Annotated in this window: 59 protein-coding genes (2 of these 59 running past the window's edge); 37 read left to right on the top strand and 22 right to left on the bottom strand. The window is 36.1% G+C overall.

What is annotated here, in order from left to right:
• The 3 genes in view from GTH25_RS16165 to dnaB are tightly spaced (at most 53 nt apart) and all read right to left on the bottom strand, a layout consistent with a single transcriptional unit that may run on beyond the window.
• Positions 1-734, bottom strand: the 5' portion of a protein-coding gene (locus GTH25_RS16165) for an amino acid aminotransferase (protein WP_075673062.1). The gene continues 463 nt to the left of window position 1, outside the view; only the first 734 of its 1,197 coding nucleotides appear in the window; its start codon is at positions 732-734; its stop codon lies off the left edge, out of view.
• 53 nt (positions 735-787) lie between these two features.
• Positions 788-1,879, bottom strand: coding sequence for an alanine racemase (gene alr / locus GTH25_RS16160; protein ID WP_156734257.1), 1,092 nt, complete (start codon positions 1,877-1,879; stop codon positions 788-790).
• A 40-nt stretch (positions 1,880-1,919) separates the two neighbouring features.
• Positions 1,920-3,329, bottom strand: a complete 1,410-nt coding sequence (gene dnaB / locus GTH25_RS16155) for a replicative DNA helicase (protein WP_036934568.1) — start codon at positions 3,327-3,329, stop codon at positions 1,920-1,922.
• A 153-nt stretch (positions 3,330-3,482) separates the two neighbouring features.
• Here dnaB and GTH25_RS16150 point away from each other — a divergent pair, with 153 nt between their 5' ends.
• Positions 3,483-4,466, top strand: a complete 984-nt coding sequence (locus GTH25_RS16150; protein WP_075673060.1) for a quinone oxidoreductase — start codon at positions 3,483-3,485, stop codon at positions 4,464-4,466.
• A gap of 67 nt (positions 4,467-4,533) precedes the next feature.
• On the opposite strand, the gene dusA is transcribed toward GTH25_RS16150, so the two are convergent.
• Positions 4,534-5,472: a tRNA dihydrouridine(20/20a) synthase DusA gene (gene dusA / locus GTH25_RS16145; RefSeq protein WP_228766791.1), complete on the bottom strand. Its 939-nt coding sequence runs from the start codon at positions 5,470-5,472 to the stop codon at positions 4,534-4,536.
• Between the two features lie 265 nt (positions 5,473-5,737).
• Between dusA and cbrC the strand changes: the two genes are divergently transcribed.
• The 6 genes from cbrC to potD all read left to right on the top strand — a co-directional run bounded on the left by cbrC (position 5,738) and on the right by potD (position 12,210).
• Positions 5,738-6,325: a PF03691 family colicin E2 tolerance protein CbrC gene (gene cbrC, locus GTH25_RS16140; RefSeq protein WP_075673058.1), complete on the top strand. Its 588-nt coding sequence runs from the start codon at positions 5,738-5,740 to the stop codon at positions 6,323-6,325.
• Between the two features lie 160 nt (positions 6,326-6,485).
• Positions 6,486-7,775, top strand: coding sequence for a S8 family peptidase (locus GTH25_RS16135; protein ID WP_156734210.1), 1,290 nt, complete (start codon positions 6,486-6,488; stop codon positions 7,773-7,775).
• Positions 7,776-8,319: 544 nt separating this feature from the next.
• A complete protein-coding gene (potA, locus tag GTH25_RS16130; RefSeq protein ID WP_075673056.1) occupies positions 8,320-9,435 on the top strand; it encodes a spermidine/putrescine ABC transporter ATP-binding protein PotA in 1,116 nt (371 codons plus the stop codon).
• Positions 9,419-10,279 carry a spermidine/putrescine ABC transporter permease PotB gene (gene potB / locus GTH25_RS16125; RefSeq protein WP_023583058.1) on the top strand — a complete coding sequence of 287 codons (861 nt, stop codon included), beginning with the start codon at positions 9,419-9,421 and terminating at the stop codon, positions 10,277-10,279. The genes potA and potB overlap by 17 nt, the downstream gene beginning before the upstream one ends.
• Positions 10,276-11,055, top strand: coding sequence for a spermidine/putrescine ABC transporter permease PotC (gene potC, locus GTH25_RS16120; protein ID WP_075673055.1), 780 nt, complete (start codon positions 10,276-10,278; stop codon positions 11,053-11,055). Before potB ends, potC begins: the two co-directional genes overlap by 4 nt.
• 111 nt (positions 11,056-11,166) lie before the next feature.
• Entirely contained in the window at positions 11,167-12,210 is a 1,044-nt protein-coding gene (potD, locus tag GTH25_RS16115; RefSeq protein WP_075673054.1) for a spermidine/putrescine ABC transporter substrate-binding protein PotD, read from the top strand.
• Positions 12,211-12,346: 136 nt separating this feature from the next.
• Here potD and GTH25_RS16110 read toward each other — a convergent pair whose 3' ends face one another.
• From GTH25_RS16110 to GTH25_RS16085, 6 genes are all read right to left on the bottom strand, one after another.
• The gene (locus GTH25_RS16110; protein ID WP_075673053.1) at positions 12,347-12,658 is read right to left on the bottom strand and encodes a helix-turn-helix domain-containing protein; all 312 of its coding nucleotides are present in this window, start codon (positions 12,656-12,658) and stop codon (positions 12,347-12,349) included.
• Between the two features lie 25 nt (positions 12,659-12,683).
• Positions 12,684-13,757, bottom strand: coding sequence for a fimbrial protein (locus GTH25_RS16105; RefSeq protein WP_075673052.1), 1,074 nt, complete (start codon positions 13,755-13,757; stop codon positions 12,684-12,686).
• The gene (locus GTH25_RS16100) at positions 13,757-14,275 is read right to left on the bottom strand and encodes a fimbrial protein (protein ID WP_099660502.1); all 519 of its coding nucleotides are present in this window, start codon (positions 14,273-14,275) and stop codon (positions 13,757-13,759) included. Before GTH25_RS16100 ends, GTH25_RS16105 begins: the two co-directional genes overlap by 1 nt.
• Complete coding sequence (locus GTH25_RS16095) at positions 14,275-16,794, bottom strand: fimbria/pilus outer membrane usher protein (RefSeq protein WP_156734208.1); 2,520 nt, start codon at positions 16,792-16,794, stop codon at positions 14,275-14,277. The genes GTH25_RS16100 and GTH25_RS16095 overlap by 1 nt, the downstream gene beginning before the upstream one ends.
• A gap of 36 nt (positions 16,795-16,830) precedes the next feature.
• Complete coding sequence (locus tag GTH25_RS16090) at positions 16,831-17,511, bottom strand: fimbrial biogenesis chaperone (RefSeq protein WP_075673049.1); 681 nt, start codon at positions 17,509-17,511, stop codon at positions 16,831-16,833.
• A gap of 96 nt (positions 17,512-17,607) precedes the next feature.
• Positions 17,608-18,168: a fimbrial protein gene (locus GTH25_RS16085; RefSeq protein WP_075673048.1), complete on the bottom strand. Its 561-nt coding sequence runs from the start codon at positions 18,166-18,168 to the stop codon at positions 17,608-17,610.
• An 877-nt stretch (positions 18,169-19,045) separates the two neighbouring features.
• Between GTH25_RS16085 and yddG the strand changes: the two genes are divergently transcribed.
• The 19 genes from yddG (at position 19,046) to GTH25_RS15990 (ending at position 36,760) form a co-directional block, all read left to right on the top strand.
• Entirely contained in the window at positions 19,046-19,960 is a 915-nt protein-coding gene (gene yddG, locus GTH25_RS16080) for an aromatic amino acid DMT transporter YddG (protein ID WP_075674389.1), read from the top strand.
• 263 nt (positions 19,961-20,223) lie between these two features.
• Positions 20,224-21,498 carry a bifunctional O-acetylhomoserine aminocarboxypropyltransferase/cysteine synthase gene (locus GTH25_RS16075; RefSeq protein ID WP_075674388.1) on the top strand — a complete coding sequence of 425 codons (1,275 nt, stop codon included), beginning with the start codon at positions 20,224-20,226 and terminating at the stop codon, positions 21,496-21,498.
• Positions 21,499-21,654: 156 nt separating this feature from the next.
• Positions 21,655-22,389 (top strand): hypothetical protein, encoded by a 735-nt coding sequence (locus GTH25_RS16070; RefSeq protein ID WP_164530748.1) that lies wholly within the window; start codon positions 21,655-21,657, stop codon positions 22,387-22,389.
• Positions 22,390-22,760: 371 nt separating this feature from the next.
• Complete coding sequence (locus tag GTH25_RS16065; RefSeq protein WP_075673542.1) at positions 22,761-23,348, top strand: TetR/AcrR family transcriptional regulator; 588 nt, start codon at positions 22,761-22,763, stop codon at positions 23,346-23,348.
• 26 nt (positions 23,349-23,374) lie between these two features.
• Positions 23,375-24,235, top strand: coding sequence for a transcriptional regulator (locus GTH25_RS16060; protein ID WP_075673541.1), 861 nt, complete (start codon positions 23,375-23,377; stop codon positions 24,233-24,235).
• Positions 24,235-24,753, top strand: coding sequence for a FidL-like protein (locus tag GTH25_RS16055; protein WP_006536331.1), 519 nt, complete (start codon positions 24,235-24,237; stop codon positions 24,751-24,753). The genes GTH25_RS16060 and GTH25_RS16055 overlap by 1 nt, the downstream gene beginning before the upstream one ends.
• 676 nt (positions 24,754-25,429) lie before the next feature.
• Complete coding sequence (locus GTH25_RS16050; RefSeq protein ID WP_004249182.1) at positions 25,430-25,708, top strand: BMC domain-containing protein; 279 nt, start codon at positions 25,430-25,432, stop codon at positions 25,706-25,708.
• Positions 25,709-25,728: 20 nt separating this feature from the next.
• Positions 25,729-26,013, top strand: a complete 285-nt coding sequence (locus GTH25_RS16045; RefSeq protein ID WP_006536329.1) for a BMC domain-containing protein — start codon at positions 25,729-25,731, stop codon at positions 26,011-26,013.
• Positions 26,014-26,027: 14 nt separating this feature from the next.
• Positions 26,028-26,306 (top strand): BMC domain-containing protein, encoded by a 279-nt coding sequence (locus GTH25_RS16040; protein ID WP_006536328.1) that lies wholly within the window; start codon positions 26,028-26,030, stop codon positions 26,304-26,306.
• A gap of 72 nt (positions 26,307-26,378) precedes the next feature.
• Positions 26,379-28,046: an acetaldehyde dehydrogenase (acetylating) gene (locus GTH25_RS16035; RefSeq protein WP_075673540.1), complete on the top strand. Its 1,668-nt coding sequence runs from the start codon at positions 26,379-26,381 to the stop codon at positions 28,044-28,046.
• Between the two features lie 26 nt (positions 28,047-28,072).
• Positions 28,073-28,336, top strand: coding sequence for a EutN/CcmL family microcompartment protein (locus GTH25_RS16030; RefSeq protein WP_036934514.1), 264 nt, complete (start codon positions 28,073-28,075; stop codon positions 28,334-28,336).
• Between the two features lie 7 nt (positions 28,337-28,343).
• Entirely contained in the window at positions 28,344-29,492 is a 1,149-nt protein-coding gene (locus GTH25_RS16025; RefSeq protein ID WP_075673539.1) for a 1-propanol dehydrogenase PduQ, read from the top strand.
• A gap of 56 nt (positions 29,493-29,548) precedes the next feature.
• Positions 29,549-32,977: a choline trimethylamine-lyase gene (cutC, locus tag GTH25_RS16020; RefSeq protein ID WP_156734205.1), complete on the top strand. Its 3,429-nt coding sequence runs from the start codon at positions 29,549-29,551 to the stop codon at positions 32,975-32,977.
• Between the two features lie 100 nt (positions 32,978-33,077).
• Positions 33,078-34,028, top strand: a complete 951-nt coding sequence (gene cutD / locus GTH25_RS16015; RefSeq protein WP_075673537.1) for a choline TMA-lyase-activating enzyme — start codon at positions 33,078-33,080, stop codon at positions 34,026-34,028.
• Between the two features lie 13 nt (positions 34,029-34,041).
• On the top strand, positions 34,042-34,533 hold the full coding sequence (locus GTH25_RS16010; protein ID WP_075673536.1) for a BMC domain-containing protein: 492 nt from the start codon (positions 34,042-34,044) through the stop codon (positions 34,531-34,533).
• Positions 34,533-35,177: a phosphate propanoyltransferase gene (locus tag GTH25_RS16005; protein WP_075673535.1), complete on the top strand. Its 645-nt coding sequence runs from the start codon at positions 34,533-34,535 to the stop codon at positions 35,175-35,177. The genes GTH25_RS16010 and GTH25_RS16005 overlap by 1 nt, the downstream gene beginning before the upstream one ends.
• Before the next feature lie 17 nt (positions 35,178-35,194).
• Positions 35,195-35,899 (top strand): hypothetical protein, encoded by a 705-nt coding sequence (locus GTH25_RS16000; RefSeq protein WP_156734203.1) that lies wholly within the window; start codon positions 35,195-35,197, stop codon positions 35,897-35,899.
• A gap of 35 nt (positions 35,900-35,934) precedes the next feature.
• Complete coding sequence (locus tag GTH25_RS15995) at positions 35,935-36,351, top strand: DMT family transporter (RefSeq protein WP_075673533.1); 417 nt, start codon at positions 35,935-35,937, stop codon at positions 36,349-36,351.
• A gap of 82 nt (positions 36,352-36,433) precedes the next feature.
• Positions 36,434-36,760: a DMT family transporter gene (locus GTH25_RS15990; RefSeq protein ID WP_004245856.1), complete on the top strand. Its 327-nt coding sequence runs from the start codon at positions 36,434-36,436 to the stop codon at positions 36,758-36,760.
• A 234-nt stretch (positions 36,761-36,994) separates the two neighbouring features.
• Here GTH25_RS15990 and GTH25_RS15985 read toward each other — a convergent pair whose 3' ends face one another.
• The 5 genes from GTH25_RS15985 to GTH25_RS15965 all read right to left on the bottom strand — a co-directional run bounded on the left by GTH25_RS15985 (position 36,995) and on the right by GTH25_RS15965 (position 42,483).
• Complete coding sequence (locus tag GTH25_RS15985; RefSeq protein ID WP_075673532.1) at positions 36,995-37,294, bottom strand: helix-turn-helix domain-containing protein; 300 nt, start codon at positions 37,292-37,294, stop codon at positions 36,995-36,997.
• Positions 37,266-37,640: a type II toxin-antitoxin system RelE/ParE family toxin gene (locus GTH25_RS15980; protein ID WP_075673531.1), complete on the bottom strand. Its 375-nt coding sequence runs from the start codon at positions 37,638-37,640 to the stop codon at positions 37,266-37,268. The genes GTH25_RS15985 and GTH25_RS15980 overlap by 29 nt, the downstream gene beginning before the upstream one ends.
• Positions 37,641-37,821: 181 nt before the next feature.
• Entirely contained in the window at positions 37,822-40,899 is a 3,078-nt protein-coding gene (locus GTH25_RS15975; RefSeq protein ID WP_164530747.1) for a MexW/MexI family multidrug efflux RND transporter permease subunit, read from the bottom strand.
• A gap of 12 nt (positions 40,900-40,911) precedes the next feature.
• Positions 40,912-42,015: an efflux RND transporter periplasmic adaptor subunit gene (locus tag GTH25_RS15970; RefSeq protein WP_164530746.1), complete on the bottom strand. Its 1,104-nt coding sequence runs from the start codon at positions 42,013-42,015 to the stop codon at positions 40,912-40,914.
• Positions 42,016-42,060: 45 nt separating this feature from the next.
• Complete coding sequence (locus GTH25_RS15965) at positions 42,061-42,483, bottom strand: DoxX family protein (protein ID WP_075673528.1); 423 nt, start codon at positions 42,481-42,483, stop codon at positions 42,061-42,063.
• A gap of 117 nt (positions 42,484-42,600) precedes the next feature.
• On the opposite strand from GTH25_RS15965, the gene soxR reads away from it, so the two are divergent.
• Complete coding sequence (gene soxR, locus GTH25_RS15960) at positions 42,601-43,050, top strand: redox-sensitive transcriptional activator SoxR (RefSeq protein WP_075673527.1); 450 nt, start codon at positions 42,601-42,603, stop codon at positions 43,048-43,050.
• 6 nt (positions 43,051-43,056) lie between these two features.
• Here the strand turns inward: soxR and GTH25_RS15955 are convergent, their stop codons facing one another.
• From GTH25_RS15955 to GTH25_RS15925, 7 genes are read right to left on the bottom strand one after another with little or no spacing between them, the layout of a single operon-like run.
• A complete protein-coding gene (locus tag GTH25_RS15955; RefSeq protein ID WP_231040266.1) occupies positions 43,057-43,494 on the bottom strand; it encodes a hypothetical protein in 438 nt (145 codons plus the stop codon).
• Complete coding sequence (locus GTH25_RS15950; RefSeq protein ID WP_075673526.1) at positions 43,478-44,173, bottom strand: type III secretion protein; 696 nt, start codon at positions 44,171-44,173, stop codon at positions 43,478-43,480. Before GTH25_RS15950 ends, GTH25_RS15955 begins: the two co-directional genes overlap by 17 nt.
• Positions 44,154-44,717 (bottom strand): type III secretion protein, encoded by a 564-nt coding sequence (locus GTH25_RS15945; RefSeq protein WP_075673525.1) that lies wholly within the window; start codon positions 44,715-44,717, stop codon positions 44,154-44,156. Before GTH25_RS15945 ends, GTH25_RS15950 begins: the two co-directional genes overlap by 20 nt.
• Positions 44,698-45,459 (bottom strand): type III secretion system inner membrane ring lipoprotein SctJ, encoded by a 762-nt coding sequence (gene sctJ, locus GTH25_RS15940; protein ID WP_075673524.1) that lies wholly within the window; start codon positions 45,457-45,459, stop codon positions 44,698-44,700. The genes GTH25_RS15945 and sctJ overlap by 20 nt, the downstream gene beginning before the upstream one ends.
• Positions 45,460-45,461: 2 nt before the next feature.
• Complete coding sequence (sctI, locus tag GTH25_RS15935) at positions 45,462-45,746, bottom strand: type III secretion system inner rod subunit SctI (RefSeq protein WP_164530745.1); 285 nt, start codon at positions 45,744-45,746, stop codon at positions 45,462-45,464.
• 23 nt (positions 45,747-45,769) lie between these two features.
• Positions 45,770-46,024, bottom strand: coding sequence for a type III secretion system needle filament subunit SctF (gene sctF / locus GTH25_RS15930; protein WP_075673522.1), 255 nt, complete (start codon positions 46,022-46,024; stop codon positions 45,770-45,772).
• A 51-nt stretch (positions 46,025-46,075) separates the two neighbouring features.
• Positions 46,076-47,152: a PrgH/EprH family type III secretion apparatus protein gene (locus GTH25_RS15925; RefSeq protein WP_164530744.1), complete on the bottom strand. Its 1,077-nt coding sequence runs from the start codon at positions 47,150-47,152 to the stop codon at positions 46,076-46,078.
• A gap of 294 nt (positions 47,153-47,446) precedes the next feature.
• Between GTH25_RS15925 and GTH25_RS15920 the strand changes: the two genes are divergently transcribed.
• The 10 genes in view from GTH25_RS15920 to GTH25_RS15875 are tightly spaced (at most 25 nt apart) and all read left to right on the top strand, a layout consistent with a single transcriptional unit that may run on beyond the window.
• Complete coding sequence (locus tag GTH25_RS15920) at positions 47,447-48,202, top strand: helix-turn-helix domain-containing protein (RefSeq protein ID WP_075673520.1); 756 nt, start codon at positions 47,447-47,449, stop codon at positions 48,200-48,202.
• Complete coding sequence (sctC, locus tag GTH25_RS15915) at positions 48,186-49,898, top strand: type III secretion system outer membrane ring subunit SctC (RefSeq protein ID WP_099660488.1); 1,713 nt, start codon at positions 48,186-48,188, stop codon at positions 49,896-49,898. Before GTH25_RS15920 ends, sctC begins: the two co-directional genes overlap by 17 nt.
• Positions 49,899-49,902: 4 nt before the next feature.
• A complete protein-coding gene (gene sctW, locus GTH25_RS15910) occupies positions 49,903-50,979 on the top strand; it encodes a type III secretion system gatekeeper subunit SctW (RefSeq protein WP_075673518.1) in 1,077 nt (358 codons plus the stop codon).
• Positions 50,980-51,004: 25 nt separating this feature from the next.
• Positions 51,005-53,110, top strand: a complete 2,106-nt coding sequence (locus tag GTH25_RS15905) for an EscV/YscV/HrcV family type III secretion system export apparatus protein (RefSeq protein WP_159363604.1) — start codon at positions 51,005-51,007, stop codon at positions 53,108-53,110.
• 8 nt (positions 53,111-53,118) lie between these two features.
• Entirely contained in the window at positions 53,119-53,532 is a 414-nt protein-coding gene (locus GTH25_RS15900; RefSeq protein WP_075673516.1) for an InvB/SpaK family type III secretion system chaperone, read from the top strand.
• A 3-nt stretch (positions 53,533-53,535) separates the two neighbouring features.
• Positions 53,536-54,837 (top strand): type III secretion system ATPase SctN, encoded by a 1,302-nt coding sequence (gene sctN, locus GTH25_RS15895; RefSeq protein ID WP_075673515.1) that lies wholly within the window; start codon positions 53,536-53,538, stop codon positions 54,835-54,837.
• Positions 54,821-55,285: a type III secretion protein gene (locus tag GTH25_RS15890; protein ID WP_164530743.1), complete on the top strand. Its 465-nt coding sequence runs from the start codon at positions 54,821-54,823 to the stop codon at positions 55,283-55,285. Before sctN ends, GTH25_RS15890 begins: the two co-directional genes overlap by 17 nt.
• Positions 55,263-56,504, top strand: coding sequence for a hypothetical protein (locus tag GTH25_RS15885; protein ID WP_075673513.1), 1,242 nt, complete (start codon positions 55,263-55,265; stop codon positions 56,502-56,504). The genes GTH25_RS15890 and GTH25_RS15885 overlap by 23 nt, the downstream gene beginning before the upstream one ends.
• Entirely contained in the window at positions 56,501-57,415 is a 915-nt protein-coding gene (locus GTH25_RS15880) for a FliM/FliN family flagellar motor switch protein (RefSeq protein WP_164530742.1), read from the top strand. Before GTH25_RS15885 ends, GTH25_RS15880 begins: the two co-directional genes overlap by 4 nt.
• A 5-nt stretch (positions 57,416-57,420) precedes the next feature.
• A protein-coding gene (locus tag GTH25_RS15875) for an EscR/YscR/HrcR family type III secretion system export apparatus protein (RefSeq protein ID WP_075673511.1) crosses the window boundary here: on the top strand, positions 57,421-57,671 show its 5' end (the start). It continues 409 nt past the right edge of the window; 251 of the gene's 660 nt are visible here — the first part of the coding sequence; it begins with the start codon at positions 57,421-57,423; its stop codon lies off the right edge, out of view.

Here is a 57,671-nt window from a genome sequence, read left to right as displayed (position 1 = left end):
AAAGAGTTACTGATAAGTATCGGTAATCCTGCTTTTGCCATAGTGCGAATAGCATAAGCGTCGTCATCTAAGTTTTCGGCAAAGCCTTGATAAGCAATATCTAAGAATGGGATGGCTTGGCGAGCTTTCAATACTTCAGTGACTTGATCCCATTGATCTTTAGTTAGATCGGAACCTGTTGGGTTATGGCAGCAAGGGTGCATCAATACAATGCTTTTTTCAGGCAGTTTTTTAAAGCAATCTAACAGAGCTTCAAATTTTACGCCTTTGGTTTCAGGATCAAAGTAAGGGTAGTGATTCACTTTGAAGCCTGAGCCTGCAAAAATAGAACCATGATTATCCCAAGTTGGATCACTTATCCACACTTCTGAACCAGGGAAATAACGATGCAGAAAATCAGCACCCACTTTTAATGCGCCTGATCCACCTAATGTTTGGATCGTGGCAATTTTCTTTTCTGCAATTAGAGGATTATCTGCACCGAAAAGGAGATCTTGAATTTCGCTACGATAAGGCGCCAGCCCTTCCATTGGTAAATAAAGTGTTGCGGTGGGTGTCATGGCATTGAGTTGCTGACGTGCAACTGAAACTGTTCCTAAAATAGGGGTCTTGCCTTCTTCGTCATAATAAAGACCAATGCTTAAATTAATTTTATCCTGACGTGGGTCTTTGTTATAAACATCCATCAATGAGAGAATCGGATCTCCCGGAAACGCTTCAACCTGTTGAAACACGGCTTCTTCTCCAATCACTTTTAGTGTGTCATAGGGATACAATATCGTGTGTATTATTGTTCGTCTAGGTATTCCATGATGACGCGCGAGGTTAATTTGGTAATCAACTCATAGGCGCTAATACCACTATATTTGGCAATTTCTTCTACCGGCAACACATCTCCCCATAAAATAGCTTCATCACCAACACTATCAATCAGTTCAGTCCCCAAATCGACGCTGATCATATCCATCGAAACGCGACCAACAATAGGCACTTTTCGACCATTTATCCACACAGGAGTACCTGAAGGTGCGCTGCGGGGATAGCCATCGCCGTAGCCAATTGCGATCACACCAAGATAAGTGTCTTTTTCACTTACCCATGTGCCACCATAACCAACAGGCTCACCAGCTTTATGTTTACGAACAGCAATCAGGCTTGTTTTTAGCGTCATTGCAGGGGTTAAGCCAAAGTCTTTGCCCGTTCTTTCATCACCAGTAGGAGAGATACCATAAGTGATAATACCGGGGCGAACCCACTGATAATGGACTTGAGGCCAAAATAAAATACCAGCAGAAGCTGCGATAGATTTATCACCGGCTTTATCTTGAATAAAATCTTGAAATAGCGAGATTTGTTTTTGTGTCGCCTCAGGAACATCGGGTTCATCAGCACGACTAAAATGGCTCACAATATTGACAGGTTGTTGTACATTTTTGCAGGCGGAAAGCCGTAAATAGAAGGCTTGTGCGTCCTCAGGACGTATCCCTAAACGGTGCATACCCGTATCGATTTTCATCCATACTTTGACGGGTTCATCTAAGTCAGCTTGTTCTAATGCTTCTAATTGTTCTTGGCTATGAACAACGGTTTCAATGTGGTTAACAACTAAAATAGGTAGGTCAACGACATCAAAAAAACCTTCTAACAGGAGAATGGGTTTTACAACACCCCCACTTCGTAAGGTTAATGCTTCACCAATACGTGCAACACCAAAACAATCAGCATTATCCATTAAGGTATATGCTGTTTCTAATAACCCATGACCATAAGCGTTTGCTTTCACGACAGCTATCAGGTGGCTATGTGGGGCATAGTCTCTCACATGCTGAAAATTGTGACGCAGAGCGCGGCGATCTATCACTGCGGTTGCCGCTTTCATATTATTCCAATACTTCCTTTAATTAAGTCAAGGTTAGTGATTATTCATCGTCGTAAGCAGGGCCAGCATAGTTATCAAAGCGTGACCATTGGCCGTTAAAGGTAAGCCTTACTGTACCAATTGGGCCGTTACGTTGTTTACCGATGATGATTTCTGCAACACCTTTTAAATCGCTACTTTCGTGGTAAACCTCGTCACGATAAATAAACATGATAAGGTCAGCATCTTGCTCAATAGAGCCTGATTCACGTAAGTCGGAGTTAACAGGGCGTTTATCAGCACGTTGTTCCAAACTACGGTTTAACTGTGATAGTGCAACCACGGGAACTTGTAGTTCTTTAGCTAATGCTTTTAACGAACGAGAAATTTCAGCAATTTCTAGTGTTCTGTTTTCAGATAATGAAGGTACTCTCATTAGCTGCAAGTAGTCAATCATGATAAGGCTTAAACCGCCATGTTCACGATAAATTCGACGAGCACGAGAGCGTACTTCTGTTGGGGTTAAACCTGATGAGTCATCGATATACATATTGCGTTTTTCAAGCAAAATACCCATGGTGCTTGAAATACGAGCCCAATCCTCATCATCAAGCTGGCCTGTACGAATTCTTGTCTGATCGACACGAGATAATGATGCCAACATACGCATCATGATTTGGTTACCGGGCATCTCTAAGCTGAAGATAAGTACAGGTTTTTCTTCGGTCATTGCCGCATTTTCACATAAGTTCATGGCAAATGTGGTTTTACCCATAGAAGGACGTGCTGCGACAATAATTAAATCTGACTTTTGTAATCCTGCGGTTTTTTTATCAAGATCTTGATAACCACTCGAAACCCCAGTGACACCATCATGAGGTTTTTGATAGAGCTGTTCTATTTTTTCAACAGTTTCTTCTAAAATAGCCTCTATTGCTTTAGGGCCTTCGTCTTTATTGGCTCGAGTTTCAGCGATTTGGAATACTCTAGATTCGGCAAAGTCGAGTAGATCTTCACTAGTGCGTCCCTGAGGATCAAAACCTGCATCTGCAATTTCATTGGCAACTTTTATCATATCGCGAACAACCGCACGTTCTCGGACGATATCCGCATAAGCGTTAATGTTCGCCGCACTTGGCGTATTTTTTGAAAGCTCTGCTAAGTAAGCAAAACCCCCCACGCTGTCTAGTTCAGCATTTTGTTCTAATGCTTCTGATAGCGTAATAAGATCGATAGGTTTACCTAGTTCCAGCAAGCGTTGCATTTGCGAGAAAATAGTACGATGAGGGCGGCTATAAAAGTCTTCTGCGGTGACTCGCTCAGAAACATTATCCCAACGTTCATTATCTATCATCAGACCGCCTAACACGGACTGCTCTGCTTCCAGCGAATGGGGAGGTAGTTTTAATCCCTCCATTTGTCGGTCTTTGATATCAGACATCAGCTTGTCAGTGGTCTTATTTCTGGCCATAAATCCTGCATAAAAATCGAAAAAGTGTCAGTACGCTCTAGTATACGCTAACCCAATTATCTGTGCCTTGTAGAAATAGCTATCCTTTGTCATTATCTCTAAAGGTTTTTTGTGCTCGCTTATTTAACCTCTTATCCTATAAAGGAGATAGTAATGGCTAAACGTATTCAATTTGCGACTCATGGCACTGCTGATGTTCTTGAGCTAGCAACATTTACACCTGCTCCTCTTGGTGAACACGAAGTTCAGGTTGCCAATAAGGCAATTGGTATTAACTATATTGATACTTATGTACGTAGTGGGTTATATCCTGTAAGCCACTTTCCTAGTGGATTAGGCACTGAAGCTGCGGGCATTATTATCAAAACAGGCGCTAAAGTAACTTCACTAAAAGAAGGGGATAGAGTTGTATATGCGCAGTCTTCGTTAGGGGCTTATAGTGATACGCATAATGTACCAGAAAATAAAGTAGCACGCCTGCCTGATAACATCTCTTTTGAACAAGCCGCAGCCTCTTTTTTAAAAGGATTAACGGTTTATTATCTTTTCAATGAAACCTATAAACTACAAGCCGGTGAAACCTTCTTATTCCACGCAGCGGCTGGTGGTGTTGGTTTAATTGCAAGCCAGTGGGCGAAAGCTATTGGTGCAAAAATGATTGGTACAGCAGGCAGTGATCAAAAGGTCGCCAAAGCAAAAGCGGCAGGTGCATGGGAAGTCATTAATTACCAGACTGAGTCTATTGTAGAACGTGTCTTGGCGTTGACTAATAACCAAAAAGTACCCGTTGTTTATGACTCTGTTGGTAAAGCAACTTGGTTAGATTCATTAGACTGTTTACAACGTCGTGGCTTAATGGTGAGTTTTGGTAACGCATCAGGTGCAGTAACTGGCGTTGATTTAGGTATCCTCAATAAAAAAGGTTCTTTGTATGTCACGCGCCCATCTATTTCAGGTTATATCACAACGCGTGAAGAGCTAGATGCTGCAAGTGAAGCGTTATTTGCATTAATTGGTAGCGGTAAAATTAATGTAAGTGTACCTGATAATCAGAAATTTGCTTTAGCAGATGCGAAAGATGCACACCGTTATCTTGAAAGTAGACAATCCCAAGGATCAAGCTTACTTATTCCTTAATTATTATTTGTAAGATTTAAAACCTGTTTGAAATAAAGTAGACAGGTTTTAAATACTTATTCTTCAATTATTTTTCAGTGACAAATTTAAGAGCATTTTCTAAAACAGATAAATCAGCACCTTGTTTATGGGCATTTTCACTTAAATGACGACGCCATTGTCTAGCACCTGGAATACCTTGGAAAATTCCCAACATATGACGAGTTACATGACCTAAATAAGTGCCTTGTGAAAGCTCTTTTTCAATATAAGGATACATTGCTCTTACTGCCGCGACGGCATCAGCAATAGGCAACTGATTATCAAAAAGCTCATGATCAACATGCGCTAGAATAGATGGGTTTTGATAAGCTTCACGACCAACCATAACACCATCCATATATTTTAAATGTTCCTTCGCTTCTTCTAGTGACTTAATACCACCATTAATCGCCATAGTGAGATGCGAGAAATCACGCTTTAACTGATAAACACGAGGATAATCTAAAGGTGGAACCTCACGATTCTCTTTTGGACTTAAACCTGATAGCCATGCTTTACGTGCATGAATAATAAAGGTATCACAGTTATTATCACGGCTAACCGTATCAATAAAATCACATAGAAATTCATAGCTATCTTGATCATCAATACCAATACGTGTTTTTACTGTGACAGGAATATCAACGACATCGCGCATCGCTTTCACACAATCAGCGACGAGTTGCGCATCTCCCATTAAACAAGCACCAAAGCGCCCATTTTGTACGCGATCTGAAGGACAACCCACATTTAAATTAATTTCATCATAGCCACGCTCTTGTGCCAATTTTGCACATTGCGCCAAAGCTTGGGGATCGCTTCCACCTAACTGTAAAGAAACTGGGTGTTCTTCTTCACTGTATTTTAGATAGTCACCTTTACCGTGAATAATGGCACCTGTTGTGACCATTTCAGTATAAAGCAACGTATTTTTACTTAATTGACGAAAGAAATAACGACAATGACGATCAGTCCAGTCTAGCATCGGCGCAACAGAGAAGCGGTTCAAACTATATTCTTTTGAATTGCTATTAACATCATGATTTTCTGTTGATTTATTAAGTTCTATATTTTCTAACATGTTGTAATTCTTTCGTCTATTTAGGCGGTGATTATCTCTAAATTGTTAAGGAGATAAAATGAGCGCGCATTATAGCATAGAGGATAGCTTACACATGCTGGATCTGATGCTAGGATGATTTTATAAAGCTGAAGATAAGTGATAATAAACTATAAAATAGGAAAACATAATGCCAACAGAAAAAAGAGCATTACCTTATTTCAAATATCATCCTGAACCGATAAAAACAGGTGCTTTTATCACAGATGATACCGTTATATGTGATTGTTGTGGAAAGGAAACCAATATTTATTACGAAGGGCCTTTTTTTAGTGTTGATGATATTGAAGCGCTTTGTCCTTGGTGTATTGCAGATGGCTCTGCCAGTGAGAAATTTGAAGGTGATTTTCAAGATCTCTCTTCTGTTGAAGGAATATTATCAACCTATGATAGTAACGGTGAATATTCAGGTTATCAGTCAGGTGTACCTAAAGAAAATCTTGAAGAGTTGATCCGTAGAACGCCGGGATATCAAGGATGGCAACAAGAACATTGGCTTACACATTGTGGCGATCTTTGTGCATTTGTTGGTTATGTTGGATGGGAAGATATTGCTGATAAATTAGATGAATTTGTTTCTTTGGCAGAAGATATTGGTGAGATAGGTATGAATCTGGATGATTTACCTAATAATTTAACTAATGAAGGCCATTGCCAAGGTTATTTATTTAAGTGTTGCTGTTGTGGAAAACTACGTCTACATATCGATTTTAGTTAAAAACATCACTCAATTAATATTAAGTCTATTTTTATAATATAGATTTAATATTAATTTTTTTAAAAATAACCTATTTATATTATCTCTATTAAAAATGGAAATAGTCACTGCTCAATATTTTACGCTATAAAGCAAAAAAATAAAAAGAGGAGCATTGATTATGAATATTAAAAGAAAGATCCTTATAAAATTAAACAATCTTGATTGTGATAATAAAAAATTGTCACTTCCTACTTCCCATGAAATGCATCATTCCCTTTTCAATAATATACCCTTAGTTCCGGTAACATCATCTGTTCATCAATTACCACCAAAAAGTTATATTGATTCTATTTCAATAAACTTTAATGATCTAAATAAATATTATTATCTAAATTTACCGGAGAATAATCATTATCCTTTAGATGAAGTTATTAAAGCATTAAGACAACACCCTGACATTGAATATGTACAAACAGTGCCTATACAGCCTATTGAACCTCCTAATATTACGCCTGATTTTACTCAATATCAGCAATATTTAAATTCGCCAGAAAAAACAACGGCGAATATTAATAAAATTAAAGGGCTTGGGATTTGTGAAGCATGGAAACAAGAAGCATACGGGCAAGGAGTACAAATCGCTGATATTGAATGGGATTTCAATCTTTCTCATCATGATTTATCAACGGATAACATTACATCATTATTACCTTTCAATGAAAAAACTAGTCAGGCAGATCATGGAACAGCAGTCGCTGGCTTAATTATGGGGAAAAATGATGGCAAAGGGATCACTGGACTCGCTTATAAATTAGATATGTTTTATGCCATCTCTGAATTAACTTGTGGACGTATCGATGCGATTATCGCGAGTAAACGCATACTACATGCTGGTGATATTGTTTTATACGAAATGCAAACAATCTGTGAGCATCAGGCTTATGTACCTGCGGATTATGAAATGCATATTTGGGAAGCAACTCGTGCTTTAACCGATGCTGGGATCATAGTGATTATGGCTGCAGGTAATGGAGGGGTAGATCTAGATTTACCTGTTTATGAAAGTTATCGACAACGTCATGATAATAATTCAATACGTGTTGGTGCCGGCTCACCTTATACATTAAATCGATTACCTTTCTCAACACACGGTTCACCTATTCATGTACAAGCATGGGGAGAGGATGTTGCAACTGCGGGTTATGGTGATCTATTTCGAAGTGATGATAACCATACTTATACGGCTAATTTTAGTGGTACATCGTCAGCCAGTGCTTTAGTTGCGGGAGCTGCCGCTGTGATCCAATCTTGGTATAAAGACCATACAAACAGTGTGTTAACACCGATACAAATGCGTGACTTATTAATTAGAACAGGCACTTTTCCACTGTTAAATGGCAAAATTGGACCTTTACCCAATGTGAATAACGCCATTCTGTATTTAAAAAAACTAATAAAACGTCATTAAGTACAATAGTGTTAATTCCTTTAGCACCTCCTAAATATTAGGGGGTGTTATTTAAATTTCATCTATATGATATATAAAGTTTTTATCATCCTAATAAGATTGGGATCTAAAAATAAGCACAATTTAATCCACTTTTTGTGTAAATAATAATTATAAAATTGTGTTACAAATAAACGTGATAATAAGTTTGTATAGGAAAATAAGGCGATTAGATAACTTCTGAGAGAAAATTTATTTAATCATAAACTTAAGTGATTTTTGTGATTTATATAAATTAATAGCATTTTGATTTTACTGTATTTTTAGCATAAACCCTAAAGAGCATAGTTTATGATGAAAAACTTAAATATGAATAGTTTTTCATTGTTTATGCGCCTTTTTGCTTTCAATTTCACGCCACTGCGTTTATCATTTTCCGCTTGTACTATACATACGGCGTCGCTGGTTTTGGGCTTCTGTGGAGCATAATGCTCCGGCAGCTCACACAGTCTTTTCCAGTGGCGGTTCTATCTGCATTATTCTTCGGGATAGAGTATTACCTTAAATGACTGAGAAAACATCTCTGATACCAGTTGTCGAATTAAAATCCTTAAGTAAAGGTTTCGACGGAAAACAAATTATTTCCCGCCTCGATCTCACTATCAACCATGGCGAGTTTTTAACCATCCTCGGTCCCTCGGGCTGTGGTAAGACGACGGTTTTGCGTTTAATTGCGGGTTTAGAAGACGTTGACGATGGGCAAATTATCCTTGATGGGCAAGATATTACGGATATTCCAGCGGAACAACGTTTTGTAAATACGGTTTTTCAAAGTTACGCGCTTTTCCCACATATGACTGTTTTTGAAAACGTCGCATTTGGTCTTCGTATGCAGAAAACACCTGCTGATGAGATTAACATCCGCGTTGAAGAAGCTTTGCGTATGGTGCAACTTGAAGATTTCGCACAACGTCGCCCTGCACATCTTTCTGGTGGGCAACAACAACGTGTCGCGATTGCGCGTGCTGTGGTGAATAAACCAAAGGTCTTATTGCTTGATGAATCATTATCTGCACTGGATTACAAATTACGTAAACAGATGCAAAATGAATTAAAAGCCTTACAACGTAAATTAGGGATCACCTTTATTTTCGTGACTCATGACCAAGAAGAGGCGCTGACGATGTCAGACCGGATCGTGGTGATGCGTGAAGGACGTATTGAGCAAGATGGTACTCCGCGTGAAATTTATGAAGAGCCAACAAATCTGTTTGTTGCGCAATTTATAGGTGAAATTAATATTTTTGATGCTCGCGTTCTTCATCGTATTGATGAAACGCGTATCCGTGCTGATGTTGAAGGCCATGAATGTGATATTTATACCACATTACCTGTGACACAAAACCAGCAACTCAAAGTATTGCTTCGACCTGAAGATCTCCGTGTTGAAGAAATTCACGATCTCGAAAACCTTCCAGGGCTAATTGGTTATGTTCGTGAACGTAACTATAAAGGCATGACGCTAGATTCCGTTGTTGAAATGGAAAATGGCAAGGTGGTGATGGTCAGTGAGTTCTTTAATGAAGATGATCCAGATGTTGATCACTCGTTAGACCAAAAAATCGCAGTAACTTGGGTTGAAAGCTGGGAGGTCGTGCTGGCAGATGAAGAAAACACGTAAACTATTTCAAAACATCGTAATTACCGGTGTTGTGGGTTGGTTGATGGTGTTCGTCTTCTTGCCGAATATCATGATCATTGCGACCAGTTTTTTAACGCGTGATGATGCCAATCTTGTCGAGATGGTCTTTACACTCGATAACTATTATCGCTTATTTGATCCTATGTATGCAGAAGTATTACTGCATTCTATTAATATGGCGGTGGTCGCAACGTTAGCTTGTTTATTATTAGGTTATCCCTTTGCATATTTCCTTGCAAAAATGCCTAAAAAAATACAGCCACTGATGTTGTTTTTATTGATTGTACCCTTTTGGACAAACTCGCTTATTCGTATTTATGGATTAAAGATATTCCTAAGTACCAAAGGTTATTTTAACGAATTCCTGTTGTGGATTGGACTTATTGATAAACCACTCAGAATTATTTATACCCCAGAAGCGGTTGTACTGGGGCTGGTTTATATTTTATTACCTTTTATGGTATTACCGTTATATTCCAGCATTGAAAAGTTAGACAAACCTTGTTTAGAAGCGGCGCGTGATCTAGGTGCTAATAAATTTCAGACCTTTATTCGTATCATTATTCCATTAACAATGCCGGGGATTATTGCGGGTTGTTTACTCGTAATGCTACCTGCTATGGGCTTATTCTTTGTTGCTGATCTAATGGGTGGCGCGAAAAATTTATTAATTGGTAACGTAATTAAGAGCCAATTCTTAAATATTCGTGACTGGCCTTTCGGTGCAGCCACCAGTATTTGCTTAACATTAGTGATGGGATTAATGCTGTTTGTGTATTACCGAGCTGTGAAGTTACTGCATAAGAAGGTAGAAATAGAATGATAGGACGGTTATTGCGTGGTGGATTTATGTCCATTATTTACGCGTATCTTTATATCCCGATCATCATTCTGATAGTTAACTCTTTTAACTCATCACGTTTCGGGATTAATTGGAAAGGATTTACCACAGATTGGTACACCATTTTATTTAATAATGACAGTCTGCTTCAAGCAGCTGGACATTCATTAACAATGGCGGTCACTTCTGCAACGTTTGCGACATTAATTGGCTCATTAGCGGCAGTTGCTCTTTATCGCTACCGTTTTCGTGGTAAAAAATTTGTCGGTGGTATGCTGTTTGTTGTGATGATGTCGCCAGATATTGTTATGGCGATTTCGTTGCTTGTACTGTTTATGATCCTAGGTGTTTCATTAGGATTTTGGTCGCTTCTATTTTCACATATTACATTTTGCCTACCTTTTGTTGTGGTCACAGTGTATTCACGATTAAGTGGATTTGATGTGAAAATGTTGGAAGCGGCGAAAGACTTAGGGGCAGGTGAATTTACTATTTTACGTAAAATCATTATGCCTCTGGCGATGCCAGCAGTAGCTTCAGGTTGGTTATTAAGCTTTACGTTATCTATGGACGACGTTGTAGTTTCCTCTTTTGTGACGGGCCCAAGCTATGAAATTTTACCACTGAAAATTTACTCAATGGTAAAAGTCGGGGTTTCACCGGAAGTGAATGCGCTTGCAACCATCCTTTTAGGTCTATCATTAATATTAGTATTAATTAGTCAGTTGATTTTGAAAGACAGAACTGGCAAAGCGTAATCATGTATTAGTGCGAGTTTCTCGCACTTTTGGGGTCTTAAAGACCAATCTGTTGGAGGTAGGCTCGCTGCCTATTTGATATTAACGCATCAACCACTGAAGGAAACATAAATGAAAAAGTGGTCCTCAGTACTTGCTGCCAGCGTAATGGCATTAAGTATCGGCACAGCATCGGCTGATGATGGTAAGACATTATATTTCTACAACTGGACGGAGTATGTGCCGCCTGGTTTGCTTGAACAGTTTACGAAAGAAACTGGGATTAAGGTGATTTACTCCACCTATGAATCCAACGAAAGCATGTATACCAAGTTAAAGACCTACAAAGAGGGTGCTTATGACTTGGTGGTTCCTTCCACTTATTTTATTTCTAAAATGAGCCATGAAGGAATGCTACAAAAAATCGATAAATCAAAATTAACGCATTTTGATAATCTCGATCCTAGTTTATTACATAAGTCATTCGACCCAGAAAATGATTATTCCATCCCTTATATTTGGGGTGCGACCGCTATTGGTATTAATAGTGATGAAGTTGATGTCAGTAGCATTACTTCATGGGCAGATTTATGGAAACCTGAATATAAAGATAGCCTGCTATTAACCGATGATGCCCGTGAAGTTTTCCAGATGGCATTATTAAAATTAGGCTATTCAGGTAATACAACCGATCCTAAAGAGATTGAAGAAGCTTATAAAGAGCTACAAAAGCTGATGCCAAACGTATTAGCCTTCAATTCAGATAACCCCGCTAACCCTTATATGCAAGGGGAAGTTAATTTAGGGATGATTTGGAATGGCTCGGCATTTATTGCTCGCGATGCGGGTGCTCCTATTGAAATGGTGTGGCCAAAAGAAGGGGGCATATTCTGGATGGATAGCTTAGCTATTCCTGCCAATGCCAAGAATGTTGAAGGTGCTCATAAACTTATCGACTTCTTATTACGCCCAGAAATAGCAGCCAAAGTTGCGGAGAATATTGGTTATCCGACACCAAACCTAGCTGCACAAAAATTACTGCCAAATGTGATCACTAAAGATAATTCTCTTTATCCAACAGAAGAAATTATCAACAAAGGTGAATGGCAAAATGATGTTGGTGATGCGACCGTGTTATATGAAAGTTATTACCAGAAACTAAAAGCGGGTCGTTAATAAATTTCATGTTTTATGCTAAAGCCACCTTTAAGGTGGCTTTTTTATAACAGAAGAGAATACATTTTTTATTTAATTAAAAATAAAGAGAAGTAAAAGAGAGTCGGTGATAAGGAAAAGTGTAAATAGACTACGCTTAATTAAAATCATTCTTAATACAACTTTCGGCAATTAACCGATTATTTTTTTCTTGAGTTTTTCTTCGTTGTTCAATACTTGTAGTATGATTACTTTGTAAGAAATAGCTAATATGAACATCAAATTTCTCAGAGATACGATAAATTAACTCGATACTGATTCTATTTGTTCCGCGTTCATAACGAGAAAGCTGTTGCTGGCTTATCTCTAATCTTTTAGCAAATACAGTTCCCGAACATTTTAATTTTTTTCGTAAATGGCGTATTCGCTGGCCTATACGAAAATTAATGGTTTTGCTGTTATCTATCATTTATCAGCCTTAAAAATTCAAATCATTATTGATAAGAAAAAGTCAGACTGGCTAACCCGTTTGCTTTTCCAGGTTTTAGTGTTCCAGTCGTGATATACCGAGTTGACAGGTTTAATGTGTAGTTTTCGTTATTAGATGTTGTTATATGAAGTAAGCGTTGGTTAGGTTGTCCTGTAGCACTAATGTCAGGCCCATAAGTTACTGGAGTCGGGTTATCATTAAAGAAAAATTGAATACCAATACCTGATGCATCTGAATCTGATGTTAATGTAAGAACATCCGTATTATTAGAATAAGTAGATTGATCGGTCATGCTGGCATACAAGTGAACATTAGTATCACAAGTTACTGAAATGGGTTTTGTTTGTGTTTTTGAGGTTGAGCCGATAGCACTCATATCTCTCATTGAGATATCACCTAATTCATAAGTAAGATTTTTGGTATTTACGGTGCAACCACGAGCTTTAATGGTGATTGTTACAGGATTTATTGCGACAAGTGATGTGTTATTTCCTTTATGCCCTCCGCCATATTCAGACCAAGTATTGGCAATTACGGTGTAAGGAATATTATAAACACCCGTTTCTAAGTGTTCGTCAGTAACAACAAAGACAACTTTTGCTTTTAATGAAACACGGTCTACACCTTTATTTACGGTAGAACCTACAGCTGGATAAATAATAGTTGCACTAGAGCCAGTGCCGACATCAATAGGGACATAAGAAACATTGTCATTGTTATCTTTTAAACCAAAGGCGTAACCAATACCTTTTACACCAGCTAGCGAATAAACCGGATATCGATTACTCCCTTCGTAATAATAGATCCCACTTATTTTTGAACCCAGTGCATTAGCATAGAGCGTTTCAACCCAGCATTTTTGTAGAAATTTATTCTCACATTTAAAGCCGTTATGAACAGATGTCTCTCCAATCCATGTTGACGTGATGGGGGTACCAGCGGGTGTTCCGTCTGCTGCACCATCAAAATTCATCGGTACAGGTGATACAATAAGAGGATCTGCCACTGCCCATGCCATCTTTTCAGGAGTAAACACTAAAAAAACCAGTAATGATAAGAAAGAAAGGGAATATTTCATTATTGGTACTCCAGTAAAAAGGTTGTAGTCGCATTAGCTTGCCCTGAACTGACTGGCAAATGTGTTGCGATGTATCGGGCGTAGAATTGCAAGGTATTATCTTGATTAGGCAATAACAGGTAAGATTGGCTTTTTTCATTGATGGCAATAGGTGTGCCTGACTTATCCATAAGTGCAATAGCAACGCCTTGAGCACCATCCTTATTAACTGCAAGTAATGTATTATCAGATGCAGAAGGTGTTCCTTTAAAGCTGACTTTTACGCCGCTGGCTTCGGGTTGGCAATCTACCAACTTAATACTAAAAGGGATAATAGGTGTACGTTGTTGAGCAATTGTCGTTGAAGTGAAATCTTTAGTCGCGATATCACCTAGTTTTACTGTAATTGTTTTTGAGTTGGTTTCTACCGTGCAAGTGTTGCCAGTTACTCGAGCATTAATTTGAACTAAAGTGTCATAAGTATTGCCTTTACTTATAGAAAGCATCAATAAAGCCAAAATAAGCATTAATCTGCGCATTATTGGCACTCCTGTGTCATTTTTACAAAGGGCTCATTAAGTTGCTCAAGAGGTAGTTGATAGCGCACTTGGCAATGTTTGGACGATCCATTGCCCCAACGAACATCTAATAGGCCTGAGAGTGGTACACCAGAGAGGTAGAGCAAACCATCATCGCCCACAATACCGGAGAGATTATTTAGCTTATCAGTGGCAATTGCACCGAAAGGTAAAGGTCGTCCTTGTTGCCTTAATGTCAGTAATAAGCGATATCCTGTTTTGGCGTCAAAGTTAACTTTAATAACAGCACCTTGAGTAGGGATAACCTGCTGAATGTTTTGCTCAATTTCAACATTATCAGGGAGGGCGGTGGTATCAAGAGCAACTTTGTTTTGGCGATAAGCTGTGGCATAGGGAATGACCGCGAATCCACGCCAATCGGTATAAATCCCCGTTGCATTATCAATAGGTACATCTGCTGTTTTGCCAGCATCGACTAAAATAGTATTTGAACTTAATGGCTGACTTAATGTGATCCCTTCACTATGTAACAACATACCACCTGCAAGGCTATAATTGAGTTGTTGAGCATCTTGATGGTAGTTATAACCAGCATTGAGATTGCCATATCGGCTTTGATATCCAAGGGATGCACTTCCTGTATAACTGCCACCTTGATTGCTATATCCCTGTTGGACACTGTAATTTAATGTATTGTCGTCGAGTAAAGTGCCTGCAACACCTGCATTATGAGCAGAATAGCCGTTATTATTATGGCTGTAGTTATAAGTGAGATAGGCACTATTGACGGGTTGATAACCGGAAGGCATAAGAAGTTGTAACGGAATAGAAATTCCAAGAGAGAGAGTTTGATCTCGTTCTCCACTATTCATCATGCGGTTATAACTATAAATAATGTTGTAAGAAAGTCCTTTGATATTGCCGTTATAACCCGTTTGTATTAATACATTTTTCTCATTTGTTCCCCAATAGTTTTGCCAGTGTGTTGTCATAAAAACAGAGCCATAATCGGCAAGTTGTTGTGACAAATTGATCTGGAGACTGCCTTTTTTATGATTACGCAGATCAAAATAACGTGAAGGTGTTTGTTGATTATCCTCATAGAGATAACCAGACATACGCGTGTTGAGCGTCTCTTCTAATGTGTAAAATCCAGCAGTAGAGTAGCGATAGCCTAATAATTGAAAATTAGTGCCAAATTGGTTAAGTGATTTTGCGTAGAGAAAACGTAAAGAGTAGCCCTCAGATATCGAATCATCAGGTAGTCTGCTATGAGCAAAAGTGATATCCGTTGATAATGCGCCCAAGGTGCCCATATTTTTACCGGCCCCAAGTGCATAAGATTGATAATCTGCTGTAACTAAAGCTCCACTATATACTGTTGTGTCATAAGGCAATCCATAAATTAGGTGACCTTGTAAAAAGCGTGGCTTTTTATTTTGGTTATTTTGGCGAATTTCACCTGCTTGAATAACAAATTGTTTTTGACCTTCCCGCTGTAAAATGGGTACCGCAGAATACGGTACGACATAATCATGTTTTCCGCCGTCATTTTCTTCAACAGAAACATAGAGATCTCCGCTATTTGATGTTGGATAGAGATCCTTAATTTCAAATGCTCCAGGAGCGACAAAGGTTTGGTAAATAATATAGCCATTTTGTCTTATAACGACTTTGGCATTACTATTTGCTATTCCTCTAACAATAGGAGCAAAACCTCTTTGACTATCAGGTAACATGGTGTCATCGCTTTCTAAGGAAATTCCTCGGAAATTAATGCTGTCAAAAAGTGTTGATGACGTATAACTGTCGCCAATTTGTAATTGGCTTTTTAGCGATACAATATTGCGTTGAAGATAAGTATTGATGTGGTTCCACTGGTTTTTTCCATTTGATGAATTCCAAGTGGAATAATCTCTTAATCGCCAAGCACCAATATTGATCCCACTACGTAGATTTAGATAGTAACTATTATTATGGGAGTTTCCCCAACTATTGGCTCCACTAAAGGTATAATTTAATATTCCCGCAGTAATACCGTTATCCCATTTCTCTGGTGGAATATAACCACGAGCTTTAAGATCTAAAGCGGCTTGAGGAATTTGAATTTTTAATGCTTGCTTCTCAATGTCATAATTAACAATAGAGTCAGGAATAATGTCTTCAATATTAATACATTGATTATCTAAGGCATTTTCAATTTTAGAAAATATTTTAGTATTAATGGCTAATGATTGATAAAAAGATTTATTTAAACAAGGGATTACATTTTTATCTTGGCTAATAAAACGGATGTTTTCTGTTCTCAGATATTCATGATTAAAAATAATATCAAGAGGATAATCCCCTGGTTTGATACTATTTCCGGCTTCAAAATAGCTTAAATCAGCGACAGAATCGGGAGAGTCAGCCAAAAATGCAGGATTAAATCGGTTTGCACCGTGTGCTAAAAATGGCAAAGCCATTGATATAGTAATAGCACCAGAAAAGAAAAAATAAACTGTATTTTTATTAATCATGTTTTTTGACCAAAAAGCTTGGAGCCGATGTAATCATTAATGAGAAATTTCTTTTTTTAATACAGCTGTCTGTGCGCCATAATCATTGATTGTTTGGAATGAAATTAGCTTCGCATTACTCTTTATTTTTCCTAACATTAATTGAGATAACGGATTGATCATGATGCTTGCTGGAAGTTGATTATCCACTACTGCTAAATTCACCATAGTTATATGATAAGGTGTTGGATTATTCGCAATAAGCTCACCATTTTGGTAAGAAAAAGAAATCTCATTTGCAAATTTTTCATTATATGCAGGTAAATTTCCTGGACGATAGAAAAGCTTTATTCGGCTCTGTATTGCGATTTGTAGTGTATTTTCCTTAGCAAGTTCATCTTGTAATGAAGGGATCACTTTTACATTCATCCAAAATAAACTTTCTCTATCTTCAGGTAATGGTGCTCCGGTATACATAATTCTTAATGCATTTTCTTTATTGGCATCAAGAATATATAAAGGAGGTGTTACTATAAAATCATTATTTTTAATTCCTTGATTATCAGAAACCCATGATTGAATTAAAAAGCTATTTTCTTTATCTGAGTTAGTAATAACAAGATTGGTTTGTTTAATATTCGAGTTATAAATAATACGTGTGGCACCTAATGAAACACCATTAGAGTAAGATAATAATGGAAAGAGAAAAATAATAAGGAATGTAAGTATTTTTTTCATAATAGAAATACATTAGATAATGAATATAGGACAATTATTTTTTGATAAAAATATGCCGTCCTTGGCAATAAGATATCAATCAAAAATGATTAGCAATTAAGAGTAAGTAACCATAAAGTTTGTGGTAACGTTTGCGCTACCTGCCTTAACAGTATCATCAGTTGAAACTAGAGATGCGTTATAATTTAATTGGTTTTCGCCCTCAATTAACTTTTGAGTCGTTGATGGTTGCCCTGGAATAACATTTTTACTGCTTGAGTCAGTAATTTTTAATGCTACATTTGTAGCCGCACCACTACCTTGTAATGCAAATGCATTTGCATCGCCATCAGAAGCAGTGCCATTAAAAGTAATTGCCGCTAATGTTGAAACTGTAATATCGCAGTTATTTAATTTAATACTAAAAGGAATACGACCTGTTTCGTCACCTTTTTTGGTAAATTCGGCAACGCGGAATTGACCTAAACGAACAGTTTGATTTGCTGAGCTACTATCAACACCACAGGCTGCATTTACAACAGAACCTTCAAAGTTAACAGTACCGCCATTGACTGTTACTTCTGTTGGTGCAGGAGTACCAGTATCTTCTGCAAATGCAGGTGCTGCAATAACTGCCATTGCAGAAGTAATAATTGCAGATAATAATAACTTTTTCATTAATTGTTCCTATTTTTTAAATATATATCTAACCGTTAACTTAATAAATTAAGCTAACAGTTAACTCTATTTATTTCCTATTCTTAGATAGAGAATAAAAGGGGATAAATTATTTTTAGACGTGTAACGTAAGACTATTTATATATATTTAACAGAGCGCTGATTACCGCAATTATCGTAAAAACGATAAAACAGTCATATTCACACCTAAGTCAAATTTTCAAAAATTATAGATGTGCTAAAAAAAATAGAGAAATCGTTTTAAACGATCGTTTTTAGCTTGTTTTATAGGTGGTATCTATTGATGTCGTGATAACTATCGGTAATAGTTAGTGTTAAAAAGTGGATAAATATATTACTTTATCTAATGATTTTTATGTTTTCTTGTATCATGTTGATATTTATCATTTTTTTACTTTTTGTTTTTACTCTGTTATTTGACTCTAATAGAGAACATCTTAAAAAGATGATGTAAATATACTTATAAGATGATGTTTCATAAAATATATTTCATAGTGAAACTATTTATAGAATGATACAAAAAATAACACTTTTTGTGTTCAAAAAAGACAATATTGTCTGTTTCTTTATTCAAATATAAATTTTAAATTTATATTTTATAAAAAAAGTAGAAATATTATTTATTCATTTTAAGTTGAAATTAAAAGGCATATTTTAAAAATATAAAATTGATGATACTTTTTTCACTACCTATGGGAGTAGATCAATGTGTTTTCTGCTTGATATTAATTGTAACAAAATGTTTCACCATTCAATTTTTTCTTTATTATTTTTGCATAAAAGTGATTAAAGCAATTATGCTGGTTTTATTTTAATATCGGTTCTAATGATAAAATCTTAAATCTGAAGGCACAAAATGATATCTAGCTCATCAAAAGGGACGTTATATGGCATTGTTGCTATTCTTCTTTGGAGCACCATTGTTGGCTTAATTCGTAATATTAGTGAGTATTTTGGTGCTGTAGGAGGTGCTGCACTGATTTATACCACAGGCACACTCTTTCTTATTTTGATCTTAGGAGTACCTAAGTTATCACGCTTTCCTAAACGCTATCTCTTCTGGGGTGGGCTATTATTTGTTACTTATGAAGTATGCTTATCTCTGGCTTTAGGATTTGCAACAGACAGAACACAAGCCATAGAGCTAGGAATGGTTAACTATTTATGGCCTAGTTTTACGTTAGCCCTTGCTGTAATACTTAATAAGCAGCGATTTTCTATTTTACTGATTGTCGGATTATTATGTGCATTTAGTGGATTAGTCTGGGTTGTTAGTGGTGATAATCCGCTAACAATTGACGGTTTATGGAAGAATATTCAAAGTAATCCATTAAGCTATATATTGGCATTTTCAGGTGCCATTTTATGGGCGTTTTATAGTAATTTAACGCGCCTTATGTCTGGCGGGAATAACGGTATTGTGCCTTTCTTCTTATTAACGTCACTTGCCTTGTGGGGGCAATACCTATTCTCCGAGCCAGTAGAGTGGATCGTTAATACAAAAAGTATCACGCTATTGTTAATAACTGGTGCCGCTATTGGGCTTGCAAATGCTGCTTGGACAATCGGTATGATCAGGGGCAATGTGACCTTATTAGCCACACTTTCTTATTTCACTCCCGTTATTTCTACTGCATTCTCATCAATATTGTTGTCTACCGCACTCTCTTTCTCATTTTGGCAAGGGGTAATGATGGTGACAGGGGGCTCTTTAATTTGCTGGTTAGCAACTCGTCAAAAAACGATAAAACCACTTAAAACGGCAAAATAATGCAAAATAGAGGGTTATTAAGTTAAATATTGATGTAAATAGAGATCATTGGCTTAATAAGCTCTATTTAAAAAAGAAGCATTTGTGCAAGTTGAAATTTTTTCACTATGCGGTGAGAGGAATATCGGCTTATCTATACTCATCATATTTCAATTTGTAGCTTTACTGATTAGTGACTTATTCACTTGCTGTCTAGCCACATCTCGAATTATTTAGAGTATAAGTAATACTATAAGAACAAATGCAACAAAAAAGGAATTGCTATGAAACTTGAGACACTCTCTGTTCACGCGGGTTATTCACCTGATCCAACTACAAAAGCCGTTGCTGTACCTATTTATCAAACAACATCTTATGCATTTGATGATACGCAGCATGGTGCGGATCTCTTTGACTTAAAAGTGCCCGGTAATATTTATACCCGCATAATGAATCCAACCAATGACGTATTAGAAAAACGTGTTGCAGCATTAGAGGGCGGAATTGCGGCAGTTGCCGTAGCATCGGGCATGGCTGCTATCACTTATGCAATTCAAACTATTGCACAAGTGGGGGATAATATTGTTTCTGTCGCTAAGCTTTATGGCGGTACTTATAACTTAATGGCGCACACATTTCCTCGTATTGGTATTGAGGCACGCTTTGCTCCTCATGATGATATTGCCGCTCTTGAAGCGTTAATTGACGATAAAACAAAAGCGGTATTTTGTGAAACCATCACAAATCCAAGTGGAAATATTGTCGATATCCAAGCATTGGCCGATGTCGCTCATCGTCATGGCGTACCTTTAATTGTTGATAATACGGTTGCCACACCTTATTTATGTCGCCCTTTTGAACATGGTGCGGATATTATTATTCACTCTTTAACCAAATATATTGGCGGTCATGGTAATTCTATCGGAGGCATTGTTGTTGATTCCGGTAAATTCCCTTGGGCTGAGCATAAAGATCGTTTTGAGATTTTAAATACACCTGATGTTTCTTATCACGGGGTAAATTATGTCGAGCACTTTGGTGCGGCGGCTTATATAGCAAGATGTCGTGTTGCGCCTTTGCGTGGAACTGGTGCGGCTCTATCACCTTTTAATGCATTTTTGATCCTACAAGGGTTAGAAACGCTGGCACTACGTATGGATCGCCACACTGAAAATGCACAGAAAGTAGCAGAATATTTGCAAAACCATCCTCAAGTTGCATGGGTTAAATATGCAGGTTTAAGCAATCACCCTGAGCATGATTTAGCGGTACGTTATATGTCAGGTAAACCAGCCGGTATTCTCTCTTTTGGTATTAAAGGGGGCGCAGAAGCTGGAGCAAAATTTATTGATGCACTGCAACTCATTGTTCGCCTTGTGAATATTGGTGATGCAAAATCATTAGCATGTCATCCAGCTTCAACCACTCATCGTCAATTAAATGATGAAGAATTAGAACGCGCTGGTGTTTCACGAGATTTGATCCGTCTATCTATTGGTATTGAACATATCGACGATATTCTTGCAGATTTAGAACAAGCATTAAAAGCCAGCATTTAATTACAGTTATCAATTATCAATTTAAAACCTTCTTTATTTAAAGGAGGTTTTTTTATATTTTAAGATTTTAATTTCAATATTATCGGCAATCAATTTAAATTTATTTTAATTAATATAAGGATATAAATGAATATTAATTCTATATTTAGAGATACAGTGAATCAACTGACAACAGGAGCAGGAAAAGCAATAAACAGTGTTGTCGATTTTTTTTCTAGTCTTCGTTCGGGTATAACGGGTTTATTTAATAGTAATACACCTTTTAGATTTAATAGTAATGATAATGAGTCAGGAAAAAAATCATTCAACACTTTAAAGGATTTATTAGGTAGCAAATGTGAAATAAATACCATAAAAGATACAATATATAAAGAAATAGATGGTGTAAAAAATCACATATATGAAGAAATAGATGGTGTAAAAAATCACATATATGAAGAAATAGATGGTGTAAAAAATCACATATATGAAGAAATAGATGGTGTAAAAAATCACATATATGAAGAAATAGATGGTGTAAAAAATCACATATATGAAGAAATAGATGGTGTAAAAAATCACATATATGAAGAAATAGATGATGTGAAAAAGCACATATATGAAGAAATAGATGATGTAAAAAATCACATATATGAAGAAATAGATGAAAAATATTTAAACTTAATAAGAGATTCCTCTAAATCAGGGAATGAAAAAGAACCATTAATAGTTAATGGTGAATATTATGTTATTTTTGATTGCATAAATATATCTAGTGAGGAAGTTTATTCTGAGTCTTACAGTAATAATTATTCTGGCGAAGTTAATTATGATAAACTTCTAACGGATAATGAAATTATGGAGTTATGGGGTTTTTTACTTAAAGATAAAACCCAAATTAATACCATTTAACTGGTGGTGATTCTATTTTTAATAAAAAACAGTAGTATAAAGATATAATGATCCAGATGAAAAAATAAGCGTAATTAAAAATAAAGAAATTAATTAGATATTGATTTCTTTATTTTTGCTAAATTGGTTTTTTAATTAAGATTATAAACATATTTGTTTTTTGATAAAAATCAAATTTTAGATCCCTTTAATTTTTAAATTAATTATTTAGATCAATCTTGTAAAATAAGTTTAATTTTTTAAATTAAATTTGATTGGGAAATAAAGGAATGTGAAGTCAACTGCATTATTTACATATAATAAGCCTCAGTCGAAATCAGATTGATTTCGATCAATAAGGAACATACCGACTGGTCGGTATCATCCTGTGCATGAATACAACTGCGCATCACCGAAAAAAAGACCCTATCCGAGTTCAAGAGCAATTATTGGAAGCGGCAAGTATTATTGTGGCTAATGAAGGAATAGCTTCTCTCTCTTTAAATGCTGTAGCAAAAGAAGCGGGTGTAAGTAAAGGTGGTCTACTTCATCATTTCCCCGGAAAATTAGAATTAGTGCAGGCAGTATTTAAACGGCTATTAGGTATTATGGATAGTCGCATTGCAGTTATTATGGAAAATGATCCTATTGAAGCGGGGCGTTTTTCTCGCGCATATTTAACTTATATTTCTGATTTAAAACAGTCAGACGAAAGTCGCCAATTAGCCATACTGTCTTTAGCAATGCCAAACGAGCCTATTATGCGTAAATGCTGGCGAGATTGGATGTTAGATCATTTAGCCAAAGGCGATAAATTAGATAATAGCTATTTAGGTACATTAATTCGTTATGCCGCAGATGGTCTTTGGTTATCTGAATTAACAGAAGGCCCTACGATTTCACAAGAAGAGCGTAATGCATTAGTTGAAAGATTATCTGAGATGACATTTGACTATATGGCAAACACAGTAAATCAGTAATTTTAATCAGGATGAATGAGGGCACAATGAAATACAAAATAAATGCCTTAATTTATTACGACGCAACGGATGGCGCGATATCGTTAGAAAAAGAGAGTGTTGATACACATCTTTCTATTACCGCAAATGCGTTACTGTTTTATTTTATTCAGCATCCAGGTGTTGTTAATCGTGATGAAGTATTAAAACGTGTTTGGGATGATAATGGGCTGGTTTCATCAAACAGTAATTTAAACCAATATTTGAGTTTATTACGAAAAACATTTCGTCATTATGGTATTGAAAATATCATTGTCACTATTGCGAAAGGGCGATTAGAGTTCAATCCGGATATTTCAGTTGAACTTATTGATGATTCAACGTTATTACCTTCAACTCAAACAAATGAAGAAGAACCTATTTTAGTTAAGGATGAAAACAAAATAGCCGTTGAAACAACGACACCTTTATCTTTAACTCAAACACCTTTAGAGTCTACACAAGAAGAAACACCGCAACAAAAACAGAAACAGAAACCAGAAATTTGTTGGTATTTAGCCAGCATTGGTTTTTTATTAGGTGCGGTATTTCTTGCGGTGATCATCTTTTTTAATCAACATCAATCAAAGCCAATTTCACTGACACCATTAACACATAATGATTGTGAATTACTTTCTAATGAAGCGATGATTAATTCTGCGGTAAGTGATAATTATGTTCGCAATTTTGACGCAGTAAGAAAGAAGCTTAATTTACAGTGTGTGAAAGGTGAGCGATTTGTTTTCTTCTATGGTGATAAATTACAAACAAATGGATTAGGGCGCGTATTTTTAGCGCACTGTGCAAAGAACGAAGATAATCCATTTAGTTATTGCGACAATTACTTTTACTATTCTTGGAAATACTAATGAAAATCTCAGGGAAACTTTTATGTTTTTTATCGGCCCTGATTTTTATCTTGGTCGCCACTTATGCAGCAACAAGATTATTAACCATTAAAAATGAAGGTGTCATGGTTTGTTCAACTAAAGGCATTATGCGTTTTGAAAATATGGAAGATGAAAATGTAAATGGCAATATTCATTTTTCATTTGGTGCCAATGGTAAAGGATCAATTGTTGTTGAAGGCTATACCACCTCAAAAGCAGGATGGTTGTATTTACAACGTTATGTGAAATTTGATTATACGACCAAACGTGTTTCACCAACCGAACGTCACTATTTTGTTAGCCAATGGGATGCGAGTGCATCATCAATCGATGAATCTCCAGACGTTATTTTTGACTATTTTATGCGTGAAATGTCAGATAGCCATGATGGGCTATTTATTAATGCACAGAAGCTAAATGAAAAAACATTACTATTAAGCTCGCTCAATTCACCACTCTATATTTGTACCTTAAAACCGGGTAGTAAATTCGATTAATCGTCCTGATTATCTGATTCTATTTTTGCAAGGTGGCTTCTATATAGTCGCCTTTTTGTTTATCTAACACGCAATACATCCCATCCTTCTAATTAACTTTCTATTCTCACATAGCCTTAGGTTTAGCTCTTAGATTTAGTGCTTTGCTTATTGCGTAATTTGAACAGATTGTCTGCATGATTTTTATCACATAAGAGTGCTCACCTTTATTTTTATACATCGCAGTGAAGGTTTAGATTTAATAAATATGTTATCAACAAAAAAATAGCACGATTTGTATATAGACTTGATTTAGCCTTTTTCAATTATTGATCTCACATTGAAATATCAGTGATATCTCGCACATCTTTCTCGTCAATATGTACTGCCTTTTTGCACCTTTTCAACATCCTCCTAACAAAGTTAATTTGCCTGTTTTTTCATCTATTTTTTGCGTAAATCAATAAATTTATAACGATAAAAAAAACAAATTAACAGCATAGATATATAAATACAGGCATAAAAAACACTAAATAACAGAGTTAAATTCTATATGCGTTCATATCATGGATTTATATTTTGTTTTCGTTTTTACGCGCTATAGTGATTTTGAAACCAACGTCTGCGTTTAAAAAATCACCACGCAGACACAATGGGCAAACGTAAACCGTTAAACGGCTTCTCGGAGGAAATGAAAATGGGTGATGCATTAGGTCTGATCGAAACCAAAGGTCTGGTGGCATGTATTGAAGCCGCTGACGCTATGTGTAAAGCCGCGAACGTTGAACTTATTGGCTATGAAAATGTGGGTTCAGGTCTCGTGACTGCGATGGTGAAAGGCGACGTAGGCGCAGTGAAAGCTGCAGTAGATTCAGGTGTGGAGTCAGCACAGCGCGTGGGTGAAGTTGTTACATCGCTCGTGATTGCTCGTCCTCACAATGACATCAACAAGATTGTTATCAAACACAAGGCATAGTTTTTGCCTTAGGAGAACGTATGGGTGATGCATTAGGACTTATTGAAACTCAAGGGCTGGTTGCTTGTATTGAAGCCGCCGACGCGATGTGTAAAGCGGCAAATGTTGAGTTAATCGGCTACGAAAATGTGGGTTCTGGTTTAGTGACTGCAATGGTGAAAGGTGATGTAGGTGCCGTTAAAGCCGCTGTGGAATCAGGCTTAGAAGCTGCTCAACGTGTTGGTACTGTTGTGACTTCATTAGTCATCGCTCGTCCACATAACGATATTCAAAAAATCGTTGCCCAGTACAAAGTGACTGAATAACGAAGGAAATAAATATGAAAGAAGCACTAGGTCTAGTTGAAACCAAAGGTCTTGTCGCTTGCATTGAAGCTGCTGATGCAATGTGTAAAGCAGCCAATGTTGAACTGATTGGTTATGAAAACGTCGGTTCAGGTTTAGTGACAGCCATGGTGAAAGGCGATGTCGGTGCAGTCAATGCAGCGGTTGAGTCAGGTGTTGAAGCGGCAAAACGTATCGGCACCGTGGTGACTTCTCGTGTTATTGCAAGACCGCATAACGATATCGAGAAAATTGCACAACAGCACAAAGCCTGATTTTCAGGCGTGCTGTAAAGCAAAGAAATAAGTTATTCAGCTAAATTTTTTAACTCCTGTATGGGGGAAGACATGGTTGCATTAGATAAAGATTTGCAATCCAGACAACTGGCTCGTGAGCTAGTTCGTAACGCGAAAAATGCACAACTTGTTTATGCTAAGTTTTCGCAGGAAAAAATCGACAGTATTGTAAAACACATTGCATTTGAAGCTGCTCGTCATGCAGAAGAGCTGGCAAAAATGGCGAACGAAGAAACAGGCTTTGGTAAGTGGGAAGACAAAGTTCTGAAAAATACCTTCGCGTCATTGCGTGTGTATGAACATATGAAAGACATGAAGACCGTTGGCATTATCAATGACGATAAAGTGAAAAAAGTCATGGATGTTGGCGTGCCTTTAGGTGTTATCACGGCGTTAGTTCCTTCAACTAACCCAACATCAACCATTATCTATAAAACCCTAATTGCACTGAAAGCGGGTAATGCGATTATTTTCTCTCCGCATCCAAATGCAAAACAGTGTAGTTTCCGTGCGTTAGAAATTGTTAAAAAAGCTGCGCTAGAAGCTGGGGCGCCAGCTGGGATCGTTGATGGTGTGACATTACTAACACTGGAAGCGACAAAAGAATTAATGCACAGCAAAGATGTGTCATTAATTTTAGCGACTGGCGGTGAAGGTATGGTGCGTGCAGCTTATGCATCAGGCACTCCGACAATCAGTGGTGGCCCAGGTAATGGCCCTGCCTTTATCGAACGCAGTGCCGATATCAAAAAAGCAGTTAGCGATATCATCACCAGTAAAACATTCGACAATGGGGTTATCTGTGCATCAGAGCAATCCATTATCGTTGAACGTTGCATTTATAACGAAGTTCACCGCGAGCTATTGGCGCAAGGTGCTTACTTTATGAATGACGAAGAAGCTACAAAAGTGGCTTCAATGTTACTGCGTGCTAACGGCACAATTAACCCAGCAGTTGTGGGTAAAGATGCGATTTATTTGAGTCAGCGTGCAGGTTTTAGCGTACCCGCAAATACGCGTGTATTAATCGCATTACAAGATACTGTTTCACCAAAAAATCCGTATTCACGTGAAAAATTATGCCCAATCTTAGGGATGTATATCGAAGAAGATTGGAAATCAGCGTGCGATCGCGTGGTGCAATTACTGACTAACGAAGGTTTAGGTCATACCTTAGTTATTCACACCAAAAATGAAGATGTTATTCGTCAGTTCTCTTTAGAAAAACCGGTTAACCGTATTCTGATTAATACCCCTGCGGCATTAGGCGGTATCGGTGCAACAACCAATATTACTCCTGCTCTTACTTTAGGTTGCGGTGCTGTTGGTGGCGGTTCTAGCTCTGACAACGTTGGCCCAATGAATCTACTGAATATTCGTAAAGTAGGTTATGGCGTGCGTACCGTTGAAGAGTTGAAACAGCCTTGTCCTTTGGCACAAGAAGCTGCTCAATCTGCTGTTTCTGCTTGTGCTGTTTCTAGCGCAAATCACCAGACCAGCATTCTTGATGATGATCGTTTTCGTTCACCTTCTTTAACTCCTGTTCATGCGGAATGTGCAACTGCACAACGTCAAACTCAAGGTGATGATCGCTTTGGTGCATCTCCTTATGCAACGACGGTCAGTACTTGTGCGCAACAAGTGATTGAACAAGGTGATATTACCGAAGAAAACGTGGAACGCATTATCAAGGAAGTTCTCGGACGTCTGAGTAAATAACTCATTGATATAAGGCGATATAAACCATGATCCTCGCAAAGGTAATCGGACACGTAGTAGCGACACAAAAAAGCCCAGAACTTAAAGGGAGCAATTTATTAATGATAGCGACCTTAGATGATGAGCTTAAGCCACTGAAGAACAAAACGTATGTTGCAGTGGATAGTGTAGGTGCAGGTATCAACGATGTTGTGTTGGCTGAAGAATACTTCGCACTGAACAAAGAACGTTACAAAGCGATGTCAGTGGTTGCCATTGTTGAGAAGGTTTATCGGGACAGTAAGGAGTAATAACGACATGAGTGAGTTTCTGATAAAACCCAAAATTCAGTTTGGCACCAATGCGCTGGATTTTCTTTCTGGGTTAACTGCCCGCCGCGCATTTGTGGTGACAGATAAAGCAATGGTGAAGTTTGGCTTTGCAAATAAAGTCACTGACAAGTTAATGCAACGGGGTATCGAGTTCCAAGTTTACGATGATGTAGCTTCAGATCCGGATATTTCAGCCATCGTAAGTGGTATGAAGATGATGGATGCGCATTATCCAGATTTGGTTATCGCACTCGGTGGTGGATCAGTGATTGATGCCGCGAAAGCCGTTATGTACTCCCTCTGGCATACCCGTAAAGAGAGCAACAGAACAAAACCACAATTTATTGCTATCCCAACCACGAGTGGTACGGGCTCTGAAGTGACCTCTTTTTCAGTGATCAAATCACGCAGTGAAAAATTGGTCTTGGTTGATGAGTTTATGTTGCCTGATGTCGCCATTCTCGATCCTGAGTTGGTGAAATCTGTACCTCCTGCAATTACGGCAGATACAGGTATGGATGTCCTTTGTCATGCACTAGAAGCTTATGTTTCTAAAGCGGCATCTGATTTTTCTGATGCGATGGCAGAAAAAGCCGTCAAGTTAGTATTTGGTCATCTTATTGATTGCCACCATCAAGGTGACAACTTATCTGCTCGCGAAAAAATGCATAACGCATCTTGTATTGCAGGCATGGCATTTACTAACGCCTCGTTGGGTATTACTCACAGTCTTGCCCACGCATTAGGCGGTGTATTCCACGTTCCTCACGGTCGTGCAAATGCGTTATTGATGACACATGTTGTTGCCTTTAACGCCAATCTTCATGGTGATTGTAATAGTGAAGCTGCAAAACGTTACGCCTATCTTGCTCAAAGCTTAGGGCTTCCGGCTAACACAGTAAAAGAAGGGGTAACCAGTTTAATCGTCGCCATTAATGTATTGAAAGATGAAATGGGTATGCCGAAGAGTATTCGCGATACCGGTGTCAGTGAAACGGACTTTTATGCCCGTTTAACGGAAATGGTCGGACAGGCTTTACGAGATAGCTGTACGCCGACAAATCCACGTGACGTGAACACACACCAATTAGAAACATTGTATCGTCAGGCATTTGCCGGTGTATTACACAGTTAATGCTCAACCGAATTAATACCGATTAGGTCAAGTAAAGAACATCAGGAGAGCCTCACATGGCCAAATATTCTTTGACGCCACGCGTAAAAATGCTGGCAGAACGTTTAGTTTCACGTAATAGCTCAATCAGTACAGAGCGTGCAACCATTTTTGATTCATTAGACAACAGCATTGCAGGTGTTCCACAAGCGATTAAACCTGCACAACGTTTTTATGAGTTTATCCGCCATTTTCCAAGCTATATCGCACAAGATGAACTGATTATCGGCAGCCAGTCATCTACACCACGCGGTGCGATTTTTCATACTGAAGAAGAAGTGCGTAGTGACTCTATCTACCGTTTCTTAAGTATTAACAATAGCGTTGCATCACCTGATTATATGCTGGTGGTAAACCAAGGTTTCTTAGCCATCAAAGCACAGCTTGAAGACAGAATTAGAAGCATTGGTAGTGCCGTAAATCGTAGCAGTATGGATGAAGCTAATTATTGTAAATCAGCTATTTATGCATGTGATGCAGCACTGTATTTTGCACAAATTCTATCTGCAAAAGCAGAGAATTTAGCCGCAATGGAAGGTAACTCATATCGTAAAGCAGAATTATTAGATAGCGCAGCGGTATTACGTAAAGTTCCTGCAAAACCAGCAGAAACCTTTAAAGAAGCGGTTCAAGTATTCTATTTATTGCAATTAGTTTTACATCTGGAAAATGGTAGCTATGCCATTAATCCAATGGGATTTGATAAAGCACTTTATCCATTCTATCAACGTGATATCGACCAAGGTCGTTTAACACAAGCACAAGCGTATGAAATTGTTGAAAGTGTATGGCTGAAATTAGCTGAGCTTTCAGAAGTGCGTGCGACCAAAGAAGTTGATGGTTATCCAATGTTTGATGCCATGACGCAAGGTGTTGATATCAACGATCCACGTGTCAGCATTAACGAATTATCAGAAATGTTGCTATCAGCTCGCGCTAACTTGTCAACTTTGCACAGTTCACTGCAAGTGCGTTTATACAATGGTCGTATGAATTCACAGCCTCAATATGCTGCACCTTCTGCAAACGTTGTTGCACCAACGGCAGACGTGAGCGAATTCAAAGTGATGGAAGGTTTAACACCTCGCTTACAGCGTTTACGTAATCGCTATTTAGAAGCACGCCCAAGTGTTTCTATCTATAGAGCTTTAGCATTTACTGAAATTACACGCGAGAATCCAGGTTTACCACCAATCTTACTACGTGCTAAAGCGTTCCGTCGTGCATGTGAAACAGCACCTATCTTAATTCAAGATGAAGAGCTGATTGTTGGACATCCTTGTGGAAAACCGCGTGCGGGTGCTTTCTCTCCTGATATCGCATGGCGTTGGGTTCGTGATGAACTTGATACCATGAGCACGCGTCCACAAGATCCATTCCAAATTTCAGAAGAAGACAAAAAAGTTATTCGTGAAGAGATTGTTCCATTCTGGGAAGGGCGTTCTCTGGATGAGATCTGTGAAGCACAATATCGCGAAGCAGGTGTGTGGGAGTTTAGTGGTGAAACCTTTGTCAGTGACCTTTCTTATCACCAAATAAACGGTGGTGGTGATACTTGCCCAGGTTATGACGTACTACTTTTCACCAAAGGTATGAACGGTATTAAAGCCGATGCGCAAGCAAAACTGGCTGAATTAAGCATGGAAAATCCTGCTGATATCGACCGTATCTACTTCTACAAAGCGTCTATTGAAAGCTGTGAAGGTGTGATTGCTTACGCCCATCGCATTGCAGAACATGCACGTGAATTAGCATCAAAAGAGAGCAATCCACAACGTCGTGAAGAGTTACTGACGATTGCTCAAGTTAACGAAAACGTACCTGCTAATCCACCAAAAACACTGCAAGAAGCACTGCAAAGTATCTGGACGGTTGAGTCACTGTTTGAAGTAGAAGAAAACCAAACCGGTCTTTCTTTAGGTCGTTTAGACCAATACTGCTTCCCAATGTATGAAAACGATATCAAATCAGGTCGTTTAACGCGTGAACAAGCACTGGAAATGATGCAAGCCTTTATCATCAAATGTGCTGAGTTAATGTGGATGTCGAGTGAGCTAGGAGCGAAATATTTTGCAGGTTATCAGCCATTTATTAACTTAACCATTGGTGGACAAAAACGCTCTGGTGGCGATGCGTGTAACGACTTAACTTACTTGATTATGGATGCAGTGCGCTTTGTGAAAGTGTATCAACCCTCACTAGCATGTCGTATTCATAACCAATCTCCACAACAATATATGGAAAAAATTGTTGATGTAGTTAAAGCCGGTATGGGTTTCCCTGCATGTCACTTCGATGACTCTCATATCAAGATGATGCTACGTAAAGGCTTCGACTTTGAAGATGCGCGTGACTACTGCTTGATGGGTTGTGTTGAACCACAAAAATCAGGTCGTATTTATCAATGGACATCAACAGGTTACACCCAATGGCCTATCGCGATTGAGTTTGTCTTAAATCGTGGTCGTATGGTGCTGTTTGATAGCTATCAAGGTTTAGACACCGGTGATTTACGTGACCTGCGTACTTATGAAGATTTCGACCGCGCTGTAAAAGAGCAAGTAGCACATATCGTTCGTTTATCTGCAATTGGTACTGTGATAAGTCAACGTGTTCACCGCGATGTAGCACCAAAACCATTAATGTCTCTGTTAGTAGAAGGCTGTATGGAACAAGGTAAAGACGTCACTGCGGGTGGCGCAATGATAAACCATGGTCCGGGTCTTATTTTCTCAGGTTTAGCGACTTATGTGGACTCAATGGCCGCTATTCGCAAACTTGTTTATGAAGATAAAAAATACACCTTAGAGCAAATTCGTGATGCGTTATTAGCTAATTTTGAAGGCCAAGAAGAGTTGCTACGCGACTGCTTAAATGCACCGAAATTTGGTAACGATGATGATGTTGTTGACCAATATGCGCTAGATATTACGGAATGGACTGAGCGTGAATGTCGTAAATACAAAATGCTCTATTCCACTTTGAGCCACGGTACGCTGTCTATCTCTAACAATACGCCAATTGGTGAGTTAACAGCAGCCACACCAAATGGCCGCTTAGCATGGAAACCATTATCAGATGGTATTAGCCCAACGCAAGGTGCTGATAAACATGGTCCAACTGCGATTATCAAATCAATCAGTAAGATGAATGTTGAAACTATGAACATCGGTATGGTTCATAACTTCAAATTCCTGAAAGGGTTGTTAGATACCAATGAAGGACGCCAAGGTTTAATTACCTTATTAAGAACGGCTTCAATACTGGGTAACGGCCAGATGCAATTTAGCTATGTTGATAATGAAGTGCTGAAAAAAGCACAACTTGAGCCTGAAAAATACCGCGATTTAATTGTTCGTGTTGCAGGTTACAGTGCTTACTTCGTTGAATTATGTAAAGAAGTTCAGGATGAAATTATCAGTCGTACTGTGATTGAGAAATTCTAATCATAGCCATAGGGATGGCACAGACTATCCCTTTTAATCGACAAGACAAGATTTAAATTTATCGAACAAGGATGTTTGATGCAGATTTGGAGGCGTAAAGATGGAGACGGCGGCAGAAATAAGAGGGCGGATATTTAATATCCAGAAATACTCTATTTATGACGGTGATGGTATTCGTACTCTCGTTTTCTTAAAAGGTTGTAATATCCGCTGCCCTTGGTGTTCAAATCCAGAAGGTCTCAGCAGTGAATTTCAGGTGATGTACTCTCACGACAAATGTGTGGATTGTGGTAAATGCGTTGATGTTTGCCCTGCAGGTGTGCATTACATGACAACCAATGAAAGTGGTAAACAAGTTCATCGTGTTGATCGCGCTGTTGATTGTATTGGTTGTCGTAAATGTGAAGAAGTCTGTATCTCTGATGCTCTTGATATTATAGGGAAAGATGTTTCAGTCTCTGAGCTAATGAAAATCATTATGCAAGATTATGATTTTTATATCTCTTCAGGAGGTGGTGTCACAATCGGTGGCGGTGAAATGAGTTTACAAACTGATTTTGCGGTTGCGCTTTTACGAGAATGTAAAAAGATGATGATCAATACCGCTGTGGAAACACAAGCGACCACTAACGTGGCGAATTATGAAAAATTAGCGGAAGTCGTTGATCAATTTCTGATTGATATCAAACATATTGATACTGCTCAGCATAAAGCGTTATTTGGCATTGGTAATGAGAATGTCCGTCGTAACCTAGAGCGTTTAATGGATCTCGGTGCCAATGTAGTTATTCGTATGCCTTTAGTGCGAGGTTATAACGATTCTTATGACGCGATCACCGGCGCGATTAATTACGCGAAGGAGCTCTCAAAACGCGGCAATATTCAGCGTATCGATATTCTTCCCTATCACCAGTTTGGACGTAATAAATACGAAAAATTGGAAATGATCTATCCGATAAAAAACGATCCAAGTTATACGCCAGAAGAGTTAGACAGTTTAGAAGCCTTCTTTAAGAAATTTGATTTCGATATCCGTCTTGTCCGTCACTAAGTAGGAGAGAAAGATGAACAGTTTAGGTGTGATAGAAACACGAGGATTAACCGCAGCCATTCAAGCCGCTGATGCGGCTTGTAAAGCAGCAAACGTGGAAATTATTGGATACCGAAAAGTAGGATCTGGCTTGGTATCGGTCTGTTTTCAAGGTGAGATCAGTGCAGTAAGAACTGCGGTTGATCATGGTGTTGATGTCGTGAGCCAAAAAGAGTTGGTGATTGGTTCATTGGTTATCGCAAGACCAGAGGCTAGTGTTATTACTAAATTACTGACGATAAAAGGTAAGAAAAAAGCACCTATTGTTGCTGAAAAAGTGCAAGAGACGGCCATTGAAGCAAGAGTTGAAGCTCCTGTTAAAAACGAAATTGAGCACATTGAAGCCACAAAAGAAATTGCGGATTTGCAGGCTCAAAATATTGCTTCTGAAACTAAAGCAGTAACAGATAAAGCACAAAGCAGTAAAAAAGAGCTCAAACCAGAAAGCCGTAAAGGTAAAAAATAATGATTAATCAACAACTCATGGGGAAAATTCTCTCTCGTTTACCCACACATGGTGTGATGTTGGGAGAGACGCAAGGAATGGCTATCCCTGTTGGTATTTCTAATCGTCATGTACATCTTTCACAGAAAGATGTTGAAGCGTTATTTGGTAAAGGTTATCAACTCACTCCGTTTAAAGATCTTAAACAACCGGGTCAATTTGCAGCAAAAGAGTGTGTGATTATTGTGGGTTCTAAAGGTTCGATCAGCAAAGTTCGTGTTTTAGGGCCTGTTCGTCCACAAAGCCAATTAGAAATTTCAAAAGCTGACTGTTTTGCATTAGGCATCAAAGCGCCAGTACGTGAATCGGGTGATTTAGTGGGTTCTGGCAATGCTGTTTTAATGGGGCCGGCGGGTCATGTTGAATTAAAAGAGCAAGTGATTTGCGCTCAACGCCATATTCATATGAGTGAAATTGACGCCAGAATGTTAAATGTCACCAATGGACAAAAAGTACACGTTAAAACAGAAGGTGAGCGCAGTTTAATTTTTGATGAAGTTGTTGTTCGTGTTAGTGAAAAATTCGCTTTGGAATTTCATATAGATACTGATGAAGCTAATGCAGCAGGGCTTCGTAACAACGATAGCGTATTTATTGTCAGCTAAGACAATGAGGTGGCGTAATGGACAATCAATTAATCGAAAGGATTGTTGCTGAAATAGAAAAAAGAATGAAAAAGCCGGTGCTGTTAGCGCTTACTCCTGCACCGGGATACCAGGATGAAATTTGCCAACGTATCAATACTTTTTCTCATATTCGATTTTCTTTATTTGTCACAACACCGGCACAAGCGTGCCATGATTTGTCGAAATGGCGTCATCTAGGTGATATGCATAAAGCGGACGAGTTTGATATTAATACTTTATCTTCTTATCACGCTTTATTCGTTCCCTATTTCGATAAAAAGCTGGTGGGTGAAATTATTAACGGATTATTTATAAGTGAAGAAGGAAAGCTAATTCATTCTGCACTTGCTCAAAATATTCCTGTTATTGCATTACCTTATTTTTGCCAACCAGAAAGTGAATTAAATGAGATTTTAGGTTTAAATAAAAATAAAGAGTACAACCTGCTTATTCAGGAATATATTAGTCGATTAAAATCAATGGGTATTATGTTTCACCCTATAAATGATGTTGAAGCTAATTTAATAAACTATGATGTTAAGCATCAAGCTAAACCTGAATATAAACCTGAAATTAAACAAGAGAATAATAATCGCTATATTACTTTGAAAGAGGTAATGAATAAGCCTGGAGAATACTGTTTATCGCAAGATAAATTGACAGATTCTGCTATTGAATATTTAAAAAGTTTAAAAAATTAACCTTAAATTATATCTGATAACTCAGGAGTCTTATTATGTCACCAAAAGCTAAATCATGGCTTTGGATGCTGGCGGTTATTATTTCAGAAACCTCAGCAACCTCTACTTTAAAAATGTTTGATAATAGTGAAGGAACAACCAAGACATTATTATTAGGCTTAATTGTTGTTTTATATGTTATTTGTTATTACTCATTATCACGGGCAGTTAAAAATATTCCTGTTGGTCTGGCTTATGCAACGTGGTCAGGTACAGGTATTTTAGTGGTTTCTTCTTTAGGTATGTTGTTTTATGGTCAACATCCTGATACTGCTGCAATTATCGGTATGGCTGTTATTGCCAGTGGTATTGTCATTATGAACCTCTTCTCCAAAATGGGATCAGAAGAAGAGGAAGAAGAGACAACTGAAACTCCGAATATTAAACAGGCAGTATCGCCAGTTAATAAATAAATCTATTTCTTGATAAATCTATTTTTAATAAAACTATTCTTTGATAAATAAGTATTTATTAAAATAAATAAGGATAACAATTATGTTTACCGGATTCTTATGGCTGGCGCTGTCTATTGGTTCTGAAATCACTGGTACTTCAATGATTAAAAAGACCAACGGCTTTAGTAAATTAGCCCCTTCTGTTTTAGTTATTGCTGCTTACTGTATTTGTTATTTTGCTTTAACACGTGCAATGGGATATATCCCTGTTGGTGTCGCTTATTCACTTTGGTGTGGGTTTGGTATTGTGGGTGTAACGTTAGTTGCGATGATTTTATATAAACAAAAACCAGATTTACCAGCTATATTCTCGATGGCATTGATTATCTCTGGCGGGATAATTATGAATACATTCTCTACCATGTAGTTGTATATTAATTATTTTTAATGGAAACACTGAGTTTTAGGTAAAATAGATTCAGTGTTTCTATTTTTTTTGAAATATAAAAATCACGATATGATATTTTTATACAATGATTTCAGTTAACGATTTTATTTCAAAATAGATCTGGGTTTATCTTGATAACTTTAAAGATAAAATCCCCATTGCATTCACAATGGGGATTGGTTTACGACATTACTGTTTATTATTTATCTAAATTTAAAGATGAAATACACGACCTTCACCAGTAGGTAATTCAATCGTTAAGCTAAGTTTACCGCCTAAAGCTTCAACATAGCGTTTTAATGTTGCCAGTTTTAGATCGTTACCTCTTTGTTCGATTTGGGTAATCGCAGGTTGAGAAATCCCTAGGTGAGTAGCAAGTTCTCTTTGTGAAATATTTAACTCTTCTCTTAAGATTTGTAGTCCTGTTTCTAGTATCAATTCATCAGCCATTTTTTTTATACGCTCTTGGCTTTCAGGAGAACGTTCAGCGATAGCTTGTTGAAGTGTTTTCATTGTCTTCTCTTATTGATAAAAGATATGAGGTAAATTCTCGATCCGCTATATGGATCATCGTTTGGTAAAATTTCTTATTGTTAGTTTTATTTCCTGCGCACAGTACAACGGCTTTTCTAGTTGGGTCAAACGCAAAAAATATTCGTATAGGCTTCCCTATGTGTTGTATCCGGAGCTCTTTCATATTGGGATATTTTGAACCTCTAATGTTATCAGCATGGGGTCTTGGTAACCTAGGTCCATAAACCTCTAGATTCTGTAAGGCTGCTAAAATTCGTTCTTGTAACTCGCTACTTTGTTCTGATAACCAAGAATCGAAATTATTTGTAAATAATACATTCCACACAGTTCACCTCATATAAGTTATAGCTTATTTTTAGGGTAATAAGCTACAGCTTATATTTCAATACTCGTCAGAGTAGCAAGGTAGTGTTTATTTTTCAAAGTATTCCTATTAATAAATAAAATCCCCATTGCATTCACAATGGGGATTAGTTTACGACATTACTGTTTATTATTTTTTAGTTTTACGGCTCACTAACTTGCTGTAACTGTTTTTGACGCTCAGTTTGAGCGCTGATTTGATGGTTTCTAGCTAAGAAACTGTACATTGTTGGTAACACAAATAGGGTAAACAGTGTGCCGACTAACATGCCCGACACAATAATCAGCCCTAATCCATAGCGACTATTAGCACCTGCGCCACTGGCAAATAACAATGGAATAAGTCCAATAACCATTGCTGCCGTGGTCATTAAGACAGGACGCAAACGGATTTTTGCAGCTTCAATAATGGCATCACGACGGTTTAGATTTTTATGAACTTGCAATTCATTAGCAAATTCCACCATTAAAATACCGTGCTTACTAATAAGTCCTATTAGTGTGACTAAACCAATTTGAGTGTAGATATTTAGCGTCACCATCCCTAAAGCGAGAGGGACTAATGCGCCACAAATTGATAGCGGTACAGTAATTAAGATAATCAAAGGATCAACCAAACTTTCATACTGTGCAGCTAACACTAAATAAATAATGATAAGTGCTGCAATAAAGGCAAAGACTAATGTATTTCCTTCTTGGGTAAATTGGCGAGAGTCAGATTGCCAATCATGACTAAAGCCCGCTGGTAATGAATCTGCTACAGTTTCAAGAAACGCGACCGCTTGTCCCATCGTGACGCCGGGGGCGGGGATCGCTTGGAAAATAGCTGCGTTTTGTTGATTAAACTGTGTCAGTTTATTAGGTTCAACTTGAGTTGTAATATTTACTACGGTTGATAATGGAATTAACACATTATCTTGAGTACGAATATAGTGTCCGGCAAGAGCCGCAGGTGTTAAGCGTTGATGGCGTACACTTTGTGGAATAACATCATAAGAGCGACCATCCATACCAAAACGATTAATATAATGTTCACCCACTAATAGTGAGAGTGATTCACCAATATCTTGCATACGAATGCCTAAACTATTGGCTTTAGCTCTGTCTATGGCAACTTGAACAACAGGATTGTTGTAATCTAAATCGCTATCTACCACGACAAATAAACCGCTTTCTCTCGCTTGTTGTTTTATTTGTTCCATTGTTTCAAATAAAACGGGATAACCTAACGGGCTACGTAAAACCATTTGTACAGGTAATCCACCTACCGAGCCGGGTAAAGAGGCTAATTGGAAAGCAAAAATACTAGTACCTTCCACATTGTTGACGCGATTTTGCAAATCAGCTTGGATTTGATCTGCATTGCGATCTCGGAGATCCCAACCATCAAAGTTTATACCACCAAAGCTAGCTGAAGGCCCGTCTGTACCGTTAATTATCCACGTGCTGTCTGTTTCAGGCAGACTCATATAAATTTCATCAAGCTTTTGATTAAAGCGTTCAGCATAAGCAAGATTTGCATGTTGCGGTGCTTTTACGGCGGTTAAGACACTCGCTTGATCTTCTGAAGGAGCCAGCTCTTGTTTTGTCTGACTATATAAAAACGGTAAGCTGACAAACACAGCTAAGGCAAAAACAATAGTTAACCAGCGATTAGCTAAAGAAAAATTGAGTACGTAACCATAATAATGAGCCAGTTTATCAAAGACATATTCGGCTATTTTAGCCATTCTGCCTTCATTTTCTTTTGGTTTTAGCATTAACGAACTCATCACTGGCGACAAGGTTAATGCCACAATACCGGATACAATCACACTACCTGCCAATGTTATGGCAAATTCTTTAAATAATGCCCCCGTTAATCCCGCCATTAAACCAATAGGAGCATAAACGGCCGCTAACGTGATCGTCATTGCAATAACTGGGCCGGCAACTTCTCTCGCACCGACTAAAGCGGCTTGAACAGGCGATAACCCTTCTTCAATATGGCGATGGACGTTTTCAACAACCACTATCGCATCATCCACAACTAATCCGATTGCTAAAACCATTGCCAGTAGAGTGAGCAAATTAATACTAAAACCAAAGGCAAGCATTAAACCGGCAGCACCTAACATCGATAATGGAATGGCAAGTACAGGAATAAGAACAGAACGAAACGATCCCAAGCAGAGGTAAATAACCGCAATAACAATTAAAATCGCTTCAATTAAGGTTTGTATTACTTGGTTAATAGAGGCTTTGATAAAACGTGAAGTTTCAAATGCCAGTTCTACATCGACACTAGGGGGTAAGGTCTTTTGAATATCAACAAGATGTTCACGAATACCATCAACAATGACTAATGGATTACCCGTTGGTGTCGGAAACAGACCTAAGAATACGGCTTTTTTACCATTCATAATACCGCTGGTTTCAGTAGCCACAGCACCTAATTCGACAGTACCGACATCACGTAAACGAACAAGATTATTGCCATCATTAATGATAACCATGTCTTTAAATTCTTCGACATTAGTGAGATCAGTATTGACATAAACGTTGGCAATCACAAACTCGCCTTCGACTTTCCCGGGGGCGGCCTGATAGTTATTACGGCGTACAGCATTTGCAACATCGCTTGCCGTTAAGTTACGACCAGCCAGTTTGTCTGCATCTAACCACAAACGCATCGCTAATTGTTGTCCACCAAAAACCTGTACTTTGGCAACACCATTGATGGATGAGAACATTGGTTCAACAACACGAGAAAGGTAGTCAGTGAGTTCAGGGATAGAAAGCTGTTCACTTGAAAAACCCACATAAGCTACCGCAGTAGATTCACCAGATGAAAGCTCGATAACGGGATCATAAGCTTGCTCAGGTAACTTATAACGTACTTGATTTACCTTCGCCATTACCTGCGTTAGGGCTTGAGTTGGATCGCGGTTTAATTCCATTCTGACGGTGACTAAGCTTTTCCCTTGAACAGAAGATGAAGAAATATAGTCAACGCCCTCAACAGAAGAAACGGCTTGAGTGATCGGTTGTGTCACAAATCCTTGCATCAGTTCAGATGATGCTCCGGGGTAGTCTGTTGCAATCGTAATAGTTGAATTTTGCAACATAGGATACTGGCGTATTGGCAGTTTACTGAACGCAAATGCGCCCAGTAAAAAAATCAGTGTGCTAACAACTAATGCCAAAACAGGGCGCCGAACAAAAATATCGGTAAACTTCATTATTAACTCCCGTTATGGTTTAGTTGTCGCTGATTGAGCTAACGTTAATGTATCTTGCTCAATAGGTTCAATTGAGATCCCATCACTTAACTTAATTTGCCCTGATGCAACAATTTGATCCCCAAGGGCTAAACCTTCTTTTATTTCGATCATGCCGTTGTAGCGCAATCCAACTTTCACAGAGACACGCTTAGCGATAAGGTTTTTTTGATTGTCAGATTGCGCTACAAACACGGTATCTCCATAGGCAGTATAAGTGACTGCCGTTTCCGGTACGGTTAATACCATAGGACTATCAGGAGAAGTAACTTGAACGCGAGCAAACATGCCCGCTTTTAATTTATTGTCAGCATTTGGTAAAACAGCCTGTATTTGCACTGTACGAGAAGAGCCAATAAGAGGATCAATCGCATTTATAGAGCCTGTAAATACCATTTCTGGATAAGCATCGACCTCGATATTGATAGGCTGTTTTGTGGAAATTTTGGGTGCTGTTTGTTCATCAAGTGAGAAATTGAGTTTTAAATGGCTCGCATCGACAAGTGAAGCAACACGTTCACCCGCATTTAGATATTGTCCTTCATGAACCAGCTTTATCCCAACGATACCGTCAAAAGGGGCTTTAATTGCTTTTTGTGCAATTCGCGCTTTCACTTCTAGAATAGAAGCCACAATCATGTCGCGCTCTGATAAGGTGCTATCTAATTGCGCGGCAGCTGCGACATTTTTACTATAAAGTTGTCTTGTTCGAGAATAGAGTTTTTCTGCATTGGTTAATTGCGCTTGTAAGCGTAATAACTCGGCTTGTTCAGGTTCATCATTTAATTTAGCTAAAACTTGGCCAGCTTTAACGGTTTGCCCTGACTCAAAATTAATCACAGCAATTCGACCATTAGTTTCTGCTGCTAAATAGACTTGGCGTGCGGCTTCTAATTCCCCAACACCTTGCATATTGTTGGGTAATTTTGATGATTGTACAGTTGCTAATGCGACTTTTGTCGGTGGATAAGCAAATTGCTGTGTTTCATCATCTGATGATGTGGTTGCGTAAACCATTGCACCTGCACTGAGTAAAAAGAGTGAGGCACATACTGTAATAGTCAGTTTTTTATTCATTTTATTGCCGATCCCATAGTGAAAGTTTTTATATTTCTTATCGTTTTATGCATTAGTTTTTATCCATAACGCTCTGAAATGACTTGCTATTGCCGTAGTGATTAATCCACCAATAACAGCGAGATGTTCTATTGCGAAATACATAGATAACATGGCCTTATCTCCTGTCATATTCCAAAAAGTATGAACAATCACGATAGTTAAAAATAAAAAGAGAGCTAAAGCGCCTGCACCTAGCCATAAATAGCGATCGAAAAGCACTAAAAGTGAGCCACAAAATAAAATGATCGCGGTGGCAATATTAAAAAACCAATCCGGATTTAATCCTGCTGCACGCATTTCAGCCAAACTATTTTGGTAATCAAACACCTTGGCAAAGCCAGAGGAGAGAAACAAAACAAGAATAAGTAATCTGGCGATAAGCCACATAGAGCGACTTTCGAGAATACGTGCAATTGAATTAGGCATTCATCTGACCTCAGCATTCTTAAAAAATAAAAGTCAGTATCCCTCTGACTTGACTTAATTTGAGGAGAGGACTATAAAACCTCAAGTTAAGTTGAGGTCAAGAGGAAAAAGTGAAAAATGAAAAAAGAAAAAATAGATTTCAATAGAGCACTTACCGTCGGAGAGGTAGCAAAACGAAGTGGCGTTGCAATTTCAACGTTACATTTTTATGAAGAAAAAGGGTTGATAGAAAGTTATCGAAGTGCAGGTAATCAGCGTCGTTACCCACCGGTTGTGTTGCGTTACGTGGCGATTATAAAAGCTGCGCAAAGTACAGGTATTCCGTTAAAAGAAATTCAGGAAATACTAGGAAAATATCCACCAAATAGTAAATTAACGGCAGAACAATGGCACGAAATATCAACGGATTGGAAAGTGCGATTAGATGAACGTATTCGCCGTCTTAAGCGGTTACGTAATGGACTTGATCACTGTATTGGTTGTGGATGTTTATCGTTAAGTGACTGCCCATTACGTAATCCTGATGATATTTTAGGTGAGAAGGGTGCGGGAGCTCAGATCCTATAGTTTCTGTTAAAACGAAAACGAAGCGCTATCAGGTTTAAAAAATTCCTCATAGTCTTCTTGGTTATCGTTCATGCCTAATAAATCGAGAGTAAATTGATGATAAAAACCTTGATAAGAAAGGATTGAAACTAATGCCTGATTAATAGCCTCTTTATTATCGCTATTTTCCAATTCACTTGCTTGGCGCGCATAGATTAATAGTGCAACTTGACGCTTCTCTTTTAAGGTTTGGTTATTTTCATTTTTGACATCAAATTGGTTTAATAATGCTAATACATCTTTGGCACTATTAATGTTGTCCCCTTTTAAAGATTGATAAAAAGAAGAATTTAATATGGGTATTAAAGGGTCGGATCCTTTATTGCCGAGCTGTTTGGGTTCGAGCAAAGAAAGTTGTGATCCATATAACGTTTGTGGTTTTAAAGCATCAATCTTCATTTTCATTATGCTCACTAGAGATGTTACTTTGAGAGGAAATATTATCGAATACATCGAATGTATTAATATATTTCAGTAGAATTTCTTTAATTTCTTTAGTAAAAACAGGTTGATAAGATTCAGTATAAGGACGATGGAATTGTGCTTTTAGATCATCAATGAATATTGCAGGATCAAAAAAAGTAATTTGATCACCGGCATGAACAGCAATTGTTTTACTTTCATGAGTGTAAAGTTCGATATCAAGCTGATTGAGCTTATTCTCAAGATAACGGCGTAATGTTGTAGGAATATCGAGAGTGATTTTTTTATCTGAAGGTATTGTTGAAATCAAACGGTGTGTGAGTTCAGTTTGAATTTCGGGTGAATCAAAAAATTGGGCAATAGTTGTTATTAATTGTTTTCTTTGCTGACATTCATAATGTGTTAGTTTTTCTTGATATTGAACGACAAAACTTAAAATATCCCCTAATAACGCCTGTAATCCTTTACTATAGGCTTGGCTTATTATCTCCTTATTATGTTTTTCTAGTTTGTTATTAAAATCTCGAATTATTTTTTTTGCAGCGTGTTTGGCTGCTGATTTTATTTTATAAATATCATCAAGCTGTCGAACATAGCGAGATCGTATTAATACGCCCTCACAAGTGTATGTTAAAAGATTCTTAGACAGGGAGCGCAGCATAATCTAATACCAAAAGAAAAAGTGAGCGAGATAAAAAAAGTGATTGAGGTAGTTCAATTGATGACGATTGTGGTGCAAAAAGTAATGCAAAGCGTTGAGAAAGTGCCATCGAAATGCGATCAATAAAATTGAATAGCAATTGATATCCGATATTCATTGGGACGATATTTTTCTGTAGAGTCGTTATTTTTTTATCGATATTTAAAACAGGGTAAAGTGATAAAAATGCTTTTAATTGTGGCTCTAGCTGATAGTAATTACCCGATAATAAAATAGTCTCTCTAGAATAAAAATAACCTAAAAATAGAGCGCAACGCGGAAGTAATGCCCAATGGGTGAAAATTTTTTCTACAATGATATCGATATCACAATCAAGCTGATTAATAAGTTGATATTGCTGAATTAATTGGCGATTAGCTAATTTCTGCCAGATTACACTTTCTTCTTTTGAAGCCAATACATTGTAATCTGTATGAAGATAACTAAGAGGTTCATACATCACATTAGATATCATTTCGAATTGCTCAGAAGTCAGATTTGTCATTATTTTCTTCTTTCAGTGTTTTTTTGCGTCGAAATATTATCAATGAAACTGTAATGATAGCGACGATCACAACCAATACTAAGCTTAGAAATAACCAAGAATTAAAGAATGAATCAGAATGATTTTGATAAGGTTGATTATTTGTCATATTGAATTTATTGATATTTCTTGGATATAACAAAACAGTAATATTATCCTCATTCATATCGCTAAAGGCATTATGAATAAAAGCACGGACATCGTCAGTTAGCTGGTTATTATCAAGCATACCCTCTTCATAAAAAACCAATGCTGAGGCATGAGGAGGTGGAATAATACGTTCAGTAGGAGAGATTGGATAACTCACATGAACTCTCGCATCAATAATATGATCAATAGTGAGTAATGATTGTTCTAATCGTTGCTCAATAGCTGAAATTAAACGTGCTTTTTCGGCTTGTGGTGATGATACTAATGCATCTGACGGAAATAACTGCGTTACTTCAATTCGAGATAATGTGGGCAATTGATATTCTTCTAGAATTTGAATCGCAATGCCCATATCTTCTTGCTTAACAGAAATATCAAATAATCCTTTTCCTAATGCTTTACGCGTACTGGTTATTTGGTGTTTTTGCAAAACAGCTTGAATTTCTGTTGCCTGTCTTTGATCCAAATTAGTGAGTAATGATTGATCCTTGCATCCACTTAATAATGGGAACAGGCAACATAATAATGCCAATAACAGATATCGCATTTTCATTACTATTGAGCCTTGAGCAATGTTTCAACAATATTCAGTGATTTTCTGGCTAAAGTACTCGCTAAATTCATTGTAATTGTATAGTCATTAAGTGTGGTTTGTAGCTTGGTATAACTTTGAGTATCACTTAGTTGACTTAATGTTGTTAGTTTTTCTTGGATCTGTTTTTCATATTGAAAGCTATTTGTAACCGTATTTATCATCATCGAAGATAAGTTATTATCACTATTATTGTTATCATTTAGTGGCATTGTTAAATGCGCAGTAACTACAGGGGTAATTGCCATATATTATCTCCATTATAAAAAAATTAACGCATATTCCCGATAATGCTCATTGCTAAATCTTTCACAACTTTAATCGATGTTGATTGTGCATTACGCGTAATATTATATTCAGCGAGCTTGGCTTGATAATCAGCCAATGCTGCGGCATTTGATGTATCTGCTTTTAATGCATCTAGTGCGGTTTTTAATGCATCACTTTGGTTTTTAACTGGCTCTTGAAAATAGTCATCAATTTTTTCAATGGAGCTTACATCGTCGGCAACTGGATAGGCTGGCATAATATTATTCCTCTAATTTTAATTCTAAGTTATTGCTTATAAATACCACTATTAGCCTTGGGGAAAATAGCGATGTTGATTGTCAAGAAAGATATACCCACGTTCTTCTTGTAAGGTTGCTTTGTTTTTTAGTATTGGATTACTTATATTTTCACGGTAAAAGATGAATTTTCTTCCAAAAATAGTCGTTTGTTTTTTGATATAAGTATCAAGTTTTTCTTTATTTTCCTTACCTAATAAGTCATCAAAAATAAAAGTTAAACCGTTATTTTTTTCTTCAATGGTATAACCAATTGTTTTTGTTAACTCTAGTTCATTTATATCGTTAATAATGCTTGAAATAGAAATTTCTTTAATGATGGGATAACAATCTTTCGAAAAATAACTACTTATTGCATCAATAATCTTTAGTTTTTCCTTATCATTATGATAAATAAAATTAATAATTGGTTTGTGTTTATCTTTAAAAATTGAATGTGTTTTTTTATAACTATTTTCAATAATTAAATTTTCTATTTTTCTTTTATCTATATAAAAAACGTTATTTTCTAAACTGTTTTTTTCTGTTGAAGGAGAGTATGAATCATCAAAAATACAATAATATCTATTTTTTCCTTGAAAACCTTTAAAATTTAAACTTTTTGATATAATTGATGTGGTTGATTTTTCTTTTGGGTTATTTATATAAAATAAAAATGTAATAAGAACTAATATAAATAACATTAATAATGTGAATATTTTTTTACGAGTAATTAACGGCATCTTATTTTTTTTAAAATGAGATGAGTTAAGTGAGAAATCACTTTTTTTACTGACTAGAAATATAGGAATATCATTGAAGTACACGGGTTTTTCTAATGATAATGAGTATTCCTTATCGACTTCTTTTGATAGAAAGCTACTTTCTATTTTATATTTATTATTTTCACTATTATTTTCATCAAGTATAATAGCGAGCTTTTTTTCACATTCCTTATTGTCACAAGGAATATAAAGCACCCTATTTTCATTTTCTTCTTTATTATCATAAGGCTCTTTATTTTGTAAAAAAAAAGAATAGTGATTAGGCGGTAAAGGAACTGTCGCTCCTTTTAATGGACCAGAAAGAATATAAATGTAATAAAACATAGATTTAGCCTAATGATAAAATGTTATCAATTCATGATTTAAATATAGTTTAGTGAAGTGGTTACTCAATTTCTTTTAAAAAAAAGCACATGTTTTTTATTTGATAGTAGGTGTTGATATATTACTAATGCTTTTTTTAAATAATAAACAGAAAAAATTTGGTATTCATCTTTATAGTTAATAATAGGTGATATTATTGTAGCTTTATATAAAGCAAAAACATAAGAATGAGTTGATTGATAGCTTACTTTCTTTAAGTTTTATTATTTAACAAGATAAAACAAGGTATTCTTTATGTTAATAAATGATATAAAAATAAGTGGCGATAAAAATATTTTATTGGGAAATTCATTGTTCTTTTGCATTCCTAAGGATAATGATTCTCTAGTAAGAATATATGATGAAAAAACGACTAAAATTATAAAAGGAAAGGCTTTTATTTATAATTCCAAAAATGAAAATGTTATCTTTAAATCTGAAAATCAATCATGGAAAATTGAAAAACGATCATTTTTTATTTGTGCAAGATTATTAGCATTTATTGATTATGCTCGTAATTTTTCAAAGATGACGGCAATAGGATCTGAATTTGATATTAATCAGCAGATTTTTTATATAGAAGATACAAATAAATCTCTAGAATATGTATTAATAAATGAAGCAATAAAAGCGGAAAGCCAATTAGAGCCGTTATTTGTCACGATAAGACATAGTGAAAGTTATTGGCTTATTTTACATCTCATCAGTTATCTAGATGAGAAGAAAAGTAATATTGCACAAATTGGAGAGCGGTATGGAGTATCTGGTACACATTTTAGACGACTATGTAAACGTTATTTAGGTAATTGTGGAAAAAGTCAATTGCGCTCATGGCGTGCAGCATCTTCTATTTTAACGACGTTATCAACTGATGAGTCATTAACACAAATTGCTGTCGATAATGGGTTTAGTTCTGCGTCTCATTTTTCGAATGAAATTAAGACGCTATTTGGCATTACACCAACAGAATTTCGTCGAATTGGTCAACATCTTTATGAAAACAAAAAATAAAATTTATAGTGTCATTGGGCTAATACTTTGTTGTAGTTTTTCTTTTCAAATTCAAGCTACGCAAGGAAAGGTTATCTATACACATCAGGTAAAAAAACCTGATGTGTTTATCGCTGTTGATACACGGGTAGAGCAGTTTTTTCTTGTGCTATCAGATAAATTAAATAAACCTTTTATTTTGAGTAGTGCTGTAAAAAAGGAGAGAGTAACTGGAAACTTTGATATTTCTTCACCTGAAGAAGCATTTGAATTGATGGTGAAACGTCTGTCATTACTCTATTTTAATGATGGGAAATCAGTCTATGTTTATGAAAGTAGTGAGATCTTACAAGAACTCTTTCAGGTAAAAAATATAAGCCTAGTCGAACTAAAAGGGTATTTACAGGATGTTGGATTATATGATCCACGTTATCCACTACGTGCAGGTCGAGATCAACGCACTTTTTATATTTCTGGCCCGCCTGTTTATATTAAATTAGTCAAAGCTGCTGCTGAGTTTTTAGATAATGATGTGCAAGAGCAAATTAATGAAAATACAAATAACCAAGTACCAGTGGGAAGTTCTCGTTATGGTGATGAATTTGTACAGATATTTCCATTAAAAAATACTTTTGTACAAGATAGAACTTATAGTCTGCGTGATGAAAAAGTAGTACTACCTGGTATTACTACTGTTTTACAGCAACTCTTTATGTCCACTAAAGAAATCAAAACAACAAATGTGGAGCCTAGAGAAACTCTAGAAAATAGCAATATCCCAAAAGACGATGGAGAGGTAAATGGTATTGAAGAAACTAATACGCCTATTATCACTCAAGTCGGGCAATATAATGTCGAATTAGTCCCTTTACCCGGTTCAAATAGTCTTTTAGTGAAAACAAGCCGAGAAGGTTTAGCATTAATAGGCTCACTTATTGCTCAATTAGATAAACCTAAACGACAAGTTGAATTGTCATTATGGATCATCGATATCTCTAAAAATAAGGCAGATAGTCTAGGTGTTAATTGGCAAGCAAATTATAGTGCTGATAAAGGCAGTTTCTTTTTTAATACAGCAAGTTTAAGTGCCGCATCTGGTTTTAACTTTTTAGGTAAAATAAAAGCATTAAGTGAAGATGGCGAAGCTCAAATGGTATCTCGCCCAATATTATTAACACAAGAAAATACTCCCGCGATTTTTGATAATAACACAACTTTTTATACGCAAATAAAAGGTGAGCGTGTTGCTTCATTAGAATCAACAACATTTGGCACAATGATCAGTGTATTACCACGTATTGGTAACTCAAATAAAGATATTGAGATGATTATTAATCTTGAAGATGGCGCAGAGAAAAAAGATGATAACGGGAATGATGAAAGTGTTGAAAAATTACCTGTGATTAACCGTACCAATATTAGTACTGTGGCTCGTGTTTCTGAAGGAGGAAGTTTATTAATTGGTGGATATACGCGAGAAGATAACGTGAAAGCAGAAACTAAAGTTCCTTTTCTAAGTGCCATCCCTTTAATTGGCGGAGCATTTAAATATGAATCTGATAATAATAAAAAAATGATCCGAATTTTTATGTTACAGCCACGTTTATTAGAAAAAACTCAAATAGAGTCGTTAGGTGGTGTCACTAAAAGTCCCTTTCAACCGATGGATAAAACAACATCTCAGGCATTAAAACAACTTCAGGCTTTTATGAGGTAATGTCATGATTGGGCCAATTAATACCTTTACTTCAACACATTCTGCGTCTACCAGTATTGGTAAAAAAAGCCAACAAGAAACCGAATATAAACAACCTAAAGTCACTGAAAGCCAAAATTATCAAAATCAATTAATAGAGATATCTGATGATATGTCTATGGTTGCCACTCTTTTTTCGCAACGCTTTGGTCAAAGATTAGAGAAAAAAGCTAATAGAGGAAAAAATACATTATATATTGCAGAAGAGGGGGCTGATAAAAAATTAGATAAAGTGATGATGTTGTTTAGAAAATCAGGGCGAAGTTTGCAAGAATTACTTCAATATTTGCGTAAAATGTTTCCTGATGAAAGTGATCTCGTTATGGTCTTACGAGAATTATTAAGGAAAAAAAAATTAGGTGCGCAGTTAGATGCAGGAATTGAGAATGAGATAAACAATCTACTTGAAGGTGAAAATGGAAAGCAAATTCGAGCTGGAATTAATATTGCTTTGCAAGCAAAAGCATTTGCTAAATTACTTTCTCTCGATGCTTCAACATTAAGAAATCTTTATCGTAGTTATATCAATCTTGATCTTGAACCTATTTATTTTTTTCAAATGTGGATTGAAGAATATGATCTAAAGCAGTGTACTATTATTTTGAATTTTTTAACTCAAAGCTTAATTTGTGATATGCAATCATTAATGCCAAGTTGTTCGAAAAGTTCAGAGTTTGGTTATTTACTAGAGAGGGTTAATAAGTTACGTACTTTATATAGTTTTATAGAAATGAATGTTAAAACATTAGAAAAAAAAGATTTAAAAAATACAATAACTGAAAAGGATCTTTATCAATTAATTTTTTATGGTATGACATTTCCTGATGAAATGGAAAAATACTTAATTTCTCTCTTGGAAAATGAGTGGCTTAATTATTTAACGAATATAAAGATGAAGCTATTACAAGGGTTGAAAACAATGTTTAATGAATATCCTGAGTCATTGTATTTATCTTATGATTTTAGAGATGAATGCCAAATAATCATGCAAAAATTTATAGATAATTATCTTCGATTAGAACAATATCAACAAAGAAAATAAGTAAAATAATTCACAGGTAATTTCTATGATTTATAGATTTCTTTTGGCAATAAAAAACAGACCTGAGTTAATCGTATTATCGGTTATGGTTTTGGTTATTATGATGTTAATTATACCATTACCAACCTATATTGTAGACTTTCTTATTGGACTCAACATTACGATTTCTTTACTTATTTTTATGAGTTCATTTTATATTACTCGTATATTAAATTTTATGACTTTCCCTGCATTATTGTTGATTACGACTCTTTTTCGGCTTGCGCTTTCTATTAGTACAAGCCGATTAATATTATTAGATGCGGATGCGGGTGAAATAATTACTTCATTTGGTGAGTTTGTCATCGGTGAAAACTTAGTCGTTGGTTTTGTGGTTTTCTCTATTGTTACTATCGTACAATTTTTAGTTATCACTAAAGGTTCAGAGCGGGTTGCAGAAGTGGCAGCTCGCTTTTCTTTGGATGGAATGCCAGGAAAACAAATGAGCATCGATGCTGATTTAAAATCTGGCATTATTAATAATGAAGAAGTGAAAATAAGAAGAAAAGAATTAGGGCAAGAAAGCCAATTATATGGTTCATTTGATGGTGCAATGAAGTTTATTAAAGGTGATGCAATAGCTGGTATTGTGATTATCTTTGTTAATCTAATAGGAGGGATCTCGGTTGGTATGGCGCAAATGGATCTCTCAATTTCACAGGCACTGCATACTTATACGCTTTTAACCATTGGTGATGGGCTAGTTGCACAAATTCCAGCATTACTTATTTCTATTAGTGCAGGATTTATTGTTACACGTGTAGGTGGGGAAAATAATAATCTTGGTTTTAGCATTATGAACGAGTTACTTGCTCAAGATTTTGCACTATTAGTGACTGCGATCCTTGCTTTTATCATTGGTTTTTTGCCCGGATTTCCAACACCCGTATTTCTTATTTTATCTGTCATATTAGGTGGATATTTCTTTAAAAAACAATGGAAAAATAAGAAAAAAGAAACGCTAACAGATAATAAAGAAGATAAGGATGAAGATAGTGATTTAGATACAGATGGTAAAAAAGGACTAATTTCGAATCTATTTTCAAATAAAAATGATTCAGAAGATGAAAATAGTTTATCAAAAGAAAATATTACATTATCTCAAGCGGAAACATTGCCTTTAATTCTTACTGTATCGTCTAAGAAAAAAGCATACCTTTCGAGACTCGTTTTTGAAAAATGGTTAAAAAAAGAATTTATTTTACAATATGGTGTATTGCTCCCCGATATTATTATTCATTATTCTGATAAAATTGATGATAATAAAATTATTGTTTTAATAAATGAAGTTAAGGCTGATGAATTTGATTGCCCTTTCCCTCTTATTCGTATAGAAAATCCTAATGATGAAATTTTATCTTTGAATTTTAAAGTAATAGAAATACAAGATAAGGATATAAAAAATTATTGGATTAATAAAAGTGATAAAGAACAAGTTGAATTGTTAGGTTACCAATTAGAATTACCAGAGGTTTATTTTTATAGAAAATTCTCTCATTTAATTACATTTAATATTGTTGAATTTCTTGGGATACAAGAAACAAAAAATATTCTTGATAAAGTAGAAGAAAACTCGCCAGAACTTTTAAAAGAGTGTTATAGGCAAGTTTCAATTCAACGAATTAATGATGTTTTACAACGTTTATTACAAGAAAAAATTCCTATCAGAAATATAAAAACAATTATAGGGGGGTTAGTGCAGTGGGGAAGTAAAGAGAAAGATCCGGTACTTTTAACTGAACATATTCGTTCATTACTTTCACGCTATATTAGCCATTTTTTTTCAAATGATGGAAAACTTAATGTAATTATTTTATCTCATCATGTAGAAGAAATAATTCGCAATGGAATAAGGCAAAGTTCTTCAGGTACATTCTTAAACTTAGAACCTGCTGAGCTTGACATGATAATAGAAAAAATATCTGCGACTATTGATGAAATTAAATATATACAAAATTATATATTTTTAACAGCAATAGATATAAGGCGTTTTGTTAAAAAACTAATAGAAACACAGTATCCACAATTATCTGTGTTGTCTTATGATGAAATTACATCAGATATCGAAATCAACGTTCTACAATCTATTTAGGAGAAATTATGTCTTTTGATCTAGCAAGTTTGATTATGGATGCTATGAATGTCATTGGAAGAAGTGATTTATTCTCAGAAGGAAAATCTGTGGATAATCATTCAACAATAACCATCAGTTTAGGAGATATGCCGGATATCAATTTATTAGTGGTTGATGAAGTTCCAATGATCTGGTCTGTGCTCGGTGAATATAATGAAAATTTATTATCACAAACAAGTACTTCATTATTATTAAATAATATTAACAATCAAACAGAAAGTTTTTATCCTGGTCAACCCGCTTTAGTGAAAGTCGAATCTGAATTAGAACTTCGGGCTTCATTTATGCCTATTGCTTTGCAAAATGGTGAATCAATGGCAAAAGCAATAGATGAATATTTTCAGATGATGAATAATATTCATCAACAACTTATTAATTAAAAAATGAATAACAAATTTTCAATATTTCATCATGCAGCACACCCTATACGAATACAAGGCAATATTCTTGAAGTGATGTTGCGAGGTGTATTTATTGGAGAAATTTGTCTATTAAAAGATTCTATTACTAATGGGCAAATAATTGGTGAAGCAATTGTGATTGGCTTTCGCAACGGTACTACGATTTTAAGTATGATGGGGAGCTCTCAAGGCTATTCTTTGCAAATAATCGTAGTACCTACGGGTAATGCTTTTTCTGTTGCTTTAAGTCCTAATATTTTAGGGAGTATGATCGATATTAAAGGTAATTGCCTATTACGATTCAGTGATAATAAAGAGGTAGAAGAAAATTTCTATTCCTATTTACCTATTGATGGTCATCCTCCCTCATTTAATGAACGGCGCCCTATTACAGAAATATTTGAGTCAGGTGTTCGTGCAGTTGATGGATTACTCAGTTGTGGATTAGGGCAGAGAATGGGGATTTTTGCCAGCGCAGGAACGGGTAAAACTATGTTGATGAATATGTTTATCCGTTTCTCTCAGGCTGATATTTTTATTATTGGGCTTATAGGTGAAAGAGGGCGAGAAGTTACTGAATTTGTTGAGGAATTAAAAAGTGACAAACGATGCGAAAAAACGGTATTAATTTGTTCTACCTCTGATCAGCCAGCAATAGAACGTTGTAATGCTGCATTAGTTGCTACTACAGTTGCTGAATATTTTAGAGAGCAAGGTAAGAATGTCGTGTTATTTATTGATTCTATGACGCGTTACTGTCGAGCTTTAAGAGATGTTGCACTTACAGCAGGTGAGCTTCCGGTTCGTAAAGGCTATCCAGCTTCTGTTTTTGATAAATTACCTGCAATCTTAGAAAGGCCAGGGGTGACTCATCAAGGTTCCATTACTGCGTTTTATACTGTTTTACTGGAAAGTGATGATGAGCCAGATGCTATAGGTGAAGAAATCCGTTCTATTCTAGATGGGCATATTTATCTTTCACGAAAAATAGCGGCTTCTGGTCATTATCCAGCTATCGATATTTTAGGGAGTGTGAGTCGTATATTTCAGCAAATAACAAATAGAGAACAACAAGAGGCTGCGTTAAAAATAAGGCAAATATTGATGCGTTTACAGGATATCAAATTATTACAAGAGCTAGGAGAATATCGTACAGGAGAAAATGAGTTAAATGATATGGCTGTCAGTAAGCAATCAGCAATAGAGGCTTTTCTTATTCAGTCATTTAAAGAAAAAGCAGAATTTCAACAAACACTAAATCAACTTTATGCGCTTACCTCTTAATCAGCAATATTTGATAAATGCGATTGCAAAACGTCAACAAAGAATAGAGAAAGAGCAACAAAAATATCAACGGTTAATAAAAGAAGCAGAAAGTAAAAAAGAAGAGCAAACTTTATTAGCATCTGCATTAGAAAAAGAGATCCCTTTTTATGAAAAAGTGGGAAGTTATTCGACACTCTCTTTAAATCAACAAAAACGTAAACAAGCCATTTTATTAGCTTCGTTAAATATTGCTATTAGCCAAATTAAAGAAATAGAGTATCAATTAGAAAAACTAAAAAAAGGAAGCTTATTTTTAAAAAAAGAAAGAGAAAAAATAATCAAAAAACAAAATAAAATGAAGCTTTATCTTGAAAGAAAAGCGCGAGAAAAAGAGTTATATATTGAAAGACTAGAACAAAACGAAATACAGGAGATGGTGTTGTATGATGTCCATAAAGACAGATAATATAAGATTAAATAAAGGTTTAATCACTGAAAAACACAGTGAAAGTAAAACTGTTTTTTCTAAAAAATTATCATCGCTTTCTACAACAATAGCATTGTTACATCTTGAAAAAGAACAACTTTCTCCTGAAAAACTCAGCAAAATAAAACAAAAGCTAGCTGATTTTTATCATCTTGATTGTAAAGAGTTTATTGAGTTAAAAGATGATTTAAAAGAAAGTTTAAAAATAAAAACTGATAAATCAATTAATACATTAGACGATGAAAAAGAAGAAGAAATTGACTATTCAAATATAGAAGGATTGCTATTAACCCAAAGAAAAATATATTCACAAATTTGTGATTTTGAAAAAGAAAGTAAAATAGAGAAAAAGGTTTTTTTTCGTTATGAAAAAAATAAGACGAATAAGGCCAATGAAAGTGTCATTGAAAATGATTTAAATAAAAAAATTAATTTTGAATCTAATAAAGTAAAAGCTATTGATATATTTAAAGACGAAAAAGAAGTAAGTACTCATTTTAATGACTTAACGACCAATATGCATAAGGATAAAATTATCCAAAAACTAGAAAAGAGAAAAAATACTGATAAAATTCAAGAGAATATTTATAGTAAGCCTTATCTTGATAAGCTGAAAACAAATAACATTAAAAATAAAATTGAATTAAAACACGAAAAAGATTTAATTAATATTAAAAATAGTGTTGTTTTTGAAAAGAGTAAATCATCTAAAGACATCGATCATTTAGATAGTAAAAATATAAATAAAAATACTTTACTAATAAATGTTGAAAATAAAAATTCAAACATAGAAAATCTATATAAAGAAAAAGCGAAAGAGAATGTTAGTGATGTAATCCCATTTAATAGTATAAAACCAGAATATCAGCAAATGTTACCAGAGCCATTATCTGATAGAAAAATACTTGATATTCCTGCTTTTAGCCTCCTTTATAAAAGAGTATCTGCCTTATCTCAACCTCCTAGTATTACTTATATTTTTAAAAAATGGGGAAACGAACTTCATCAAATGAAAGTGAATTTTGATACTGATAAAAAGATCCAATTAATAGCTTCTACTGGACGAGTTTATCAATCATCTCTAGAAAATTTTAGCCAATATCAAGGGCGATTATCCCTTTCATTAGAGAATGACAATAACCATTGGCATATTAATGCGATAGATCCTTCATCTGATAATAAAGAAGATGAAAAATGATAATTTTAGATCCTAAAAATAGTGCTAATAAAAAAAATAGTCATTTCATGGATATTTTATCATCTTTATATACATCCAAATCACCTATTTCTTCGGCCCATTATTTTAAGATAAAAGGTAATAATACATTAGGTTCATTCACGGGGATTATCGAAGTAAGTCAAGTGATGGATAAAATTTATTCTAATAAAACAATAGATTGGGAGATTGTTCCGGACGTTTATCTTCATACTCTTTTCTCTCAAAAATGTTCACAAATATTGTTGCCTTTTTCGAAAGAGCCCATGTCATTAATGGTTGATAATATCTGTTTAGGAGAACAAGAAAACTTTAGTTACCCGATTATTAATACTGAAGTCGGTGATATATTTATTTGTTCTTTTGAAAAGAATTATGAATGGGCATTACCATTAAAAAATAAAATTAGTGCTATTGCTCAATTTCAATTTGGCAAAAGTACAATGTCATTTTCATTATTAAAAACGCTCTCTTTGGGCGATATTGTACTGATTGATAGCATGGATTTTTCACTTATTATGGGTGAAAAAAAATGGATGCGTTATCAGTGGCAAGAAGGAGAAAATACGGTGGTTTTAGATGAAAAGTTATTTACTCATGAAACAGAGAGTGAAGCGTTAGCCGAAGATACTGAAATGTCATTACAAAAAAATATAGAGTTGAAAGGGGTGCAATCTATTCCTGTTACTCTCTCTTTTTTACTTGCAAGTCAGGTGATGTTACTTGATCAAATTGAAGAGTTATCACCAGGGCAACAAATTACTTTACCAGATAATGCATTACGCCATATCACATTAATTGCTAATGGTGTTGCTATCGCTCAAGGGGAGTTAATAAAAGTTGGTGAGCGATTTGCTGTTGAAATTCAACATGCTTATGTACAGCAAGATTAAATAATATGGAAAGCTCAACAACACTCATTTTAACATTGTCATTAGCCACATTGGCACCTTTTATTATTGCTGCCGGGACTTGCTATTTAAAATTTTCTATCGTGTTGGTGATGACTCGTAATGCGTTAGGTGTTCAACAAGTACCTTCAAATATGGTACTCAATGCGATTGCATTAATGATGGCACTTTTTGTGATGACACCAATAGCAAAAAATACCTATGAATACCTTATTGAAAATCCGGTTGATATTACTTC

The sequence above is a fragment of the Proteus terrae subsp. cibarius genome, from assembly GCF_011045835.1.
Taxonomy (GTDB): Bacteria; Pseudomonadota; Gammaproteobacteria; order Enterobacterales; family Enterobacteriaceae; genus Proteus; species Proteus cibarius.
Note: the sequence above shows the minus strand (reverse complement) of the source record. Positions and strands in the feature narration are given on the sequence as shown.

Bases quoted from the DNA above. Each gene is read 5' to 3' on its own strand.
- alr (WP_156734257.1), bottom strand. From the start codon at position 1,879: ATGAAAGCGGCAACCGCAGTGATAGATCGCCGCGCTCTGCGTCACAAT.
- dnaB (WP_036934568.1), bottom strand. From the start codon at position 3,329: ATGGCCAGAAATAAGACCACTGACAAGCTGATGTCTGATATCAAAGAC.
- GTH25_RS16150 (WP_075673060.1), top strand. From the start codon at position 3,483: ATGGCTAAACGTATTCAATTTGCGACTCATGGCACTGCTGATGTTCTT.
- dusA (WP_228766791.1), bottom strand. From the start codon at position 5,472: ATGCTAGACTGGACTGATCGTCATTGTCGTTATTTCTTTCGTCAATTA.
- cbrC (WP_075673058.1), top strand. From the start codon at position 5,738: ATGCCAACAGAAAAAAGAGCATTACCTTATTTCAAATATCATCCTGAA.
- GTH25_RS16135 (WP_156734210.1), top strand. From the start codon at position 6,486: ATGAATATTAAAAGAAAGATCCTTATAAAATTAAACAATCTTGATTGT.
- potA (WP_075673056.1), top strand. From the start codon at position 8,320: ATGACTGAGAAAACATCTCTGATACCAGTTGTCGAATTAAAATCCTTA.
- potB (WP_023583058.1), top strand. From the start codon at position 9,419: ATGAAGAAAACACGTAAACTATTTCAAAACATCGTAATTACCGGTGTT.
- potC (WP_075673055.1), top strand. From the start codon at position 10,276: ATGATAGGACGGTTATTGCGTGGTGGATTTATGTCCATTATTTACGCG.
- potD (WP_075673054.1), top strand. From the start codon at position 11,167: ATGAAAAAGTGGTCCTCAGTACTTGCTGCCAGCGTAATGGCATTAAGT.
- GTH25_RS16110 (WP_075673053.1), bottom strand. From the start codon at position 12,658: ATGATAGATAACAGCAAAACCATTAATTTTCGTATAGGCCAGCGAATA.
- GTH25_RS16105 (WP_075673052.1), bottom strand. From the start codon at position 13,757: ATGAAATATTCCCTTTCTTTCTTATCATTACTGGTTTTTTTAGTGTTT.
- GTH25_RS16100 (WP_099660502.1), bottom strand. From the start codon at position 14,275: ATGCGCAGATTAATGCTTATTTTGGCTTTATTGATGCTTTCTATAAGT.
- GTH25_RS16095 (WP_156734208.1), bottom strand. From the start codon at position 16,794: ATGATTAATAAAAATACAGTTTATTTTTTCTTTTCTGGTGCTATTACT.
- GTH25_RS16090 (WP_075673049.1), bottom strand. From the start codon at position 17,511: ATGAAAAAAATACTTACATTCCTTATTATTTTTCTCTTTCCATTATTA.
- GTH25_RS16085 (WP_075673048.1), bottom strand. From the start codon at position 18,168: ATGAAAAAGTTATTATTATCTGCAATTATTACTTCTGCAATGGCAGTT.
- yddG (WP_075674389.1), top strand. From the start codon at position 19,046: ATGATATCTAGCTCATCAAAAGGGACGTTATATGGCATTGTTGCTATT.
- GTH25_RS16075 (WP_075674388.1), top strand. From the start codon at position 20,224: ATGAAACTTGAGACACTCTCTGTTCACGCGGGTTATTCACCTGATCCA.
- GTH25_RS16065 (WP_075673542.1), top strand. From the start codon at position 22,761: ATGAATACAACTGCGCATCACCGAAAAAAAGACCCTATCCGAGTTCAA.
- GTH25_RS16060 (WP_075673541.1), top strand. From the start codon at position 23,375: ATGAAATACAAAATAAATGCCTTAATTTATTACGACGCAACGGATGGC.
- GTH25_RS16055 (WP_006536331.1), top strand. From the start codon at position 24,235: ATGAAAATCTCAGGGAAACTTTTATGTTTTTTATCGGCCCTGATTTTT.
- GTH25_RS16050 (WP_004249182.1), top strand. From the start codon at position 25,430: ATGGGTGATGCATTAGGTCTGATCGAAACCAAAGGTCTGGTGGCATGT.
- GTH25_RS16045 (WP_006536329.1), top strand. From the start codon at position 25,729: ATGGGTGATGCATTAGGACTTATTGAAACTCAAGGGCTGGTTGCTTGT.
- GTH25_RS16040 (WP_006536328.1), top strand. From the start codon at position 26,028: ATGAAAGAAGCACTAGGTCTAGTTGAAACCAAAGGTCTTGTCGCTTGC.
- GTH25_RS16035 (WP_075673540.1), top strand. From the start codon at position 26,379: ATGGTTGCATTAGATAAAGATTTGCAATCCAGACAACTGGCTCGTGAG.
- GTH25_RS16030 (WP_036934514.1), top strand. From the start codon at position 28,073: ATGATCCTCGCAAAGGTAATCGGACACGTAGTAGCGACACAAAAAAGC.
- GTH25_RS16025 (WP_075673539.1), top strand. From the start codon at position 28,344: ATGAGTGAGTTTCTGATAAAACCCAAAATTCAGTTTGGCACCAATGCG.
- cutC (WP_156734205.1), top strand. From the start codon at position 29,549: ATGGCCAAATATTCTTTGACGCCACGCGTAAAAATGCTGGCAGAACGT.
- cutD (WP_075673537.1), top strand. From the start codon at position 33,078: ATGGAGACGGCGGCAGAAATAAGAGGGCGGATATTTAATATCCAGAAA.
- GTH25_RS16010 (WP_075673536.1), top strand. From the start codon at position 34,042: ATGAACAGTTTAGGTGTGATAGAAACACGAGGATTAACCGCAGCCATT.
- GTH25_RS16005 (WP_075673535.1), top strand. From the start codon at position 34,533: ATGATTAATCAACAACTCATGGGGAAAATTCTCTCTCGTTTACCCACA.
- GTH25_RS16000 (WP_156734203.1), top strand. From the start codon at position 35,195: ATGGACAATCAATTAATCGAAAGGATTGTTGCTGAAATAGAAAAAAGA.
- GTH25_RS15995 (WP_075673533.1), top strand. From the start codon at position 35,935: ATGTCACCAAAAGCTAAATCATGGCTTTGGATGCTGGCGGTTATTATT.
- GTH25_RS15990 (WP_004245856.1), top strand. From the start codon at position 36,434: ATGTTTACCGGATTCTTATGGCTGGCGCTGTCTATTGGTTCTGAAATC.
- GTH25_RS15985 (WP_075673532.1), bottom strand. From the start codon at position 37,294: ATGAAAACACTTCAACAAGCTATCGCTGAACGTTCTCCTGAAAGCCAA.
- GTH25_RS15975 (WP_164530747.1), bottom strand. From the start codon at position 40,899: ATGAAGTTTACCGATATTTTTGTTCGGCGCCCTGTTTTGGCATTAGTT.
- GTH25_RS15970 (WP_164530746.1), bottom strand. From the start codon at position 42,015: ATGAATAAAAAACTGACTATTACAGTATGTGCCTCACTCTTTTTACTC.
- GTH25_RS15965 (WP_075673528.1), bottom strand. From the start codon at position 42,483: ATGCCTAATTCAATTGCACGTATTCTCGAAAGTCGCTCTATGTGGCTT.
- soxR (WP_075673527.1), top strand. From the start codon at position 42,601: ATGAAAAAAGAAAAAATAGATTTCAATAGAGCACTTACCGTCGGAGAG.
- GTH25_RS15955 (WP_231040266.1), bottom strand. From the start codon at position 43,494: ATGAAAATGAAGATTGATGCTTTAAAACCACAAACGTTATATGGATCA.
- GTH25_RS15950 (WP_075673526.1), bottom strand. From the start codon at position 44,173: ATGCTGCGCTCCCTGTCTAAGAATCTTTTAACATACACTTGTGAGGGC.
- GTH25_RS15945 (WP_075673525.1), bottom strand. From the start codon at position 44,717: ATGACAAATCTGACTTCTGAGCAATTCGAAATGATATCTAATGTGATG.
- sctJ (WP_075673524.1), bottom strand. From the start codon at position 45,459: ATGAAAATGCGATATCTGTTATTGGCATTATTATGTTGCCTGTTCCCA.
- sctI (WP_164530745.1), bottom strand. From the start codon at position 45,746: ATGGCAATTACCCCTGTAGTTACTGCGCATTTAACAATGCCACTAAAT.
- sctF (WP_075673522.1), bottom strand. From the start codon at position 46,024: ATGCCAGCCTATCCAGTTGCCGACGATGTAAGCTCCATTGAAAAAATT.
- GTH25_RS15925 (WP_164530744.1), bottom strand. From the start codon at position 47,152: ATGTTTTATTACATTTATATTCTTTCTGGTCCATTAAAAGGAGCGACA.
- GTH25_RS15920 (WP_075673520.1), top strand. From the start codon at position 47,447: ATGTTAATAAATGATATAAAAATAAGTGGCGATAAAAATATTTTATTG.
- sctC (WP_099660488.1), top strand. From the start codon at position 48,186: ATGAAAACAAAAAATAAAATTTATAGTGTCATTGGGCTAATACTTTGT.
- sctW (WP_075673518.1), top strand. From the start codon at position 49,903: ATGATTGGGCCAATTAATACCTTTACTTCAACACATTCTGCGTCTACC.
- GTH25_RS15905 (WP_159363604.1), top strand. From the start codon at position 51,005: ATGATTTATAGATTTCTTTTGGCAATAAAAAACAGACCTGAGTTAATC.
- GTH25_RS15900 (WP_075673516.1), top strand. From the start codon at position 53,119: ATGTCTTTTGATCTAGCAAGTTTGATTATGGATGCTATGAATGTCATT.
- sctN (WP_075673515.1), top strand. From the start codon at position 53,536: ATGAATAACAAATTTTCAATATTTCATCATGCAGCACACCCTATACGA.
- GTH25_RS15890 (WP_164530743.1), top strand. From the start codon at position 54,821: ATGCGCTTACCTCTTAATCAGCAATATTTGATAAATGCGATTGCAAAA.
- GTH25_RS15885 (WP_075673513.1), top strand. From the start codon at position 55,263: ATGATGTCCATAAAGACAGATAATATAAGATTAAATAAAGGTTTAATC.
- GTH25_RS15880 (WP_164530742.1), top strand. From the start codon at position 56,501: ATGATAATTTTAGATCCTAAAAATAGTGCTAATAAAAAAAATAGTCAT.